Raw genomic sequence first — 57671 nt, 5'->3', positions numbered from 1 at the left:
CCGCCGGCGTCCCGACCTCGCGCGCCATCCCGGAGATGTTCCGCAAGGCGTTCAAGCTCGCCGAGACCGAGCGCCCCGCCGCGGTCTACCTCGCCGTGCCCGAAGACATCGACGCCGACGAGACCGACTATGACCTGAAACCGTTGCCCCGCAACGTGGTCCGCGCCGATGCACCGGCCGCGCGGCAGGTGGAGCGCGCGGTCGAGATCCTGCGCGGCGCGAAACGGCCGGTGGTGCTGGCGGGCCACGGTGCGGCGCGCGCCCACGCGACCGACGCGCTGGTGCGGTTCTCCGACGCGTTCGGGATCCCGGTCGCCAACACCTTTCACGGCAAGGGCGTCATGCCCGACGACCACCCCAACGCCATCGGCACGCTGGGGTTCATGCGGCACGACTACGTCAACTTCGGCTTCGACCACGCCGACGTCGTCATCGCAGTCGGCTACGAGCTCCAGGAGTTCGACCCCGTCCGGATCAACCCGCAGGCCGACAAGAAGATCATCCACATCCATCGCTTCCCCGCCGAGGTCGACGCGCACTACCCGGTCGACGTCGGCATCATCGGGGACATCAGCGCGTCGCTGGACGCGCTGACCGAGGCCCTCGTCGGTCACGCCTTCGCGCCCGAGCCGGAGGTCCCCGGCTCCGGCCTGCTGACCGAGGAATTCGCTCGGGGACAACAGGATTCGCGATACCCGCTGGCGCCCGCGCGGGTGGTCGCCGACACCCGCGAGGCGTTGGGCCGCAGCGACATCGTGCTGGTCGACACCGGGGCCACCAAGATGTGGATGGCGCGGCTCTACCCGACGTACGAGCCGAACACCTGCCTGATTTCGAACGGGTTGTCCACCATGAGTTTTGCGCTGCCCGGGGCGCTCGGGGTCAAGCTGGCCCGCCCCGAGTCTAAGGTGCTGGCGGTGGTCGGGGACGGCGCCTTCCTGATGAACTCGCAGGAGATCGAGACCGCCGTGCGCGAACGCATTCCGCTGGTGGTGCTGATCTGGGAGGACGGCGGGTATGGCCTCATCGAGTGGAAGATGGACCTCGAGCTCGGCCAGAGCTACTACGTGAAGTTCGGCAATCCCGACATCGTGACCTACGCGGAAAGCTTTGGCGCCAAGGGCTATCGGATCTCTCACGCCGACGAGCTGCTGCCGACGTTGCGCACGGCGCTGGCCGACGACGGAGTTTCGCTGATCTGCTGCCCCGTCGACTATTCGGAGAACCTGCGGCTGACCGACCGACTCGGTGAGCTGGATGAAACGCTGTAATTTTTGCCCGCCTTGAGCGACGATCGCCGTGAGTGCACACTCGTTAAATCTCTTGTGCCACTTGTGTTTCTGCGGTCACAACGCAGGGTTTTTTGTCGGTGGGTGCGTTTAGTTTGACGGTATGAGTTCAGCCGACGACGAGGTAGCGGAGGCCGCCTTCGATGCTTTGGACAAGGCGCTCGACACCGTGGCCGCACTGAACTTCGCGGCGTCTAATACCCGGCGACGGTTGGCCTCGCTGCAGCGCTGCGAGCAGGTGCGCCGGCGACTACCGGCTGTGGAACATCCCCTGATCAACCAGTTGGCCCGTGAGGCCACGCCGGCAGAACTCGGCGGCACGCTTCCCCACGCGGTCGCCGAGGCAACGCTGATCAGCCGCGCCGAGGCCGGCAGGCGGGTTCGTGAGGCGGCCGATCTGGGCGCGCGGTGCGGGCTGACTGGCGAACCTTTGGCACCGGTGCTGGCCGCGACCGCCACCGCCCAACGCCAGGGGAAGCTCGGGGCCGGGCAGGTGGCGGTGATCCGCCGCTTCTGCCACGAGCTGCCCGGCTTCATCGACGCCGACACCCGCGAGGCCGCCGAAGCGCAACTGGCCGAGTTGGGCACGCAGTTTCGTCCCGAACCATTGGCCGGGTTGGCTGATCGCCTGATGGATTGGCTGAACCCCGACGGCAGCTTCACCGACGAGGATCGCGCGCGCCGTCGCGGCCTGACGCTGGGCAAGCAGCAGGCCGATGGCATGTCGGCGCTCCGTGGGTGGCTGACGCCCGAGGCGCGGGCGACGTTGGAGGCGGTGTGGGCCAAGCTGGCCGCACCCGGGATGTGCAACCCCAGCGATGAAAACCCCTGCGTGGACGGCGCACCCACCGAGCAGGCCATCGAAGGTGACGGGCGCAGCGCCGCCCAGCGCAACCACGACGGGGTGAACGCCGCGCTGCGCGCGGTGTTGGCGTCCGGGGAATTGGGTCAGCACAATGGCCTGCCGGCCTCGATCATCGTGTCGACCACCCTGGCCGAACTGGGACAAGCCGCGGGTCAGGGCGTCACCGGTGGGGGCACGCGGTTGCCGGTCAGCGACGTGATCCGGCTGGCCCGCCACGCCCACCACTACCTCGCAGTGTTCGATAAAGCCGAACCCGTCGCGCTGTATCACTCCAAACGGCTGGCCTCACCGGGTCAACGAATCGTGTTGTACGCCAAGGAGCGCGGGTGCAGCGCACCTGGCTGCGACGTCGGGGGCTACTACTGCGAGGTTCACCACGTCACCGACTACGCACACTGTCGCACCACCGGCATCGACAACCTCACCCTGGCCTGCGGCCCACACCACCGACTGCTGCAACCCCGCGGCTGGAGCACCCGAAAACGCACCAACGGCGACACCGAATGGATCCCGCCGCCACACCTCGACCGAGGCCAACCCCGCACCAACACCTACCACCACCCCGAGAAACTGCTCCCCCGCGAACATGACGACGGCGGGTAACCCCCGCCGCGCACTACGTGATCGAATGGGTCCATGCTGTTTCGTCAGCTGGAGTACTTCGTCGCACTCGCCCGCGAGCGGCACTTCGCCCGCGCCGCCGAGGCCAGCCACGTGTCCCAGCCGGCGCTGTCCGAGGCCATCCGCAAACTCGAACACGAGCTGAACGTTCCATTGGTGCGGCGCGGGCAGAAGTTCGAAGGCCTGACGCCCGAAGGTGAACGGCTGGTGCACTGGGCGCGCCGGATCCTGGCCGACTGCGACGCCCTCAAGCTCGAGGTCGCGGCGCTGCAGACCGGCCTGGTCGGCGAGCTGCGGCTGGCCGTGGTCCCCAACGCCGCGACTACCGTTGCGCTGCTGACGGATCCGTTCTGCGCCGCACACCCGTTGGTGCGCGTACAGCTGGAGACCAACCTGCGCTCGGCGGAGATCATCGAGCGAATCCGCCGGTTCGAATTGGACGCGGGAATGCTCTATCCGGACCGGCACGACACCCAGGAGCTACTGGTGACCCCGCTGTACCAGGAGCACCAGGTGCTCGTCGTCGGTGGCGACCTGATCGCCGGAAAATCCGATTCCATCAGCTGGTCGGACGCCCTGGCGTTGCCGTTGTGCCTGCTGGCCGAGGGGATGCGGGGGCGCCGGGTGATCGACGACGCGCTGGCCACCCAGGGTCTCTCGCTGAATCCACAGCTCCAAACCGATTCTGTCGCAACGTTATTCGCCCACGTCGCGACCGGTCGCTGGGCGACCATCGTGCCGCACACCTGGATCCGCGCGCTCGGGGTGCCCGCCGGGGCTTCCGTGCTGCGGCTGCACGATCCGTCGGTCACCGCTCCGATGGTGCTCGTCACCAACGCGGCGGAACCCGGCTCGGTCGTCACCCGGGCGCTGCTGCAGACCGCGCAGGACGCGGGCCTCGGCGAGGCGCTCGGCGGCCTCCACTAGGGCTGATCGGCGAAACCTATCGACCGGTCGGAACACGGTCTTGGACAACTCCGATTCGCGGGCGAAGGCTGGGGTAGACAGATCCAGGCAGGGCCGAGCGAGGAGAATTCGATGGCGAAGTGTGTGATGGTGCTCTACCCGGACCCCGTCGACGGATACCCGCCGAAGTACGCCCGCGACAGCATCCCGACGATCAAGAGCTACCCCGACGGCAGCACGGTGCCATCGCCGTCGAGCATCGATTTCACGCCGGGCGAGCTGCTCGGCTGTGTCTCCGGCGCACTGGGGCTGCGCAAGTTCTTCGAGGACGGCGGCCACGAGCTGGTGGTGACCTCGGACAAGGACGGGCCGGACTCCGAGTTCGAGCGCGAACTCGTCGACGCCGACATCGTTATCTCCCAGCCCTTTTGGCCCGCTTACCTGACCAAGGAGCGGATCGACAAGGCGCCCAACCTGAAGTTGGCGCTGACCGCCGGCATCGGCTCCGACCACGTGGACCTCGACGCGGCACAGCAGCGGGGGATCACGGTGGCGGAGGTGACCTACAGCAACAGCATCAGCGTCGCCGAGCACGCCGTGATGCAGATCCTCACGCTGGTGCGCAGTTTCGTGCCGTCGCACCGCTGGGCGGCCGAGGGCGGCTGGAACATCGCGGATTGCGTGGAGCACGCCTATGACCTGGAGGGCATGGACGTGGGGGTGATCGCCGCGGGCCGTATCGGCCGGGCGGTGTTGCGCCGGCTGGCGCCCTTCGACGTCAACCTGCACTACACCGACACCCGCCGGCTGTCGCCGGATGTCGAGAAGCAGCTGAACGTGACGTTCCACCCAGACGTCGAGTCGCTGGTGCGCTCGGTCGACGTGGTCTCGGTCCACTCGCCGCTGTACGACGCGACCCGCCAGATGTTCAACGAGCGGCTGCTGGGCACGATGCGGCGCGGCTCCTACATCGTCAACACCGCGCGTGGCGAGGAAACCGTTCCCGAGGCCATCGCGGCCGCGCTGCGCAGCGGGCAGCTCGCGGGATACGCCGGCGACGTCTGGTACCCGCAGCCGCCGCCCGCCGATCACCCGTGGCGGACCATGCCCAACAACGCGATGACGCCCCATGTTTCGGGCACCACGCTGTCCGCGCAGGCGCGGTATGCGGCCGGCACCCGGGAGATCCTGGAGAGCTTTTTCGCCGGCACAACCATCCGCCCGGAGTACCTGATCGTCGAGGGCGGGAAGCTGGCCGGCACCGGCGCACTGTCCTACCAGAAGTAGTCAATCACGTCGCGGCCCATGGTGTTATTTGCGTAATGCCATGGGCCGGACGTATTCGCCCACCAGCGCCCGATGCCACCACGCCCGGTCGCGCCGCAGCTCGGCCGGCGTGGTGAAGCGGTACTGGTAGAGCTGGGCGCGCACGAACGTGGGCGGGGCGGCCGGGAAGGGGTTGTGCCGCAGCAGCCGCAGCGTCGGTGCGTCGTTTTGCAACAGCCGCTGCAGGAACGGCCTCAACCACGGCTGCGCGTAGTCCGGCGAGATGGCGGCGAACCACATCAGCCAGTCCAGCCGCAGGTGATAGGGGGCCCATTGCCGGGGTAGTCGCCCCGTCGCGCCCGGTTTGCCCTTGAATTCGTATTCCTGCCAGACCGTTTGCGGGCCGATCCTCGCATCATCGGTGCCCTCGATCACCACCTCGCGGCGGATGCGGCCGACGCTGCCGAACGCCCCGTAGGTGTTGACCAGATGAAAGGGGTTGAACGACATGTTCATTCGCTGCCGCGCCGACAGCATGTTGCGCAGCGGCCAGTAGCTGAGGAACAACACCGAGACCGTGAACACGCACACCACCGCGACGAACCATACCGGCGGCGGGGCCAGTGCGGGCGCGGTGGGCATTGGCAGCACGGCCCCCAGCGAGGACTGGTCGATCGCGCTAAACGCCAACACGATCGTCACCCAGTTCAGCCAGGCGAAGTTGCCCGACGCGACCAGCCACAGCTGCGTCACGACGACGATCGCCGCGGCCACGGTCGCTACCGGCTGCGGTGCGAACAACCCGAACGGCACGATCAGCTGGGCAAAGTGGTTGCCCGCCACCTCGATCCGGTGCAGCGGCTTCGGCAGGTGGTGGAAGAACCAGCTGAGCGGTCCGGGCATCGGCTGCGTCTCGTGGTGGTAGTACAGGCAGGTCAGGTCGCGCCAGCACGGATCGCCGCGCATCTTGATCAGCCCGGCGCCGAACTCGACCCGAAACAGCAGCAGGCGCGCCATCCACAGCGTCAGCACCGGCGGTGCGGTCCGGTCGTTGCCCAGGAAGATCATCAGGAAGCCGGTCTCCAGCAGCAGCGACTCCCAGCCGAACGAATACCAGGACTGCCCGACGTTGACAATCGAAAGATAGAGGAACCACAGCGTCAGCCACATCAGCATCGCTGCCCATAGCGGCGCCAGGTCGGCCACGCCGGCGACGACGGCCGCCGACAGCGCGGCGCCGAACCAGGACACACCCGCGAACAGCCGATCGGAATAGCGGAGATGAAAGACGCTCGGCGTCCGCCAGAACGACTGGCCCGCCAAAAACCTTGGCACCGGCAGTATTCCGCGCTCGCCGATCAGCGCCCGGAACTGGACGGCGGCCGTGACGAATGCGATCAGGTAGACGGCCGCGGCGCCACGCTCGAGCAGCAGCCTGCCCAGCCAGTACTCGGGCGCGGAAATCCATCCCATGGCCGTTACTCCTGAAGAGGGCATCAATGCTAGTCGCCGCGCGGGCGCCCCAGCCGGTCCGGCAGCACGACGACCGACGCGGCGAGCATTGCGAGCGAAATCAACGCCAGCAGTTGAACACTCGCGGAATGGCCGGCGTAACCGTCGACCGATCGCCAGGGATACCGGGACAGCGACGCCCCGGCGAGGATCAGGCCGCCCGCGCTGATCGCCACGGTGACCCGGTCGCGCAACCGTTCTCGGTGGCGCAGCGCGTACCGCAGGCCCAGGGCGCCCGCCGCCATCACGGCGCCGACCGCGCCGGCGATCAGCGCGGCGGCGGCGAGCACCGGCACCGCGGCCCAGGGGCCGGGCGTCCAGGGCCGCGCGGGCGGGTCGTCGGGGCCGGCCCGCCGCGTGCGCCACAGCGCGAGCACGGCCAGCAGCGGCAGCAGTGCCAGGCCGACCGCCAGGCCGGCCCGGTAGAGCGAGTTGGAGGTGAAAGTCAGTGTGATGGTGCCGGGGTCCCCCGCGGGCACCACCCAGCCCTGCTGCCAGCCGTTGACGGCGACCGGCGTCAGCCGGGTCCCGTTGCCGGTGCGCGCCACCCAGCCGGGGTTGATGCTCTCCGGGATGGCCAGCACCCGGGAGTTGGGCGACGGCGTCGCCCGCACCTCGCGGCGGTCGGAACCCCAGGCCCCCGTGACGGCGGGCGCGGGTGGGGGGCCGGCGGCCGGGCCGGCCGCATCCGTCGACAACTGCGCCCCGTCCACCACGAACTGGGCGCCGGGGCTGATCAGGAACTCCTGCTGCCCGGCCGGCAGCGCGATCGGCGTGCGGTCGCAGGGGACGGCGGGTATGGGGTCGCCGTCCAGCAGCGCGCCGGCCGTCGTCCGGATCGACGTGTGCACGAACCGGCCCGCGACCGCGATGACCGGCCCGTGGTCGCAGTCGACGACGACCTCGCGCCCGCGGTTGCGTGCGGGATCGGCGGGCGCGATCGGGTTGCCGTCGGCGCCGAGCACCGCGATACCGGCCAGCCCCGGCGGCTTGAGCTGATCGAAGCCCAGCGCGTTGCGGTCGATGATGTCCTGCCAGTCGAGCAGGCTCAGCGTGACGGTGTCGGTGAGCCGCGGCCGCAGCGACAGCACGGTCTCGCTGTCGCGCATCGGCCGCACCTGCGGGCCGTCGCCCAGGTTGACCGCCACCATCGTCGGGTGGGCGGGCAGCGCCGAGCGGCTGGCGGTCAGCCGCAGCCCGGCGACCTCCGTCGGGCGCGGCAGCGTGATGGTCACCGTCGGCGGGGTTTTGAACTGCACCACGCGCTGCGGCGCCGTCCACGCGGTCGCCGGGTCGCCGTCGGTGGCCGCGTATGCCGAGCCGAGGATGTCGAGGGTGTCCGAATCGCCTTGGGCCCGTGTGGTATTCGGCTCGGCGATCAGGTCGGCAAGCTTGGGCCCCTGCCGCGGGCGCACCCACAGCGTCGGGGTCACCGACACCGGGGTCGTGACGGTCAGGGTCCGGCTGAAGTTCACCGGCTCCTCGGGTGTCAGCGCCATCGATGACGCGCAGCGCACGGTGTCGGCCGCGGGGGCGCAGCCGGGCCGGCCGAGCGGTTCGGCGCCCAGGTCCCACGCCGCGACCGGCGCGCCCTGCGGCGGTCCGGGAACCTGCACGGTGTGCCGCAGGTTCACCGGGTGCGCGAACCCGGCCGCGTCGTACTGCGTGATCGACAGGTCGGTGATGCCGAATTGCACGCCGCTGGAACCATTTTCGGTGCCGATGGCGGTGACGCGCACCCAGGGTGTCTCGCCGTAGGGCAGCGCAGCGGTCAGGGGCTTGCCGGCCTCGTCGAACCGCAGCGTGGTGCTGCCGTTGGCGGTCTCGATCAGGATGCGCCGGACCTGGGCGCCGACGGCGGTCGCGCTGGGCGTCAGGGTGATCGCGGCGTTGTTGACCGGGTGGTCGAAATCCACCCGCAGCCATTGCCCGACGGCCGTCTGCAGGGCGCTGGACACCCACGCGGTGGCCGGGTCGCCATCGATCGCGGCGGCGGGGTTGGTGGCCGGCGCGACGTCGGGCATAGCGGTGGAATCCGAGGACGAACTCGACACCGTGATGCGTCCGCCGGTCCAGCCGCCGTAGACCGGGTCGGCGCCCGGCGCCGGGTAATCGGGCACCCGGTTGTAGGTGTGCCGGGCATCGCCGGCGGCGCGGATCGCCGACGAGTGTTCGTCGACCCGGCCGTAGTCGGTCTCGCGGGCCAACGGGGTGTCGGTCACGGTGACCGCGGCGCCCATCGGCAGTCCGGCGCTGCGGGCGTCGGCGGTCATCAGCACCGGCCCCAGCGGCGGCAGGCCCTGCAGGCGGCGCCGCTCGTCGAGGCGCAGCAGCGCCTCGGGGCCGCCGTCGACGCGGGCCAGCCCGTCGGTGTCGACGAAATAGGGTGCGCCGGGATTGCCGGGCGCCTGCCCGACCGGCGAGACGCGGTAGATCTCCACCGCCGGGTAGCTCGGGCGCAGCCCGCTGTCGGCGACGAAGCCGGCCAGGGTGCCGGGCCCCACCGGGTCACCGAATTGCGCCACCTTGGCCAGGCCCGGCGAGCCCTCGACGGCGCGGTGCACCAGGATCGGGCGGGCCGACCGCGACGCCTCGGGATCCAGGTCGTTGCGCAGCACCACGTACGAAATGCCTTGGCGGGCAAGGGTATCGGCCAGGCCCGCCGAGGGTTGCCCGGCGGCGAACAGGCGCTGCACCGAATCCAGCGCCCGGATGGTCTGCGGCGGCGTCAACGGGATGGAGTCGCGTACCCCCCATGGGCTGCTGCCGAGCACCTGCAACGGTTCGTCGTGGCTGGTGCCCCAGACCTGGGTGGCGAACGGCGCTCCGGGCACCACCAGCACGCGGCCCGGGGTGGGCGTCCCGGTGTTGTGTTCGCTCAGCCAGTCGGCGGCGTGGTGCCAGTAGCGCGGTATCGCGCTGAACGTGCCCGGCGGGGTGAGGCGGCCGGTCCAGGCGAGCGAGGTGCCGGCGATCAGCGCGGTCAGCACCACGACTCCCGCCGCCACCCGCTTGTCGCGCTCCAGGTGGGCGAACGCGGGCAGCCACACCGACCGCGGCGCGCTGCCCGGAAGCGGTATCCGGCCCAGCAGCTGCACGACGCCCAGCACCAGCGGGATCCGGATCACCGACTCCAGCTTGTGCACGTTGCGCAGCGGCGCACCGGCGGCGTCCAGGAAGACCTGCACATGGTGAGCCAGCGGAGAGCCCAGGCCGCCGCTGTAGCCGACGGCCATCAGGACCACCCCGACCAGCAGCATCGTCACCAGCCGTCCCCGCGCCGGCATCCCGCGGCCGGCCAGCCCGGCCAGCCCGGCCGCGGCGACCAGGCAGGTGGCCAGGATGGCGGCCGATCCGGTGACCAGCGGGGCGCCCGCGGTGGCGGTCGGCGCCACGAACGGGGTCCAGCTGTCGGTGCCGCGCAGCATCTCGGTCAGCGACGACCACTGCGTCGTCACGCCCGAGGATTCGATGAAGTCGAGGAACGGCGGGCTGACGTTGCGCAGCAGGATCAGCGCGACCACCCACCACAGCGTGGCCATCGCGATGGCCAGCAGCCACCACGCGGTGTAGCGCCGCCACAACCGATTTGGGCGATGACTTGCCCACCAGATCACCGCGGGCAGGCAGCCGGCCAGGGTGGCGATGGCGTTGACGGCGCCCATCAGCGCGATGGCCAGCCCGGCCTGGGCGGCCAGCGCCCGCACCGAGCGGCCAGAGGCGGCGCGCCCCCCTGGTCTCAAAGCCAGGATCGTCGGCAACAGCACCCACGGCGCCAGCATGATCGGCAGGGTCTCCGACGAGATGGAGCCCAACGTCGTCAGCACCCGCGGCGACAGCGCGAACGCCGCCGCGCCGATCAGCCGGGAGGTCGGGCTACCGATGCCCAGCGCCTCGGCGACCCGCAGCAGACCCCAGAAGCCGACCGTCAGCAGCAGCGCCCACCACAGCCGCTGGGTCACCCAGCCGGGCAGCCCGAGAACGTGGCCGAGCAGAAAGAACGCGCCGTGCGGGAACAGGTAGCCGTAGGCCTGGTTCTGGGCCTGACCGAACGGCAGGTCGCTGTTCCACAAGTTGGTGGCGCGCAGCAGAAACCGCAATGGGTTGGCGGTGAGGTCGAGCTTGGTGTCGGGGGAGATCCGGCCCGGCGACTGCAGGAACGTCAACGCCAGCGCGACGGCCCCGACCAGCGCCAGCCAGCGGCGTGACAGCGGGATTGCCGACGGACCCCCGGGCGGTTCCGCGCAAGCGGCCGACGGGGACTTGGCCGTCGGGTTAGCTACGGTTGCCGTACTCGACCCGGTTGAGCACTGACGACTGCGGATCGCCCCCGGGGATTGGCGGCTTCGTGTCCTGTTGCACCATCAGCGTGACCCCGAAGATCGCCGCCGCGCCCAGCAACAAACCAACCACCACGCTCGCGGCGGCGGGCGCAACGATCCGGTTCATCGATGACTCCTTGGGTTTCGCGGTCGTAGCTGGGACAACCTAACGCCAACCTAGCAGAACGGCCGCCGCCATCCAGGACGGCTCAGGAGGGCCAGGGTACGCAATGCCCGCGCCAACACCGATCGCCGTAGTTCACCAGATACGGCCCGGCCGGCAGCTGTGTCGCCGGCGCGGGTGTGGGGACCGCGGCGTGGCCCTCGACCGCGACGGTGACGCCGACGGCCACGGCGGCGCCGATCGTCAGGCCCGCCGCGATGCTGGCCACCGTGGCCAGCGTCAACTCGGGCATCGCCGGCCCCCTTGCGTTGTCCCCTGCTAGCTCTCGCTAGTTCGTGCTAGTCAGAACGTAACAGGGGTCGCCCCCTGGGGCCTGGGCCAAAACACCCGTGACAACATGGCCCGATGGTTTTTTCGCGCACCCTTGCCGTGCTCGTCACCGCATCGGCGCTGGTGGCGGGTTGCGGGCACGACGCAGCACCGCCCCGCCCGTCGACCACCTCCAGCAAGCCGGCGGCCGCGCCCGCGCCGCCGGCATGTGGCGATCCGACGACGTCTTTGTCGACCCGCGACAAGCTGGCCCAGCTGCTGATGGTCGGTATCAAGAACGCCGACGACGCCCGGGCCGTCGTGAACAACTACCACGTCGGCGGGATCTTCATCGGCAGCTGGACCGACCTGACGATCTTCAAGGGGCCGCTGGCCGAGATCGCCGGCAGCGCCGGGCCGTTGCCGCTGGCGGTCAGCGTCGACGAGGAGGGCGGTCGGGTGTCGCGGCTGCGGTCGCTGATCGGCACGGCCCCGTCGGCCCGGACGCTGGCCCAGACCCAGACCCCGGCGCAGGTGCACGACCTGGCGGCCGACCGCGGCAAGAAGATGCACGACCTGGGCATCACGATCGACTTCGCGCCGGTGGTCGACGTGTCCGACGAGCCGGACGACGCCGTGATCGGCAACCGCTCGTTCGGCAACGACCCCAGGACCGTCACCGACTACGCCGGGGCCTACGCGCAGGGGCTGCGCGACGCCGGCGTGCTGCCGGTGCTGAAGCACTTCCCCGGACACGGGCACGGCTCGGGCGACTCGCACAAGGGCGGGGTCGTGACGCCGCCGCTGAGCGATCTGCAGAATTCCGACCTGGTGCCGTACCGGACGCTGGTGACCGCGGTGCCCGTCGCGGTCATGGTCGGCCACCTGCAGGTTCCCGGCCTGACCGGCGACGACCCGGCCAGCCTGAGCCGGCCCGCGGTGCAGCTGCTGCGCGACGGCATCGGCTACGGCGCCGTGCCATTCAACGGCCCGGTGTTCAGCGACGACCTGTCCAGCATGGCCGCGATCTCGGAACGGTTCGGCGTCGCGGAGGCGGTGCTGCGCACCCTGCAGGCCGGCGTCGATGAGGCGCTGTGGGTCACCACCGACGAGGTGCCCGCGGTGCTGGACCGGCTCGAGAAGGCCGTGGCGGCAGGCGAATTGGCGTTGCCCGCCGTCGACCAATCGCTGACGCGGCTGGCCACGATGAAGGGCCGCAATCGGGCGTGTGGGCACTAATTCGTCGCATCATCGTTACTCTTGATTCTCAATAGACGAGGCGCGACGGCCTGAAAGGGCGCAGTGATGGCAGGTGGTACCAAACGGTTGCCCCGCGCTGTCCGGGAGCAGCAGATGCTCGACGCCGCCGTGCAGATGTTCTCGGTCAACGGCTACCACGAGACCTCGATGGACACCATCGCGGCCGCCGCCGAGATCTCCAAGCCGATGCTCTACCTGTATTACGGCTCCAAGGAGGACCTGTTCGGCGCCTGCCTGAACCGCGAACTGAGCCGGTTCATCGATGCGGTGCGCGCCGACATCGACTTCACGCAGAGCCCCCGGGACCTGCTGCGCAACACCATCGTTGCGTTCCTGCGCTACATCGACGCCAATCGGGCGTCCTGGATCGTGATGTACACCCAGGCCATCAGCTCACAGGCGTTCGCGCACACTGTGCGCGAAGGGCGCGAACAGATCATCGAACTGGTCGCGGCGCTGCTGCGCTCCGGCGAGCGCACGCCCCGGTCGGATACCGAGCACCTGATGATGGCGGTGGCGCTGGTGGGGGCCGGTGAGGCGATGGCAACCAGGCTGTCCACCGGCGACATCGACGCCGACGATGCCGCGGAGTTGATGATCAGCCTGTTCTGGCACGGCCTGCGGGGTGCGCCGCAGGATCGCGACGGCGCGGTCCCGGAAGCAGGCGGCGGCCACAACGTCGCTGCCGGTTAGCCGCCGGTGGCATAGATTCGAGCGGTGGCCTTCCGCGGGCGCCCGCCGCAACACCTCGAGTTCTTCTGCGCGGTAGTCATTGTCGGAGTGCTGGCCGGGGTCGCCGGCCTGTCGACGACGTTCGTCTTGCGCTTCGTTCAGCACCTGGCCTATCACTACAGCTTCGGCACCATGCTGTCCGGCGTGACGGGCAGCAGCCCCGTGCGCCGCGTGCTGGGCCCGATGGTCGGCGCCGCGCTGGCCGGGGTCGGCTGGTGGATCCTGCGGCGCCGGTCCGAGGTGCCGCCGCTGGCCGGGACAATCGCCCGGCACGAGCGCATACCGCGGTGGTCCTGGAGCATCGACGCCATGCTGCAGGTGCTGCTGGTCGGCTCCGGAGCCTCCCTGGGCCGGGAGGGCGCCCCACGCCAATTCGCCGCTGCGCTAGGCGATTTGGCGACGGGCTGGCTGCGGCGGCTGTCCGCGCGTGACCGCGAGATCCTGCTGGCGTGCGCGGCGGGCGCCGGGCTGGGCGCGGTGTACGCCGTGCCGCTGGCCGGTGCGCTGTTCTCGGCCCGCATCATGCTGAACACCTGGCATCCGCGCGCCGTGGGCGCGGCGCTGCTCACCTCCAGCCTGGCCGTCGCGGTCGGCTCGGCCGTCACTCGCGATCAGCCCAACCTGGCCTGGCCGATCGGTGAGTCGACCTATCTGGTGACCGCGCACGGGCTCTTGATGGCGCCGCTGGCGCTCGGCGTCGGCCTGGCGTTCAACTGGGTCATGGCCGCGGCCCGGCCGGCCCGCCAGATCCGCGGCTGGGTGCTGGTCCCGGCGCTGGCCGGCGCCGGGCTGGTGATGGGCGTCTGCGCGCGCTGGTGGCCCGAATTGCCCGGCAACGGCCGCAGCATCCTGACCGTCAGCCTGGCCAGCGGCCTGACCCTGTCGGCCGCGGCCGCGATCCTGCTGCTCAAGCCGCTGTTGACCGCGCTGTTCCTGCGTGCCGGCGGGGCCGGCGGCATGCTCACGCCGTCGCTGGCCACCGGCGCCGCGGCGGGGGCGGTGGTGGTGCTGGCGATCAACTGGGCGACCGGGGCGCAGCTGCACGTGCCGACGGTGTCGCTGTCGGGTGCTGCCGGCGTCCTCGCGATCACGCAGGGGTCGCCGATCTGGGCGGCGATCTTTGTCTGGGAGCTCGCCCGGCCGCCGCTGTGGCTGTTTCTGGTGTTCCTGTTGACCGCCACCGGCGCGCACGGGCTCAAGCAGCTACTGGGCCGGCGGCTGCGGCCGCAGCGGCACGACGAACGCGCTGGCTGAGCGCTAGAGCGGTTGCACGCGGCCGGTCAGGTGCGGGTATCCCTTGGAGACATTGCGCAGCGACAATTCCCAGCCGTCGGCGGCGGTGTCGCCCTGGTCGATGTAGAGGCCGACGGTGGCGGGCAGAATCACCGGCTTGCCGAACCGCACCGAATACTTCACGGCGTCGGGCAGCTGGGCCTCGATGTTGGCCAAAACCGCCGCGGCGCTGAACATTCCGTGCGCGATGACCGTCGGGAAGCCGAACAGCTTGGCGGCGATAGGCGTGGTGTGGATCGGGTTGTGGTCGCCGCCGACGTTCGCGTAGCGCCGGATCTGGCCGGGCGTGATGCGCAGCACGGTGCTCGGCGGCGGTAGCTTCGGCTGCTTCTGCGGCGGCGGCTTGGGCTCGCCGGACAGGCTGGTGCGCTGCTGGTGCAGAAACGTCGTAACCTGATGCCACGCAACGTCATTGCCCACGCTGACATCGGTCACCAGGTCGACCAGCAGGCCCTTGCGGTGCTCGCGCAGGTTCTCCGCGTGCACGTGCACCCCGACGGTGTCGGTGACCGCGATGGACCGGTATTGGGTGATGTGGTTTTCGGTGTGCACCGAACCCATTGCTGCGAAAGGGAAGTCGAGCCCGGTCACCAGCGACATCAGCGCGGGAAACGTCAGCGCGAACGGGTAGGTGAGCGGTACGTTGTTGCCGAACCGCAGGCCGGTGACGGCCGCGTACTCGGCGACGTTTGTCCGGTCGATGGGTATCTCGTCGACGGTCACGGTGCGGCTGGGCAGCTTGTCGCTGCGCGGCACCAGGGGCAGGGCGCCGGCCACCGCCCGCAACATGTTTCGCAGGCCGCTGGGCTGATCCATCATGCGCCTAACATGGCCTGGCCGCAGACGCGAATGACGTTGCCGGTCACCGCGTTTGAGGCCGGACTCGCGAAGTAGGCGATGGTCTCGGCGACGTCGACGGGCTGGCCGCCCTGCAGTAGCGAGTTCAGCCGGCGGCCGACCTCGCGGGTGGCCAGCGGAATGGCCGCCGTCATCTTGGTCTCGATGAACCCGGGGGCCACGGCGTTGATCGTGATGCCCTTTTCGCCGAGCTCGGGAGCCAGCGCCTGGGTGAGCCCGATCATGCCCGCCTTGGTGGTGGCGTAGTTCGTCTGGCCGCGGTTGCCCGCGATGCCGGCCATCGACGACAGGCCGATCACCCGGCCGCCGGCGCCGATGCTGCCGTTGGCGATCAGCTCTTGGGTAAGCCGTTGCGGGGCAAGCAGATTGACCGCCAAGACGGAGTCCCAGCGGGCGTCGTCCATGTTGGCCAGCAGCTTGTCGCGGGTGATGCCGGCGTTGTTGACCAGGATGTCGGCATGCCCGGCGTAGTGGTCGCGCAGGTGCTCGGTGATCTTCTCGACGGCGTCGTCGGCGGTGACGTCGAGCCACAGCGCGGTGCCGCCCACGCGGCTGGCGGTTTCGGCCAGCGCCTCGGCGGCCGATTCCACGTCGATCGCGACCACCCGGGCGCCGTCGCGGGCGAACACCTCGGCGATCGTCGCCCCGATGCCGCGGGCCGCGCCGGTCACGATGGCGACCTTGCCGTCCAGCGGGCGGTCCCAGTCGGCCGGCGGCGTGGAGTCGGCGTCCCCGACGTAGAAGACCTGCCCGTCGACGTAGGCGGACTTGGCGGACAGGATGAACCGCAGGGTGGACTCCAGGCCGGTGGCCGCGGGCTTGGCCTCCGGCGACATGTACACCAGCGCCACCGTCGAGCCGCCGCGCAGCTCCTTGCCCAGCGAGCGGGTGAAGCCCTCCAGCGCGCGCTGCGCGATCCGTTCGTCGCTGCTGGCCGCCAGGTCGGGCGTGGTGCCGACGACGACGACGCGGCCGTTGTGGCCCAGGTTGCGCAGCACCGGGGTGAAGAACTCGTGCAGATCCTTGAGCCCGGCCGGCGTCGTGATGCCGGTGGCGTCGAAGACCAGGCCGGCGAACTGGTCGGCCCAGCGGCCGCCGAGGTTGTTGCCCACCAGGTCGTAGTCCGTTTCCAGCGCCGCGCGCAGCGGCTCGACCACCCGGCCGTCGCCGCCGATCAACAGGGAGCCGGCCAGGGGCGGGTCGCCGGGCGAGTAACGGCGCAGGCTCTCGGGGCGCGGGACGCCAAGCTGCTTTGCCACGAAGGACCCGGGGGCGGAGTTGACGACCTGCGAGAGCAGATCGGACGAGCGATTGGGAGCCACTGAGCCGCCTTCCGTATTTTCGCGATCGAACGTGCCGGGTATATCCCAACCGTATCGAAGGACGAACTTACTGCAGAGTAAGAACGGTGAGTAGTATGGCCTCGTCGGGCGATCCTCAAACTGCCAAAGCGGAGATGCACGGAGAAAACATGGCTTCTGCGAGTTCCGAAGCGACTGACAAGTCGGCTCAGACGACCTTTGCGTCCCGGCGGCGGGTCGCCGTGCTGGGCGGCAATCGCATCCCGTTCGCGCGCTCTGACGGCGCTTACGCGGAGGCGTCCAACCAGGACATGTTCACCGCCGCGCTGGGCGGCCTGGTGGACCGGTTCGGGCTGGCCGGGCAGCGCCTGGGCATCGTGGTCGCCGGCGCCGTGATCAAGCACAGCCGGGACTTCAACCTGACCCGCGAGTGCGTGCTGGGTTCGGAGCTGAACTCCCACACGCCCGCGTACGACATCCAGCAAGCGTGTGGCACCGGCCTGCAGGCCGCCATCGCCGCCGCGGACGGGATCGCCGCCGGCCGCTACGACGTGGCCGCCGCCGGCGGGGTCGACACCACCTCCGACCCGCCCATCGGCCTGGGCGACAACCTGCGCCGCCAGCTGCTGAAGTTGCGCCGGTCCAAGTCCAACGTGCAGCGGCTGCGGCTGGTCGGCACCCTGCCCGCCGCCGTGGGCATCGAGATCCCGGTCAACAGCGAGCCCCGCACCGGGCTGTCGATGGGGGAGCACCAGGCGATCACCGCCAAAGAGCTGGGGATCAAACGCGTCGACCAGGACGAGCTGGCCGCCGCCAGCCACCGCAACATGGCGGCCGCCTACGACCGCGGCTTCTTCGACGACCTGGTCACACCGTTCCTGGGCCTGTACCGCGACGACAACCTGCGCCCGGACTCGTCGGCCGAGAAGCTGGCCAAGCTCAAGCCGGTGTTCGGTGTGAAGGCCGGCGACGCGACGATGACGGCCGGCAACTCGACCCCGCTGACCGACGGCGCCTCGGTCGCGCTGCTGGCCTCCGAGGAGTGGGCGGCCGAGCATTCGTTGACGCCGCTGGCCTACTTGGTGGACGCCGAGACTGCCGCGGTCGACTACGTCAACGGCCGTGACGGCCTGCTGATGGCGCCGACCTACGCGGTGCCGCGGCTGCTGGCCCGCAACGGGCTGAGCCTGCAGGACTTCGACTACTACGAGATCCACGAGGCGTTCGCCTCGGTGGTGCTGTCCCACCTGCAGGCCTGGGAGTCCGAGGAGTACTGCAAGGGACGGCTGGGCCTGGACGCCGCCCTGGGGGCGATCGACCGGTCCAAGCTCAACGTCAATGGTTCGTCGCTGGCGGCGGGCCACCCGTTCGCGGCCACCGGCGGGCGGATTCTCGCCCAGGCCGCCAAGCAGCTGGCCGAGAAGAAGGCCGAAGGCCAGGTCAAGGGGCCTGTCCGGGCGCTGATTTCGATCTGCGCCGCCGGGGGCCAGGGGGTGGCCGCGATCCTCGAGGCCTAACACCCGCCGGACCGAACACCGCCATGAAATTTGTCACAGTGGCTTAGGAGTCGGAAGAGATGGGTAATCCAGAGCTCGGATAGCTCCGTGTTGTGGTCAGACCCCCCGACCCCGACGGCAACACGGGGCATCCCCTAAACGACCGCCGGTTCTGAGGGGACGGCGTGCGAAAAGGGCCGCCGCTGGAGTGAGGGGATCCAGCGGCGGTCTTTTTGGCACACAGCCCACGAACACAAGATCCCCCGCTTCAATGGCGAGGCGGGGGATTCTTGCGTTTGGGGGATCTAGAAGGCGGCTTCGTCGAGCTCCATGATGTCGTTGTCCAGCGTCTCGATGATTTCGCGAGTGCTGGTCAGCATCGGCAGGAAGTTCTTGGCGAAGAACGAGGCCACCGCGATCTTGCCCTCGTAGAAGGACCGCTCGGCACCGTCGGCGCCCGCGTCGAGCGCCGCCACGGCCACCGCCGCCTGACGCTGCAGCAACCAGCCGATGAGCAGGTCGCCGACGCTCAGCAGGAAGCGCACCGAACCCAGGCCCACCTTGTACAGGCTGGAGACATCCTCCTGGGCCGACATCAGGTAGCCGGTCAGCGTCGCCGCCATCGCCTGCACGTCGCCCAGCGCCTTGGCCAGGTACTCACGCTCGTTCTTGAGCCGACCGTTCCCGGCCTCGCTGTCCACGAACTTCTGGATCTCGCCGGACACGAACGCCAGCGCGGCACCCTTGTCGCGGACGATCTTGCGGAAGAAGAAGTCCTGCGCCTGGATGGCGGTGGTGCCTTCGTACAGGGAGTCGATCTTCGCGTCCCGGATGTACTGCTCGATCGGGTAGTCCTGCAGGAAGCCGGACCCACCGAACGTCTGCAGGCTCTCGGTGAGCTTGGCGTAGGCCTGCTCGGAGCCGGCGCCCTTGACGACGGGCAGCATCAGGTCGTTGATCCGGACGGCCAGATCGGCGTCCACGCCGTGGATCGCCTCGGCGACCGCCGCGTCCTGGAACGTCGCGGTGTAGAGGTACAGCGCGCGCAGGCCCTCGGCGTACGCCTTCTGGGTCATCAGCGACCGGCGAACGTCGGGGTGGTGCGTGATGCTTACCCGCGGCGCGGTCTTGTCGGTCATCTGCGTCAGGTCGGCGCCCTGCACCCGCGACTTGGCGTACTCCAGCGCGTTCAGGTAGCCGGTCGACAGCGTGGCAATCGCCTTGGTGCCCACCATCATTCGGGCCATCTCGATGACGTCGAACATCTGCGCGATGCCGTTGTGCACCTCGCCGACGAGCCAGCCCTTGGCGGGAACGTCGTGCTGACCGAAGGACAGCTCGCAGGTCGTCGAGACCTTCAGGCCCATCTTGTGCTCGACGTTGGTCACGAACACGCCGTTACGCTCGCCCGGGTCGCCCGTCTCGGGGTCGAACAGGAACTTGGGCACGATGAACAGCGACAGGCCCTTGGTGCCGGGGCCGGCGCCCTCGGGGCGGGCCAGCACCAGGTGGACGATGTTCTCGAACATGTCGTCGGAATCGGCGGAGGTGATGAACCGCTTGACGCCGTCGATGTGCCAGGAGCCGTCCTCCTGCTGGACCGCCTTGGTGCGACCGGCACCGACGTCCGAGCCGGCGTCCGGCTCGGTCAGCACCATGGTCGCGCCCCACTCGCGCTCAGCGCAGAGCACGGCCCACTTCTTCTGCTCCTCGGTACCGAGGTGGTAGATGATGTTCGCGAAACCCGCGCCGCCGGAGTACATCCACACGGCCGGGTTGGCGCCGAGCAGGTGCTCGTGCAGCGCCCACACCAGTGCCTTGGGCATCGGCATGCCGCCGAGTACCTCGTCGATGCCTGCCTTGTCCCAGCCGGCGTCGATCACGGCGCGGACGGACTTCTTGAAGGATTCCGGCAGCGTCACCGAGTGTGTCTTGGGGTCGAAGACCGGCGGGTTGCGGTCACCCTCGACGAACGACTCCGCGACGGGCCCCTCGGCCAGCCGGCTCATCTCGGTGAGCATCTCTTTGACGGTGTCGACGTCGAGGTCGCTGAACGCGCCTTGGCCTAATGCTTTTTCAACGCCCAGCACCTCAAACAGGTTGAATACCTGGTCGCGGACGTTGCTCTTATAGTGGCTCACTCTGGTATTCCTCCTCGTTGAGAATGCCACGTGTGGTTGGGTACTCGGACTGTAAGTTACCCACCAGTAACACCGCTAAAAGTAATCCGCTCGTGACGCGGATGCAAGTTAATGTGAGCTACATTGCACCGTCTAACTAACCAACCGGTTGGCTTGGCTCTTGTAACCGCGTTTGCAGCCCATCTACCTGCGGCGATAATGGAGAGATGACGACTGTGGCGAGCGACACGGCGCTGCCCGTGGTCGACCTGCGTGTCGCGTCGGGCCAACTCCGCGAGACCCTGCGCGAGGCCGCGCACGAGGTCGGTTTCTTCTACCTGACCGGCCATGACGTGCCCGCGACGCTGGCGAAAAGGGTGCTCGCGGTGGCGCGGAAACTTTTCGTGCTGCCCCAGGCCGACAAGGACGCCGTGGCGATGGTGCGCAGCCCGCACTTCCGCGGTTACACGCGGCTCGGCGGCGAGTTGACCCGCGGGCAGGTGGATTGGCGCGAGCAGATTGATATCGGACCCGAGCGAGCGCCGGCCGGTGGTCCGGGCGAACCGGACTACCTGTGGTTGCAGGGCCCGAATCAGTGGCCGGCCGGGCTGCCTGAACTGCCCGCGATCGTCGCCGAATGGGATGCCGCGCTGTCCGCGGTGGCCCGGACGCTGCTGTCGCATTGGGCGGCCTCGCTCGGCGCAGCGCCGGACGTGTTCGACGCGGCGTTCGCCGAAGCGCCGGCCACCCTGATCAAGATCATTAGGTATCCCGCCCGGGCCGAGACGCCGCAGGGCGTGGGTGCGCATCGAGACTCCGGGGTGCTGACGCTGCTGCTGGCCGAGCCGGGCAGCCGAGGCCTACAGGTCCGGCGTCCGGGGCACGGCTGGGTCGACGTGGCGCCCCTGCCCGGGGCGTTCATCGTCAACATCGGCGAGCTGCTCGAGGTCGCGACGCGCGGCTACCTGCGGGCGACCGAACATCGGGTGAACCTGGACGGGCCCGCGACCGAACGGATATCGGTGCCCTTCTTCTTCAACCCGCGACTCGACGCGCAGATACCGGTGCTGTCGCTGCCTGACGAGCTGGTGGCGCGCGCGGCGCCCACCGACGACCCGGCCGACCCGATCTTCGCCGTTTACGGCCGTAATGCCTGGAAGAGCAGGCTGCGGGCGCACCCGGATGTGGCTGACGCACACGGATACTCGGCAGGTAGGGTCAGTCAGCAGTAATACGTCTTCTGCTCGAGGGGCGATTGAACTGGTGAACGCGACCAACAAGCTGACACCGTCCTCACTGCGCGATGCCTTCGGCCACTTCCCGACCGGCGTCGTCGCCATCGCCGCCGAGGTTTCCGGGGTGCGGGTCGGCCTGGCCGCCAGCACCTTCGTCCCCGTCTCGCTCGACCCGCCGCTGGTGTCGTTCTGCGTGCAGAACACCTCGGAGACGTGGCCCAAGCTCAAGGACCTGCCGATGCTCGGCATCAGCGTCCTGGGCGAGGCGCACGACGAGGCCGCCCGCACACTGGCCGCCAAGACCGGTGACCGGTTTGCCGGTTTGGAGACGGTGTCCAACGATTCCGGCGCGGTGTTCATCAAGGGCACCGGCCTGTGGCTGGAAAGCGCGATCGAGCAGCTGGTGGTGGCCGGCGATCACACCATCGTGGTGCTGCGGGTCACCGAGCTGACGGTGGACGCCGAGATCGCGCCGATTGTATTCCACCGCAGCGCTTTTCGGCGACTGACGCCGCACTGACCGGAGTCGAGCCAGTCGGCCCGCGTGGCGGGCCTAGCGCCGCCTAGCGGCGAAACAGCTTGTTGCCCAACCACACCACGGGGTCGTACTTGCGGCCGGCGACGCGTTCCTTCATCGGGATCAGCGCGTTGTCGGTGATCTTGATGTGCTCGGGGCACACCTCGGTGCAGCACTTGGTGATGTTGCAGTAACCCAGGCCATGCTCTTCCTGCGCCATGTCGCGCCGGTCGAGGGTGTCCAGGGGATGCATCTCCAGCTCGGCGATGCGCATCAGGAACCGCGGTCCGGCGAACGCTTCCTTGTTCTCCTCGTGGTCGCGGACCACGTGGCAGACGTTCTGACACAGGAAGCACTCGATGCACTTGCGGAATTCCTGCGAGCGCTGCACGTCGACCTGCGCCATCCGGTACTCCCCGGGCTGCAGGTCCTTGGGCGGCGCGAAAGACGGTATCTCACGGGCCTTTTCGTAGTTGAACGAGACGTCGGTGACCAGGTCCCGGATCACCGGGAAGGTCCGCAGCGGCGTGACCGTCACGACCTCGTCCTCGGCGAACGAGGACATCCGGGTCATGCACATCAGGCGGGGCTTGCCGTTGATCTCGGCCGAGCACGATCCGCACTTGCCGGCCTTGCAGTTCCACCGCACCGCGAGGTCCGGCGTCTGGGTCGCCTGCAGGCGGTGGATGATGTCGAGGACCACCTCGCCCTCGTTGACCTCGACGGTGAAGTCCTGCAGCTCGCCGCTGTCGTCGTCGCCGCGCCAGACCTGCATGGTCGCGTTGTAGCCCATTAGCCTCTCCGTCCTGGGTGGTCGGCCAGCTCTTCTTCGGTGAAGTACTTCTCCAGCTCGGAGATCTCGAAGAGCTCCATCAGATCGGCCCGCATCGGCACCTGGTCTTCGCGGGTGACGGAGACGTCGGGAATGACGTCATCGCCGCCGCCCGCACGGCAGACCAGCAGCACCTTGCGCCACGACGAGTCCATGCCCGGGTGGTCGTCGCGGGTGTGCCCGCCGCGGCTCTCGGTGCGCAGCAGCGCGGCGTTGGCCACGCATTCGCACACCAGCAGCATGTTGCGCAGGTCGATCGCCAGGTTCCAGCCGGGGTTGTACTCGCGGCCGCCCTCGACCTTGATGTTCTTGAACCGCTCGCGGAGTTTGACGAGCCGCTCGATGGCCTCGGCGACTTCCTCCGACTTGCGGATGATGCCGACCAGGTCGTTCATCGACTGCTGCAGTTCCTGCTGCAGCGTGTACGGGTTCTCCGGGGTGGCGCCGTTGGCCGGTCCGTCGAAGGGGTCCAGCGCCCGCTTCGCCGCCGCCTCGACGGCGTCGTCGCTCACGGTCGGCCGGCTGGACAGGGCGCGGGCGTAGTCCGCGGCGCCCAGTCCGGCCCGGCGGCCGAAGACCAGCAGGTCGGACAGCGAGTTACCGCCGAGCCGGTTGGAGCCGTGCATGCCGCCGGAGCACTCGCCCGCGGCGAACAGGCCGGCCACGGTCGCCGCGCCGGTGTCGGGTTCGACCTCGACACCGCCCATCACGTAGTGACAGGTGGGCCCGACTTCCATTGGCTCCTTGGTGATGTCGACGCCGGCCAGCTCCATGAACTGGTGGTACATCGACGGCAGCCGCCGCTTGACCTCGTCCGGCGTCAGGCGGGAGGCGATGTCCAGGTACACGCCGCCGTGCGGGGTTCCGCGGCCGGCCTTGACCTCGGAGTTGATCGCGCGGGCGACCTCATCGCGGGGCAGCAGGTCCGGGGTACGGCGGGCGGAGTCGTTGTCCTTGAGCCACTGGTCGGCTTCCTGCTCGGACTCGGCGTACTGGCCCTTGAACACCGGGGGGATGTAGTCGAACATGAAGCGCTTGTTGTCGGAGTTCTTCAACACTCCGCCGTCGCCGCGCACACCCTCGGTGACCAGAATCCCCTTCACACTCGGCGGCCACACCATGCCCGTCGGGTGGAACTGGATGAACTCCATGTTGATCAGCGTCGCGCCGGCGCGCAGCGCCAGGGCGTGGCCGTCGCCGGTGTACTCCCAGGAGTTCGACGTGACCTTGAACGACTTTCCGATGCCGCCGGTGGCCAGCACCACCGCGGGGGTCTCGAACAGAACGAACTTGCCGCTCTGGCGCCAGTAGCCGAAGGCCCCGGCGATCCGGTCCCCGTCCTTGATCAGCTCGGTGATCGCGCACTCGGCGTACACCTTGATGCGCGCCTCGTAGTCGCCGAGTTCGGCGAAGTCCTCCTGCTGCAGCGAGACGATCTTCTGCTGCATGGTGCGGATCAGCTCCAGGCCGGTGCGGTCACCGACGTGCGCGAGCCGCGGGTAGGTGTGCCCACCGAAGTTGCGCTGGCTGATCTTTCCGTCCTTGAGGCGATCGAACAGCGCGCCGTAGGTCTCCAGCTCCCAGACCCGCTCCGGGGCCTCCTTGGCGTGCAGTTCGGCCATCCGCCAGTTGTTCAGGAACTTGCCACCGCGCATCGTGTCGCCGAAGTGGGTCTCCCAGTTGTCCTTCGGGTTGGTGTTGCCCATCGAGGCGGCGCAGCCGCCCTCGGCCATCACCGTGTGCGCCTTGCCGAACAGCGACTTGGACACGACAGCGACCTTCAGGCCCCGCTCACGCGCTTCGATGACCGCACGCAGTCCCGCGCCGCCGGCGCCGATGACGACTACGTCGTAGGCATGCCGCTCGACCTCAACCATGAAACCCTCGCTCGCTAAATTCTGGATTTTTCTTCAAACGGCTTGTCAGCCAACAAATCTCAGGTCGACAAGGTGGCCGCTGGCCATCATCGCAACGTAGAAATCGGTGAACATCAGCGTGCCGAGTGTGATCCAGGCGAACAGCTTGTGCCGGGTGTTGATGACGCTGACCTTCGTCCAGATCCAGTACCGCACAGGGTGCTTGGAGAAGTGCTTGAGCCGCCCGCCGGTCACGTGCCGGCACGAGTGGCAGGACAGCGTGTAGATCCACAGCATGATGACGTTGCCGAGCAGGACCAGGTTGCCCAGGCCGAAGCCGAACCCGCCGGGCCCGCTGTCGGAGTGGAACGCGACGATCGCGTCGTAGGTGTTGATGATCGAGATGATGCCGGCGATGTAGAAGAAGTACCGGTGGGTGTTCTGCACGATCAGCGGGAACTTGGTCTCGCCGGTGTAGTGGACACGGGGCTCGGCCACCCCGCAGGCGCTGGGCGACTGCCACACCGTGCGGTAGTAGGCGCCGCGGTAGTAGTAGCAGGTGAGCCGGAACAGCAGCAGGAATGGCAGCGACAGCGCCGCGTAAGGGATCAGCGCGCTCCACCAGTAGCCGGTGGGGATGATCTGCGGCCAGAAATCGCTGGCCTCACCGCAAGCCTTGCTGACGCACGGCGAATAGAACGGCGTCAGGTAGTGGTACTTGGGGACGAAGAAGTAATTCTGCTGGAACGCGCGCGCCGTCGCATAAATGATGAATGCGGCGAAGCCCAGGTCGATCCGCAAGGGCGACATCCACCACCGGTCGGTGCGCAGTGTGCGTTGCGGAATTTTGGCCCGCGTCGGTGAAAAGACGCCGGACGCAGGACGGTTCGCCGTAGGTGCGCTCATCTACTGTGTTCCTCTTCGAACGGGCTGTTGGATCGAAGGGTACACAGAGCGGGCCCCCCATTTCGCGGGGGGCTTGATTATCAGGACCGGTTGTGACCGCCGACACCCTCGTCGTCGACATCGCGCCAGAAATCGCTGTCGTATTGGGTGTCGGGAATGGCGATCTTCTCGCCGGATTGCTGCACCGTGGCGCGCGCCAAGTCTAATTCCGAAACATCGGTGTCGAGTAATTCGACATCGCTCAGGATCCGGTCGGCATCAATAACAATGCGGCGCATCGCCGGGCTGTCACCGTAGCGGGCCTTCAAGGAGCCGACGCACCGCCGTAGACCGCCGATGAGGGTGTGCAGTTCGGCGAGTTCGGTGGTCGTGGTCAACGCAGATCTCCTCGGGCTGATGGTGTTACGGATCACAGTACGCCCTCGATAGTATCCACAGCACCGGCTCGGGTGCCGGACCCGAAACGTCAGGGAACCCAGGGAGCAGACACCTATGACCGACCAATCCGCGCTGGCGCAGCGCGCCGAAGCGCTGCTCGCACTGCATCAGCCGGGCAATCCGGTGGTCCTGCCGACGGTCTGGGATGCCTGGTCGGCGCGCCTTGCCACCGACGCCGGATTCGTCGCGCTGACCGTGGGCAGCCATCCGATGGCCGACTCGATCGGCAAACCAGACGGCGAGGGCATGTCGTTCGAGGACGCGATGACCCGCGTCGCCCAGATCACCGCCGCCGTCGACGTGCCCGTGTCGGTCGACCTCGAATCCGGGTACGGCCAGCCGGCGCAGCGCCTCATCGAGGGCCTGTTGAGCGCGGGCGCCGTCGGCCTGAACATCGAAGACACCGTGCACTCGGAGGGAAAGCGGCTGCGGTCCGCCGAGGAACACGCCGAGTTGGTCGGCGCGCTGCGCTCGGCCGCCGACGCGGCCGGGGTGCACGTCGTGGTCAACGCCCGCACCGATCTGTTCCTGCGCAGCGACGGTGACGATTCCGATCGGGTGGAGCGGGCCGTGCAGCGGCTGACCCAGGCCGCGGCAGCCGGAGCCGATGTGCTCTACCCCGTGGGCCGCCACGACCCGGAAACGTTGCGGCGCTTGGCCACTGAGCTACCGGTGCCGATCAACGCGATCGCGCTGCCCGACCAGGACGACCCGGCGTCGTTCGGACCGCTGGGTGTGGGACGCATCAGCTTCGGTCCCTTCCTGCAGGCCGCGCTGGGCGGCCGGGCCAAAGAGCTGCTGGCCCGCTGGGGCTGAAACCTGTTGTGCGCCAACGACGAGTTGTTGGGCGATTCCTTCGAATGCGGACCCAACAACCCGACGTTCGGCTGTGTTACTTGGTGATCTCGATGCGCTGCGCCTGGCTTCCGGCCGGCTTCTTCAACGCGCCGGTGACCCGCACCGTCAACACGCCGGCGTCGTACGACGCCGCCACGGCCTCGCCGGTGACGTGCTCCGGCAGCCGGAACGACCGGCGGAAGGAGCCGTACCGGATCTCGCCTAACGTGCGGCCACGCTCCTCAGTGTGGTGCTCGTCACGGTGTTCGCCGTGGATCACCAGGCGGCCCTTGTCCACCTCGACGTTGACGTCCTTGGCTACGTCCACCCCGGGCAGTTCCAGGCGTACCACCGCGTCATCGCCGTCCTTGACGATCTCGGCGGCCGGGGTGAAACCAGTGGTCACCGGCTTGGCCCAGTCGGCAGCGGCCGCCGGTCCGAAGAAGTCGCGCAGCCACCGGTCGGTGTCCCAGGCCGGTCGCGACCACAGTGCGAGGTTGCTCATGTCGTCTCCTCTTTGCTTCCTTGAGTTTCATTGTGAGTTTGCTGTGACCGGCACCTTGCCGGCCTGCTGCAACTAACAACTTGAGCGCCCCACGCTTAAGTTCCACTAGGCCGTTCACCCGGAGAGAAAACACATCACACAGGAAACTGTGAGGTGTGAGACCCACGTCATACGAGCGATACATGGCGCGATTTTTCCTTAATTTCTGGCCCATATTCTCGTCGCATGGCTCCCACCCCAGATACGCGCGCACACTGTGCCGGCGGTCACATGGTGGTGATCGGACACGGCATGGTGGGGCACCGTTTGGTCGAGGCGCTGCGGGCCCGCGATGCCGACGGGACTTGGCAGATCACGGTTTTGGCCGAGGAGACGGATGCGGCGTACGACCGCGTCGGGCTGACCTCGTACACCGAAAGCTGGGACCGCGCGCTGCTGGCGCTGCCCGGGAATGACTACGCCGGCGACGACCGGGTTCGGCTGCTGCTGGACGCCAAGGTCACCGAAATCGACCGTGCGACAAAGTCAGTGCTCACCGCGGATGGCGAGCGGCACAGCTACGACACCCTGGTGCTGGCCACCGGCTCCTACGCCTTTGTCCCGCCGGTGCCCGGGCACGACCTGCCCGGCTGCCACGTGTACCGCACGCTCGACGACCTCGACGCGATCCGCGCCGGCGCCGAGCGCGCCCGTGACGCCGGTCACAATGAGGCCGGCGTTGTGATCGGCGGCGGCCTGCTCGGGCTGGAAGCCGCCAATGCGTTGCGCCAGTTCGGATTGCAGACACACGTCGTCGAGATGATGCCGCGGCTGATGGCCCAGCAGATCGACGAGGGCGGCGGCGCGCTACTGGCCCGGATGATCACCGAGCTCGGGATCTCCGTGCACGTCGGCACCGGCACCGAATCGATCGAAGCCGTGGAGTTGCCCGACGGTTCGGCGTCGGCGCGGGTGCGCCTGAGCGACGGCCAGGTCATCGACGCCGGCGTGGTGATATTCGCCGCCGGCGTCCGGCCGCGCGACGAGCTGGCCGCCGCGGCGGGCCTGAAGCTGGCCGAGCGCGGTGGCGTGTTCACCGACCTGTCTTGCCAGACAAGCGATCCTGACATCTACGCCGTCGGCGAGGTGGCGGCGATCGAGGGCCGGTGCTACGGCCTGGTCGCGCCGGGCTACACCTCCGCCGAGGTCGTGGTGGATCGGCTGCTGGGCGGAAGCGCGGAGTTCCCCGAGGCCGACCTGTCCACCAAGCTCAAGCTGCTGGGCGTCGACGTCGCCAGCTTCGGCGACGCGATGGGGGCGACCGACGACTGCCTCGAGGTCGCCGTCAACGACGCGGTGAATCGGACCTACGCCAAGCTCGTCCTCTCCGACGACGCCAAGACCCTGCTCGGTGGCGTGCTGGTGGGCGACGCTTCGTCCTACGGGGTGCTGCGGCCGATGGTCGGCAGCGAGCTGCCCGGGGACCCGCTCGCGCTGATCGCGCCGGCCGGATCCGGTGGCGGCGCTTCGGCATTGGGCGTCGGTGCGCTGCCGGACTCGGCACAGATCTGCTCCTGCAACAACGTCACCAAGGGCGATCTGAAGTGTGCGATCGCCGACGGCTGCGCGGACGTTCCCTCGCTCAAGTCGTGCACGCTGGCCGGTACCTCGTGCGGATCGTGCGTGCCGCTGCTCAAGCAGCTGCTGGAAGCCGAGGGCGTGGAGCAGTCCAAGGCGCTGTGCGAGCACTTCAGCCAGTCACGGGCCGATCTCTTCGAGATCATCTCCGCGACCGAGATCCGGACCTTCTCCGGTCTGCTGGAGCGCTACGGCCGCGGAAGGGGTTGCGACATCTGCAAACCCGTGGTCGCCTCCATCCTGGCCTCCACCGGATCCGAGCACATCCTGGAGGGCGAGCAGGCCGCGCTGCAGGATTCCAACGACCACTTCCTGGCCAACATCCAGAAGAACGGCAGCTACTCGATCGTGCCGCGGGTGCCCGGCGGCGACATCAAGCCCGAGCACCTGATCCTGATCGGGCAGATCGCGCAGGACTTCGGGCTGTACACGAAGATCACCGGCGGCCAGCGGATCGACATGTTCGGGGCCCGGGTCGACCAGCTGCCGGAAATCTGGAAGCGGTTGGTGGACGGCGGAATGGAATCCGGCCACGCCTACGGCAAGTCATTGCGCACGGTGAAGAGCTGCGTCGGCACCGACTGGTGCCGCTACGGCCAGCAGGATTCGGTGCAGCTCGCCATCGACCTGGAGCTGCGCTACCGCGGCCTGCGGGCACCGCACAAGATCAAGATGGGCGTCTCGGGCTGCGCGCGTGAGTGTGCCGAGGCGCGGGGCAAGGACGTGGGCGTCATCGCCACCGAAAAGGGCTGGAACCTCTACGTTGCGGGCAACGGCGGCATGACCCCGCGGCACGCCGAGCTGCTGGCCAGCGACCTGGACACCGAGACCCTGGTCCGCTACGTCGACCGCTTCCTCATGTACTACATCCGCACGGCCGACCGGCTGCAGCGCACGGCGCCGTGGGTCGAATCGCTCGAGGGCGGACTCGATCACGTGCGCGAGGTCGTGTGCGACGACTCGTTGGGTCTGGCCGCGGAATTCGAGGCCGCAATGGAGCGGCATGTGGAGAACTACAAGTGCGAGTGGAAGGGCGTGCTGGAGGATCCGAACAAGCTGTCGCGGTTCGTCTCCTTCGTCAATGCCCCGGACGCCGTCGACTCGACGGTGACCTTCACCGAGCATGCCGGTCGCAAGATCCCTGTGTCCATTGGTATGCCGAAAATCCGAGTGGGAGCTGAGGACGAATCATGACACTTCTCAACGACATTGACGTGTGGACGAGCGCCTGCGCCTACGACCACCTCATTCCCGGTCGCGGCGTCGGCGTGCTGCTCGACGACGGCAGCCAGGCGGCGCTGTTCCGCCTGGACGACGGCTCGGTGTTCGCGGTGGGCAACGTCGACCCGTTCTCGGGCGCGGCGGTCATGTCTCGCGGGATCGTGGGCGACCGCGGCGGCTGCGTCACCGTCCAGTCGCCGATTCTGAAGCAGGCGTTCTCGCTGGAAGACGGTTCCTGCCTGGACGATCCGGCCAAGTCGCTGCCGGTGTACCCGGTGCGGGTGTCGGTCGACGGCGTCGTCCAGATCGGTGTGGACTACCAGCAGCGGGCCGCCTGAGCCGCAGCACGCCGTCGGGGTCACCCGCCGATGTCCCCGACCAGGTAGCGCTGCATGGTCGGGCCGATGGCATCGACGAGGGCTTCCACCGACATGGAATGCAGGGGTTCGGAGCGCACGCCGTAGCGCATGATGCCCAGCCCGACCAGTTGCGAGGCGCATAGCGACGCCCGCACCGCGGCCTTGTCGGCGCCCAGGATCTTCAGCAGCGGGCCGAAAACCGGGCCGACGAACATGTTCTGCACTATCTCGGCGGTTTTCGCCATGCCGGTGGAGGCGATCGCGCTGGCCGCAAATGGCCCGCCGCCGGCGGCGTCCCACGTGGTGATCAGCAGATACAACGTCTGGCGGCCCGCCTGATTGACCCCGCCGGTGACGATGCGGTCGATGAATTCCGGTGTGCCGAATGGCAACCGCAGCATCTTGGCGACGGGGTCGAGGAGCCCACGCGACGGCTCTTCGCGACGGGGCATGGTGCCAGGATCACCCGTGGGCGATCAAAGATCAAGCATCGCCAGGCTTGTCGGCGCGCCCGGCCGGTGATGACGAACCGGCCGGCCGCGCCCGGTGTTCACCGACGGCGGCACCGCGCGACGGAACCGGTCGGCGATCAACCGTGCCATTCCCGGATGAGTGCCCAGCGGCCGGCTGACCAGATCGGCGCCGGCGTCCCGCAGCTTGTCTTGGAACAACCCGTCGGACAGGAGGTAGGACGCCACCACAACGCGTCGCGCACCGCCGGCCCGGGCCTTCTCCACCGCCTCGTTGATATCCGGGCCCCCGGTGGCGGCGAACCCGAGGCTCACCCGCGAGCCGGTCATCGCCGACAGCAGCGTGGCGGTGGTGTGCAGGTCCGCGCGTGCGTGGGGGTCGGATGTCCCCGCCGCGCCGAGGACCACGGAATCGCCCGGGCGCCAACCGGTTTGGATCAGCTGATCGGAGACGATCCGCGCGACGCGACCGCCCGGTCCCAACGCCGGCGTGACGACGACGTTGTGGTGCCCGCTGGCCGCGACGTGGGCGGGCAGATCGGTGCGGACGTGGTATCCGCGGGACAGGAACGCCGGAACGACGATGGCCCGCGGGCCGGTGGCCGCGGCGAGCACCTCGCTGGGGGTGGGTCCCAGGACGTCGACGAAGGCGACCTGCACGGGCCGGCCGAGCAGGTCGCTCACCTGCGCGGCGAGGTCTCCGACCATCGCGACGCCGCCCGGTCGGCGGGTGCCGTGCGCGGCCAGGATCAAACTCACGGCGTCACCCCGCGCTCCTCGATCGCCAGCCGGTAACCCCGCTTGACGACGGTCGCGACAATGTTCTTGTCGCCCAACGCCGTTCGCAGCCGCAGCACGGCGGTGTCGACGGCGTGGGTGTCGTTGCTATTGCCGGGCAGCACCTGCAGCAGGTCGTTGCGTGAGACGACGTCGCCCGGGCGGTGGGCCAGCGCACGCAGTATCGCCATCCCCGAACCGGACAGCGTCTTGACCGAATCGTCGACCAGCACGCAGGTACCCCGGATCTCGACCGCGTGGCCGGCGGCCTGGACGGTGCGGGACACCAGCGGTGGCAGCTCGACCGCGATGTGCCGGGCCAAGGCGCCCAGGCGCATTCGTTCGGGCGACGACGTCGGTACGCCCTTGCGGATCAGCGGCTGGGAGGTCACCGGCCCGACGCACATCGCGTGCACGTCGGTGCGCAGCGCCTCGAGCACCTGATCCTCGATCTGCAAATCACGGCTGCGCTCCAGCACCGCGGCGGCCGCGGGCGCGGAGGTGAAGCTGACGGCATCGAACTGCCGCTTCGCGATTCCGGTGACGAGCTGGTCGAAGTTGCCGCCCAACGGCGTTGACTTCCACCGGTAGACGCGGATGGCGACGACGTGGGCGCCGGCCGCGCTGAGGCCCCCGATGAACTCCGGGAACGGATCCCAGGCATCCGCGGCGCCGTGCAGCTGGACGGCGATGCGCGCGCCGGAAACGCCGCCATCGAGCAGGTATTCCAGTAGCTCCTGGGAGGATTCGGACTTCGGCGACCATTCCTCGTGCAGGCCGGCCGCGCGCAGCGCGCCCGTCGCCTTCGGCCCGCGGGCCACCACGCGCGCGTTGGACAGCGCCGCGACCAGCTGGGTGGACAGGCCCCAGCCCTCGGCCGCCGCCAGCCAGCCGCGAAAGCCGATGCCGGTGTGCGCGACCAGAATGTCCGGCGGTTCGGCGATCAAAGCCTCGGTGCTGGCGTGCAGCTCGTCGTCGTCCGGCAGCGCGATCATGTTGATCGCCGCGGCGCTACAGACCTCGGCACCATTGCGGCTCAGCAGCGCGCACAGCTCCTCGGAGCGGCGCGCCGACGTCACCGCGATGCGGTAGCCGGTCAACGGTGTGGAGGCGGGCTGGGCCATATGCATTGTGTATGCCTGTGACATTTCCGTCGCATTACCAAGTGATTGCTGACGCATCACCCCTAGTGCGCTGTCGCTCACACCCGGGCCGACCTGGGTTGAAGCGCCGACTTCGACACGCCCGGGGCGGCGGCGGGCGGGCGGACGTACATGACCCAGGTCAGGATTGCCGCGATGACGTATGAGGCCAGGAACAGCCAGTAAGCCGACGTCTCGGTGCCGCTGCGGAGGTAGGACTCGCGCAACGCCAGGCTGATTCCGACGCCGCCGAGCGCGCCGACCGCCGAGCAGATACCGATCAACGATCCGGACTTCGCGCGCGCCCATTGGCGGCGCTGCGCCTCGCCGGCGTCCAGCGAGCGACTGCGCGCGTCGTAGACCGACGGAATGAGTTTGAACACCGAGCCATTGCCCATGCCGGACAACACGAACAGGATCATGAACCCGATCACGTAGCCGACCATCACGGCCGATGTGCCGCCGGCGTCGCGACCGTCCACCGTGCTGATCGCGACCAGCATCCCGGCGGCCAGGGTCATGCCGCCCAGCACGCCGAGCGTCACCCGGCTGCCGCCCCTACGATCGGCCAGCCTGCCGCCGTAGATCCGCGCCAGCGAGCCCAATAGTGGCCCGACGAAGGCGATTTGGGCGGCGTGCAGCGACGCGTGCTTGGCCGTCTCGCCGTTGGCCAGGAAGTTGACCTCGAGCACCTGTCCGAAGGCGAACGAAAATCCGATCCAGCTGCCGAAGGTGCAGATGTAGAGCAGCGATATCACCCAGGTGTCGCGTTCGAACAGGATCGACCGCATGTGGTTCGGCTCGCCGCCGTGATCGAGGTTGTCCATGAACCGCGCCGCCGCAATCCCGATGGCCGTGAGCAACACCAGGTAGACCGCGCAGACCCAGTACGGCGCTTCGTGTCCCGCGGTGGCCAGCACCAGCAGACCGACCAACTGGATCACCGCGACGCCGAGGTTTCCAACCCCCGCGTTGACGGCCAGCGCCGTGCCCTTGAGCCGTTGGGGGTAGAACGCGTTGACGTTGGTCAGCGATGCCGCGTAGTTGCCACCGCCCAGGCCGGTCAGCGCCGCGCACACCACATAGGGCCACAATGGCAGCCCGGGGTTGGCCAGCAGCACGATGGTGCCCGCGGTCGGGATCACCAGCACGAAGGCGGAGAACGTCGTCCAGTTGCGGCCGCCGAACGCGATGATGCCCATGGTGTACGGAATGCGGGCGCACCCACCGCCCAGCGTGGCCACCGCACCGAGCAGCAACTTGTCGCTGGCGGAGAAGCCGTAGACCGAGGCCGGCATGAAGAGCACCATCACCGACCAGAGGGTCCAGATGGAAAACGCCACATGGTCGCCGGCCATCGTGCAGAGCAGATTGCGGCGGGCGATCTTGTTGTTGCCGCCCTCCCAGGCGGCGGTGTCCTCTGGGTTCCAGTCCGTGAGGCGATGGCCACGACCTAGGCGCACTTCGTGTTTGGTCGCCCCGGCGGACGAAAGATGCTGGGGCAGTGACGAAGAGGGCCTGGCGCGCATGAGATTCCCTCTCGTCGGGCCAGGTGGCAACGAGCCCGACTCCCAAGGTGGAGACGAGCTTGCTGGATCTGGACGTCGAAGCCCTTGTGGGCGCCCCGAATTGAGAGGCATGCCGTGGGCGTGACTTTGATGCTCACATTTCGGGACGAAACCCGTCAACTCGAATTGGCCTATTTCGCCTGTAGGTTGAATCCCAGTTATCTGGTAAATGCCTGGACGGCAACGTCACTGGCAAAAGAACACGTCAGAAGCGTATCCGTGATCAATGATGGCGCATGGCAATAATGATGGTTAATGCTATGCGGGCGCGCTGTGGAATTCGGTGTGAGGTGGAATACATTTCGTGCTAATCCGTTGCGCTCTCGATACCGGCGCTACGCCCGGGCCAGCGCCACCCCCGCCGCGGCGGGGGTGGCGACCTCCAGCGGGCGGCGCACGTATATCGCCCACGTCAGGGCCGAGGCGGCCACGTAGACCACCGCGAACGCCCAGAACGCCGCCGTCGCCGAGCCGTTGTGCAGATAGGACTGCCGCAGAGCCAGATTCACGCCGACGCCGCCGAGCGCGCCGACCGCGCCGGCGAAGCCGATCAGTGCTCCGGACATGGACCGGGACCACTGCCTGCGCTCGGTCTCGCCGACCTGTAGCCGGTGGCTGCGGGCCTCGAAGATCGTCGGAATCATCTTGTACACCGAGCCGTTCCCCACGCCGGACAACACGAACAGTGCGACGAAGCCGATCACATAACCGGCCATCGACGCGGCCGGGGTGTGGCCGCCGTGGCCGCCCAAAGTGCTTGCGCTGATGAGTATCCCGGCAGCCAGGATCATCGAGCAGAACACGGTCAGGGTGACGCGGCCGCCGCCGATGCGGTCGGCGAGCCTGCCGCCGTAGACGCGGGAGATGGATCCCAATAGTGGCCCCAGGAAGGCGATTTGGGCGGCGTGCAGCGAGGCCTGCGCCGCATCCTGGCCGCCCGCCACGAAGTTCATCTGCAGCACCTGGCCGAACGCGAACGAGAAGCCGATGAACGAGCCGAAGGTGCCGATGTAGAGCAGCGAGATCACCCAGGTGTGCGGCTCGGCCAGCACCGCGCGCATGGTGTTCATCTCGATGCGGTAGTGCTGCAGGTTGTCCATGTGCAGGGCCGCGCCGATACCCGCAAAGGCAAGCAGGACAAGGTAAATCGCGCACACCCAGTATGGCTGGCGGTTGCCGGCGGTCGCGATGACGAGCAGGCCGACCAGCTGCACCACCGGAACTCCGAGGTTGCCGCCGCCCGCGTTGACCGCCAGCGCCCAGCCCTTCAGCCGTTGCGGATAGAACGCGTTGATGTTCGTCATCGAGGACGCGAAGTTGCCGCCGCCCAGGCCGGACAGCGCCGCGCAGATCAGATACGGCCACAGCGGCAGGCCGGGGTGGGCCAGCAGCACCATGGTGCCGACCGTCGGGATGAGTAGGACGAAGGCGGAGAACACCGTCCAGTTGCGGCCGCCGAACTTCGCTGTGGCGAACGGGTAGGGGAACCGCAGGCAGGCGCCGACCAGCGTCGCGGTGGCTCCGAGCAGGAATTTGTCGCCCGCGGAGAAGTGGTACACGGATGCGGGCATGAACAGCACCATCACCGACCAGATCGACCACACGGAGAAGCCGATGTGCTCGGCGGCCACCGACCAGATCAGGTTGCGGCGGGCGATCTTGTTGTTGCCGTTTTCCCATGCCACGGTGTCTTCGGGGTCCCAGTCCGAAAGGACGTGCGAACGGCCCAGCGAGATTCCCATGGCGATCACGTTAGAAATTGTTTGTTGCCCGGGCGCTGCGGGCAGTGACCCGGGCGTGAATTTCAGCTCACCACATCACGACTGATGCTGTGAGGGTGGGTATTTCGAGTGACGCGCGCCACACTTGGTCGCCGACGTAGCGGGTCAGCGCGCGGCGGGGATGCCCCACAGGCAGTGAAAGATGTTGGAAAACAGCATCTTTCGGATTACCACACGTCGCCCGCTCGCCAATCGCACGTCAGTGCCGCGGAGGTGTCCACGTCGACCAGGACCGGCAGCACGAAAATCGTTCCGTCGTCGTCCGGTGTGCGCGTCGGGCCGTGCGGCGCCAGCACCCACGTCGGGCCGATCCAGGGCAGCCAGCCGCGCCGGGCGTACAGCCCGCGGGCGCGGGCGGACGAGCTGAGCGCCCCGATCTGGTAGGCGCCCCGCATCACCTGCTCGACACCGTCGAGCAGGGCGTGCACCAGCCCCTGACCCCGGCAATCCTCCCGGACCGCGACACCCTCGACGTAACCGCAACGCAGGGCCGTGTCCCCGTAGAGCAGCCGCCGTTGAACCACGGCGGCATGGGCGATGATCGCGCCGTGCCGCCAGACCAGGGCGTGCATGCCGCCCAGCGCGTGGTCCCAGTCGTGGTCGCTGAAGCCGCCGGCGAACGCGTCGCTGACCATCTCGTGAACGTGCCGCAGAGTGGTGCTGTCGAGATCGGCGGTGTGGACCAGGCGGGCGGTGTGTACCTGGGTGGTCACTATCCCTGTCTACCAGCCTGGGCCGGCGCGGCACTAGGAGAACGGCCCGCCCGCAGGGCTGGAGGCCGTCGCTGCTCCCACGGCCGCCCGGGGCCGCGCCCAGTGCAGCCGCACCCGCTGGCCGGCCCGCACCTGGGCGACCTTGTCCATGTCCTCGTCGATCACCACGCCGACCACCGGGTACCCGCCCGTGACGGGGTGGTCGGGCCCAAGGATGACGGGTAACCCGTTGGGCGGCACCTGAATTGCGCCGCGGGTGGCACCCTCGCTGGGCAGCTGCCGGTCCGGGAAGCAGTACTGCAGCGGGCGGCCCGTCAGCCGCATCCCGACCCGGTCGCTGCGATCCGATGCCACCCAGTCGGTGTGCACCAGAAGGTCGGGATCGACGAACCAGTCGTCGCGCGGCCCCGGCACCACCGACAGCTCGACCACGTCGCTCGTGATCGAGGCCACCGGCGCTTGGTCGATCTCGGGGTAGTCGGTGGTGTGCTCGCCGATGGGCAGTTGGTCGCCGGCGTGCAGCGGCGACGGGCCGATCGCGGACATCACGTCGTAGCTGCGCGAGCCCAGCACCGGTTCCACGCAGATGCCGCCGCGCACCGCCAGGTAGGTCCGCAGCCCGGCCCGGGGAGTGCCGAGCGAGATCACCTCGCCGTCGTGGACGTGATGAATGCTGTTGGTGCCGAACTTGATTCCGTTGACCGTCGGGTCGGTGTCGGCCCCGGTCACCGCGATGTCGACGTCGCCGCCGCGCACGCGCGCGCAGAACCCGCCGAACGTCACCTCAACGGTGGCGCGGTCGTCGGGATTGGCGACCAGCCGGTTGGCCAGCTTGTGCGAACCCCGGTCGGCGGCGCCGGACCGCCCGACGCCGAGGTCGGACTGTCCGATCCGGCCGAGGTCCTGGATGACGGCGAGCGGTCCGGTGCGCAGGATTTCCAGGGTGATCATGGCGTCCTCCTTGCGTTACGCGGCGCGGAACTGGACCCACGTGCCCCGCGTCAGTAGCGCGGGGTTGGGTCGGTCGAGGTCCCATAGCGCCGCATCGGTGTGGCCGATGAGCTGCCAGCCGCCGGGGGATTGGCGCGGGTACACGGCGCTGAATTCGCCCGCCAGCGCGACCGACCCGGCCGGCACCGAGGTCCGCGGCTCGGCGCGGCGCGGCACCCGCAGCCGGGGATCGCCGTCGACGAGGTACGCGAAACCCGGTGCGAATCCACTGAATCCGACGCGCCACAGGGTGGAGGTGTGGGCGTGCACGACTTGCGCAGTGGTCAGTCCGGTGTGGTTGGCGACCTCGGCGAGGTCGGGGCCGTCGTAGACGACGTCGATCACCACGTCGGCGCGGCGCTCCGCGGAGACCCGCCCTATGAAGGGATCGGGATTGACGCGCATCTTGCGCAGCCGCTGCCGGACGACTCCCTGGTATCGCGGGCCGGCGAGCTTCACCAGCACCGTGCGGGCGGCCGGAACGACGTCGAGTACGCCGGGCAACCCCGCGGCGCGCAGCTCGGTCGCCCACCCCAGTACCTCGGCGGTACTGCCACATTGCACCAACAGGGCCTGATCGCCGTAGTCCAGAACGACGTTGCCGACCAGCTCCGGGGCTAGGGCCTCAGGCACATCCGTCACGCTCATTACTCGACAGTAACTTGGGATCGGCGCAGGCGGGAGGGGCTGGCGCCGGAATTTCGAACACTGCCAGAGCTGCCTTAGCAAACGCTCAAACACGCAGGGTCGCAGCGGGTTCTAGCCCAGGACTTTGCCGATTAGCGGCGGCAGTTGGTCGGCGACGAACGGGTAGCTGAGCGCCGACGAGAAGGCGATCGCCCCGGCCTGGTCCTTGGTGGTGAAGACGTGATGGTTCTGTGCGGTCGCCCCGGACGCGGCGATCTCGGGATCGGCCAGCAGGGCCTTCTGGTCGTCCGGACTCTCGGTCGTCCAGATCACCACGTCGGCGGAGTCGAGCACCGTCTTGATCTGATCGCGCGGGATGACGGCGCGGTGATCGTCGCTGCCGAATCCCTTGATGCTGTCGGCGATGACCAGACCCATCTGATTGAGGAAGTCGGTTCGCCACCCCGCGAGGGTGGCCACCACCGTGCCGTGCCAGAGCTTGCCCTGCATCAGCAGTGCCTTCTTGCCCCGCCACTGCGGATTCTTCTGGGCGACGTCGGCGAACTGCTTGCCGACGGCGTCGATCAACGACTTCATCTGGTCGGCCTGGAACACCGCCTGGCCGATCGTGGTGGCCTGCACCTTCCACGGCTCGAAGAACGCGTCGCCGTCGGCCTGGGCGATCGTCGGGGCGATCGTGGACAGCTTCTGATAGGTGTCGGAGTCGAGGCCCGCATTGACGGCCACGATCAGATCCGGTTTCAGGCCGGCGATCTGGTCGACGGGGATCCCGTTGTCCAGGTTCAGCACCGTCGGTTTCGCGCCGCCGAGCTTGGGCTGGGCCCACGGCCACACCGCGGACGGTTGGTCACCGAACCAATTTGTCACCGCGATCGGCACCACGCCGACCGCAAGCAGATCGTCTTGCTCGGTGAACCCGGCGCTGACCACCCGCTTGGGTGGATCCTTGACGACGGTCTGCCCGAACAGGTGGTTGACGGTCACGCCGCCGCCGCCCGCGGTGTTCTGCGCCGGCTTCGGCGACGAGCATGCCGATACGAGTCCCGTCGCTCCGGCGCCCGCGGCGGCCGCCGCAGCCCCGGCGAGCTGTAGGAAGCCCCGCCGATTCCATGCCTGTCGCATCGCGTGAGAGTATCGCGTCCGGACGCCCCACCTGCATCGCCGCGCGGTTTGTCCGCCCGGCCAGACCCGGCGTCCGGCTCAATGACCTTGCCACGGGCTGTAATCGGCGATCAGGTCGTCCTGCGGCGGCCGCTCGGCGGCCGGAACGTGCTGCAGGTTGATCCGGATCCGGTACCAGATCGAGCTCGGCCCGCGCATGCCGTCGACCAGTATGTCGGCCGGCTGCAGCTTGTCGGCCACCGCGGGGTAGCGGGCCCGCCAGGTGTCCAGCGCGGCCATCGCCTCGTCCTTGGTCTTGGTGCGGGCGATCTCGATCAACGGCTTCGACGACTGGCGCCTGCCGTCGGATTGTTTCCCGGAGCCTTTCGGCGCGCGCTCCGGCGGGCCGAGTTCTTCGGCGAGCGCGAGCAGCCGGTCGAGCTCGCCGGGCGCGTCGTCCATGCCGGCCCACGGGTCGCCGACTTCGGCGAACCGGCCGGGCACGGTCGCGATCGTGAATGCCTCCGGCCGGCAGCCGGCGACCTCGTCCCAGTGCAGCGGCGTCGACACCCGGGCGTCCGGAGTGGCCCGCACCGAGTAGGCCGACGCGACCGTGCGGTCCTTGGCGTTCTGGTTGAAGTCCACGAACACGCCCTCGCGCTCTTCCTTCCACCAGCGGCTGGTCGCCGCCTCGGGAGCCCGGCGCTCGATCTCGCGGGCAACGGTCTGCGCGGCGAGCCGCACCTGGCGGAACTCCCAGCGCGGGGTGATCCGCGCGTAGACGTGAAAGCCGCGCGAGCCCGACGTCTTCGGCCACGCGACCAGGCCGTAGTCCTCCAGCACCTCGCGGGCCACCAGCGCGACGTCGACGATCCGCTGCCAACTGACCCCGGGCATCGGGTCCAGGTCGACGCGCAGTTCGTCGGGGTGATCGAGGTCGCCGGCCAGCACCGGATGCGGGTTGAGGTCCACGCAACCGAGGTTGATGACCCAGGCCAGCCCCGCGGCGTCGTGGATGACGGCTTCGGCGGCGGAAGTGCCACGCGCGTAATGCAATTCAGCGACGTCCACGTAGTCCGGCCGGTTGGCGGGCGCCCGCTTCTGGAACACCGCCTCCTGAGCGATGCCCTTGACGAAGCGTTTGAGAATCATCGGCCGGCCGGCCACCCCGCGCAGCGCCCCGTCGGCGACGGACAGGTAGTAGCGAACGAGGTCGAGCTTGGTGTGCGGACCCGAGCCGCCGTGGGGCTCGAACACGACCTTGTCGGGATGGGTGACGGTGACCTCGTGCCCGGATACGTCGATTGACACCGGTCCCGCCATGGGTATGCATGGTAATTCGGGAAAACTTTCAGCAACGACTGCGACCTACGTCACATAGGGTGAATCCATGCCTAACTTCATTGACCTGCCCGGTGAGGCAGTGAGCAAAGTGCAGCAGTACCTCGAGCGCGGCTCGGCCGAACTGCACTACGTTCGCAAGATCTTCGAGGCGGGTGCATTCCGGATCGAGCCGCCGCAGAACGTCGCCGGGATGGCCGCCGACATCTACAAGTGGGGCGAGTTCGGCATGCTGCCGTCGCTCAATGCCAGACGCCATCCCGACCGGGCTGCCTGCATCGATGAGGACGGCGAATTCAGTTATCGGGAGCTCGACGAGGCCTCCCACGCGGTCGCCAACGGCCTGATCGACCTGGGGGTGCACGCGGGCGACGGGGTCGCCATCCTGGCGCGCAACCACCGCTGGTTCCTGATCGCCAACTACGGCGCCGCCCGGGTCGGGGCCCGCATCATCCTGCTCAACAGCGAGTTCTCCGGCCCGCAGATCAAGGAGGTGTCGGAGCGCGAGGGCGCCAAGGTCATCATCTACGACGACGAGTACACCGAGGCCGTCGGCAAGGCTGAGCCTGAGCTAGGCAAGCTGCGCGCGCTGGGAACCAACCCGGACAGCGACAAGCCGTCGGGCAGCAAGGACGACACGCTGGCCGACCTGATCGAGCGCAGCAGCTCCGAACCCGCGCCCAAGGCCGCCAAGCATGCGTCGATCATCATCCTGACCAGCGGGACCACCGGCACGCCGAAGGGGGCCAACCGCAGCACCCCGCCGACGCTGGCGCCGGTCGGCGGCATCCTGTCGCACGTCCCATTCAAGGCCAACGAGATCACCTCGCTGCCCGCACCGATGTTCCACGCGCTGGGCTACTTGCATGGCACCATCGCGATGTTCCTCGGGTCGACGCTGGTGCTGCGGCGCAAGTTCAAGCCGCCGCTGGTGCTCGAAGACATCGCCAAGCACAAGGTGACGGCGATGGTGGTGGTGCCGGTGATGCTGTCGCGCATCCTCGACGCGATCGAGAAGATGGACGAAAAGCCCGACCTCTCCAGCCTGAAGATCGTGTTCGTCTCCGGGTCGCAGCTGGGCGCCGAGCTGGCCACCCGTGCGCTCAAGGACATGGGTCCGGTGATCTACAACATGTACGGGTCTACCGAGATCGCGTTCGCCACCATCGCCGGGCCGAAGGATCTGGAGAAGAACGCGTCGACGGTCGGGCCGGTCGTCAAGGGCGTCAAGGTCAAGATCCTCGACGACAACGGCAACGAGCTGCCGCAGGGCGACGTCGGGCGGATCTTCGTCGGCAACGCCTTCCCGTTCGAGGGCTACACCGGCGGCGGCCACAAGCAGATCATCGACGGCCTGATGTCGTCCGGGGACGTCGGCTACTTCGACGAGGACGGCCTGCTCTACGTCAGCGGCCGCGACGACGAGATGATCGTCTCGGGCGGCGAGAACGTGTTCCCGGCCGAGGTCGAGGACCTGATCAGCGGGCACGAAGCCGTGGTGGAGGCCACCGCGATCGGCGTCGAGGACAAGGAGTACGGCCATCGGCTGCGCGCCTTCGTCGTCAAGAAGGAGGGCGCCGACGTCGACGAGGACACCATCAAGGGATACGTGCGCGACCACCTGGCCCGCTACAAGGTGCCCCGCGAGGTGATCTTCCTCGACGAACTGCCGCGCAACCCCACCGGCAAGATCCTCAAGCGCGAGCTGCGCGAGATGGAGGTCGACTGACTCCGCTGGTCTAGCGCCGGTCCTGAATGGCCCGGATGATCTGGTCGGCGAGCTTGGGATCGGCGAGCACCTGGTCGATCAGCGCGGTGAGTACCTCTTGGCCCGTCACTCGCGCCACCCCGAGGCGATCGGCCGCTTCCCGCTGCCAGATGTCGAGGGCGCGGTGCGTGGCAGCGGGCAGGTCGACGGTGCGCCGCGTCCGTTGAATGCGGGCCGGCTGGTCGCCGGCGGACCGGTCGCTCGAGCGGGATTCTTCGGATCGTCGTGACGAGCGCTGGGCGCTGGGCTGCCGAAAACCGGAGAGGCGCTCCGTCGGGGCGGCGTCTCCCGGCGGCGTCGCGCCGGACATGTTGGCGCGGAAGGATCCGCCGCCGGATCCGCCCTGGCCTGGGTTGAAGCTCACTGCGGCGACCTTCCCTCCGTGGGGTGCCAATCAGTAGATCAGTACTTACGCGTGCCGTGCTTCCGATTGTCTCACCGACGCCAGCGTAAGTCGTGCCGCCGAGCCGCGGGTGTTCCCGGGCGGGCGCGTTTGCGTCCGTCGGCTTCGGGAACCCCGCGGGCCGCCGCACCAGGTAATTTGTGCGGAAATGCTAGAACTTTGCTATGTCCATTTTCGATGATGCGGTTGGATCCGCCATGATGATTTAAAAAGCCACTTGATAATCCGCCGCAGAACGGCTCGTGGTTGTCATTATATGCATTTCAATAAATCCGCAAAACAGTATCTACTGATCTCCGCTTCATCGCATCTCAGTACGTCAGTAAATGGCGGTTGAACTGGTATTATGTCGATCTGCGGAAGTACTGAACTCAGTATTGGCCAATTATAGGAATGGTGTACATTATCGGCCGATCCGCCATTCTTAATTACTGAATCAGATCGGCTCCTTAAGCGCCAGCTGTGAATATCAATTCGTAGCCGTAAATTGCGCAATTGCTATTGTTTGCCTAGAAATTTATGCGTAGCGTTCGGAGGTGTCGTAACAAGCTCTCGGAAGGAGCCCCCTCATGATGCTGTCACTGCGAACGATCCGCGGCGCGGCTGTTGGCACCGTAGGTGCCGCGGCGGTCGCCGGAGCCATGCTGTTCGGCGGTACGCCCGCCGCTAACGCCGCCCCCGCGCCTGCGCCCTCAACAAGCTTCGCAACATTCGGTCCGCAGGGACCCGCCGATATCCCGGCCTGGGGGGCACGGCGGCTTCGGCCGCGGTGGCGGCGGTTGGGGCCACGGGGGCTGGGGTCACGGCGGTTGGGGCCACGGCGGTTGGGGCCACGGCTTCGGCTGGGGCCACCGCGGCTGGAACCCCTGGTGGTGACCCGATAGATAGCCTGCGTGGGTCCACCTTCGCTCCTGCCTGAGTCACCGGTCGGCGGGCCCACGTTGTCGGGGGATTCGTGCCGGCCTGGCAATAGCCAGGTCGGCATGGATCGTTTAGGGGCGCTTTAGGGGTCGCGAGGCAGGCCGAGCAGTCGCTCGGCGATGATGTTGAGCTGCACCTCCGACGTGCCGCCGTAGATCGTGGTGGCGCGGCTGGCCAGCAGGTACTCACCCCACATGCCCGGCGGCTGATCGCCGTCGCCGATCGCCGCGTCGGTGCCGAACGACGACACCGCGAACTCGGCGTAGCCCTGCCCGGTCCGCATCGACAGCAGCTTGGAGATCGCCGCCGACGGCATGGCGTCGCCGCCGGCCAGCGTCAGCAGCGTCGAGCGCAGGTTCAGCACCTTGGCCGCGTGGCCCTCGGCGATGAGTTGCCCGGCCCGCTGCTGGGCGACCTGGTCGAATTGTCCGTCGCGGACGAACTCGACAAACTGCGGCAGCGTCGCCAGGAAGTTCGCGTCGCTGCTGCCGATCGAGACCCGCTCGGCCGTCAGCGTGTTGCGGCTGACCTCCCAGCCGCGGTTCACCTCGCCCAGCACGCACTCGTCGGGCACGAACACGTCGTCGATGTAGACGGTGTTGAACATCGCGTTGCCGGTGAGCTCGCGCAGCGGCTTGACGTCCACGCCCTCGCTCTTCATGTCCAGCAGGAAGTACGTGATGCCGTTGTGCTTCGGCGCCGACGGATCCGTCCGGGCCAGCAGCGCGCCGTATTGCGAGTACTGCGCGGCGGTGGTCCAGATCTTCTGGCCGGTGACGCGCCAGCCGCCGTCGGCCCGGGTTGCCTTCGTAGTCAGTCCCGCCAGGTCCGATCCGGCGCCCGGCTCGGAGAACAACTGGCACCAGACCATCTCGCCGCGGAACGTGGGCGGCAGGAACCGTTGCTTCTGCTCCTCGGTTCCGAACGCGACGATCGACGGGATGATCCACGCCGCGATGCCCACCTGCGGTCGCTTGACCCGGCCGGTGGTGAACTCCTGGGCGATGAGCACCTGCTCGATCGGGCTGGACGCCCGGCCCCACGGCGCGGGCAGGTAGGGCAGCACCCAGCCGCCCTCGGCGAGGGCGACGGTGCGTTCCCCGCGTTCCATCGCCTTGAACGCGGCCACCTCGTCGCGGATCTCGGTGCGCAGCTTCTCCGTCTCGGGATCCAGGTCGATGTCGACCGGACGCATCCCGGTGGTGGTCGCGGTGTCGACGACCTTCTGCGGGTACTCCGTGCGGCGACCGAAGCAGGCGGCCACCATCAGCGCGCGGCGGTAGTAGACGCCTGCGTCGTGCTCCCAGGTGAAGCCGATACCGCCGTGCACCTGGATGCAGTCCTGCGTGCACCGCTGGGCGGCCGCCGGCGCCAGCGTCGCCGCCACGGCGGCCGCGAATTCGACCGCCGAAGCCTCGATGTCCCAATCGTTTTGGCTCGCTTCGTCGATCGCGCGGGCGGCATCCCACACCGCGGCGGTGGCCCGTTCGGTGTCGGCCATCATCTCCGCGCACTTGTGCTTGATGGCCTGGAACTGGCCGATCGGCCTGCCGAACTGTTCGCGGATCTTGGCGTATTGCGACGCCGTGTCGGTTGCCCAGCGCGCCACCCCGACCGCCTCGGCGGACAGCAGTGTCGACATCAGCGCGTACGCGGTGGCCATGGTCAGGTTGCTCAGCGCGTCGTCGTCGCCGACCTCGACGGCGTCGGCCCGCACGTGCGCGATCGGGCGCAACGGGTCCAGGCTCTTCACCGGCTCGATCTCGAGCTGGTCGGCGCGCAGCACCACCCACTCGTCGCGGCTCTCGATCGCCACCGGGAGCACCAAGATCGAGGCCTGTGCGGCCGCGGGCACCGCGCGGACCTCGCCGCGGATCACCAGCGCGTCGCCCTGCCTGGTGGCGGTCAGCCCGGAATCCAGTGCGTAGGTGGCGATGGCCGCGCCCGATGCCAGCTCGGCCAGCACCTTGGCCTGCGGGTCGTGCGCGGCGATCAGCGCACTGGCGATCGCCGACGGCACGAACGGCCCGGGCACCGCGCCGTAGCCGAACTCGGCCAGCACGATGGCGAGCTCGAGGATGCCGAAGCCCTGTCCGCCGACGGACTCCGCCAGGTGCACGCCCGGCAGGCCCTGCTCGGCGGCCGCCTGCCAGTACGGCGGCGGGTTCTCGAGCGGCGTCTCCATGGCCGCGTGCAGTACCTCCGACGGCGCAACTCGCGCCACCAGGGACCGCACCGATTCGGCCAGGTCTCGATGCTCAGGATTTATCGCGATCGGCACTGGTCGCCTTCCCATTCTTTCGGGGTTCGTTTCGGCCAAGCACCCCTCAATCTAATAACCGGTCGGTTGGTTGACCACATTGGCCAGGGGCTCCCCGTCGTGTAGTCGGCGGCAGTTGGCGACGGCCTCGGTCAGATACCGCCGCATCGTGTCGGCGGTGTACCAGGTGACGTGCGGTGTCAGCACGACGTTGTCCAGCGAAAGCAGCGCATTGTCCGGCGCGACCGGCTCGGCCTCGAAGACGTCGAGCCCCGCGGCGGCCAGTCGCCCGTCGCGCAGCGCTTCGACGAGCGCCGCCTCGTCGACGACCGCACCGCGCGAGGTGTTGACGAGTACCGCGCTGGGCTTCATCCGCGCGATCGCGTCCCGGTTGAGCAGATGATGGGTCCGGTCCGTCAGCGGCAGGTGCAGCGAAACGATGTCGCTCGCGGACAGCAGGTCGGGCAGCGGCCGCCAGCCCGGCCGCCCGTCATCGCGCGTGCTGGTGTGCACGACGTCGGCACCCATTGCGCCGACGATGGCGGCGACACGTTTGGCGATGTTGCCGTAGCCGACCAGGCCGACGGTGCAACTGCCGAGATCGCGGACCGTTTCACCCAGCGCAGGATCCGTTGGCCAGCCGCGGCCCTGGCGGGTGGCGCGGTCGAGGGCCGGCAGCGTGCGCAGGGCGGCCAGCATCAACAGCACGGTGCCTTCGGCCACCGACGGCGCGTTGGCGCCCGGCATGTTGGCGACCGCGATGCCGCGCTGTGTCGCGGTTGCCACGTCGATGGTGTTCACCCCGGCGCCCAGTTTTTGGACCAGCCGCAGCCGCGTCCCGCGATCCAGGTCGTCGGCCGACAGCGGCCGCAGCACGTGCCAGAGCACCTCGGCCTCGGGTAACTCGCGGTAGAACGCCGTGTCGTCGTCCTCGGCGCACCAGCGGATGTCAAGCCAATCCGCTTCGGCGGCAAGAAAATCCGTAACTTTCTGGCCGGGAACGAAGTGGGCGAGAACTCTCAGCGCCACCGCTTGGTGATCCACCTCGCGATGGTATCGGCCTGCTCGGTGCGCGCGCCCGGGGTGGTGAAGTAGTGGTCGGTGTCGATCGAGGTCTGCGATTTGTCGGTGCTGGCGAGGACGTCATAGATGCGTTCGGCGTCCGACGGAAAGACTCCGGTGTCGGCCTCGGCGTTGATCACCAGGGCGGGTGAGGTGATGCGGCCCAGGTGCGGCTCGGCCCGGGTCTGCGCGACGCGCAGGCTCCACATGTTCAGCCAGCTGCGCAGCGTGCATGCCGCGGCGATGCCATGCGCCGAGCGATTCGCCTGCAGCGGCACGCCCGCGTAGCACTGGTTGGGCGGTCGCTTGCTCGGCTCGATGTTCGGATCCACCATGCGGGGGTCCGCCCAGGTGCGCATCACGGTGAACGGGCGATCCGAAAAGCCGTGAGCACGAACGCGTTTGAGTTCCTTCTCGACCCAGTCGGTGATGGCGTGGTTGCGCGCGACCTGCGCCTCGCGGTAGCGGGCGAGGAACTCCGGCGAGTACGGCGGCCCGTTGTCGTCTGTGAACAGATCGAGCTCGGGATCGGTGGCGACCGGATCGTTTTCGTCGACGACTGCGGCGTCCATCCACGCCGTGAGTACCTCTGGGCGCCCCGGGTGGGCCGCGGTCGCGACGTAGCCGTCGGCGGGCGGCAACTCGGTCAGGCCGGCGGCCGGGCGCATCCCGTCAATCGGGGCCACGTTTGGATCCACCGCCTGCGACTGGTAGGCGGCCATCAACGAGCCCCCACCGGAATTACCCAGCAGCACAACGGCTTCAATCCCCTGAACCTCCCGCAGCCAGCGCACTCCGACGCCGATGTCGACCAGTGCGTGGTCGAGCAGGAAGTTCGTCTCGAAGCCGCGGAACCTGGTGTTCCAGCCCAGAAAACCGATGCCGCGGATGGCCATGTAGTCGGCGAGATAGTGCTCGGAGAAGTCGATCTGATAGTGCGTGGCGATCATCGCGACCTTCGGCTTGCGCCCCACCCCGCGGTGATAGAGACCTTGGCATGGATGCCCGCCCGCACCGGCGCGTCCCGCCGTTCGGGACGGCAGCCCGACGAACTCACGGATGACTCCTGCGGTACCCCCACGACCGGGCAAATCAACAACCCCCCTGCGAATAGATGGCGCGGTAATAGATGTTGGCGAGGGTCTGGATGCACGCGTCGTCGTCCGGTTCGCCCGAACGCGCGCCGCTGAGCTGGGTGTAGCAGAAGTGATTGAGCATCGCCACGATGGCCTCGGCGATCAGCCGGGGGTCGTCGCCGGCGCAGTGGCCCTGCGCCTGCGCGCGTCGGACCGACTCCGCGATGAAAGAGATTGCCATCTCGCAAGTCTCGGCCCAGAACTGCGCGAAGTCGTCGTTGATCATCGCCAGCTGAGACACACTGATCGCCTCGGCGAGCCGGTTGCGATACGTGTGCCAGTGCGCGGCGGCAAATCGGTGTGCGCGCTCCCTATTGGACAGGCCGTGCTGGGTCACGGCGAGCGCGCGCTGGTTCGCCTCGTCGCGGAAGCGCAGTGCCCACTCGCGGACCATCGCTTCCTTGGAGTCGTAGTAGTTGTAGAACGACGCCGCCGAGCGCCCGGCTTCCACGGCGATGTCGGCGATCGTGGTGGCCAGGATCCCCTTGCGCGCGACGACCGTTCGAGCTGCGGCGTCGATGGTGGCCTGCGTCTGCCTGCCGCGGTGCGTCGGAAATTCGGCCGGGCGGCCGGGGCGACCACCGGACTGCGCCGCGATCGACACGTGCCACACCTCCCCTGGAGCCAAACTGAACCTGATGTTAGATTCAGATTTTGATCTTGGCCAGGGCGTCGTTCCGGTATCGAGGGGAGCCGCAACATGATCAGGCCGCAGAACACCAACACCGAATTCGAACTCGGCGGGATCAACCACGTCGCGCTGGTGTGCTCCGACATGGAGCGCACCGTGCACTTTTACCGCGACATCCTCGGCATGCCGTTGATCAAATCGCTCGATCTGCCCGGCGGGGCGGGGCAGCACTTCTTCTTCGACGCCGGCAACGGCGACTGCGTCGCGTTTTTCTGGTTCGCCGATGCGCCCGACCGGGTGCCGGGCATCTCATCGCCGGGGGCCATCCCGGGCATCGGCGACATCACCAGCGCCGTCAGCACGATGAACCACCTGGCCTTCCATGTCCCCCCCGAGAAGTTCGACGCGTACCGCCAGCGGCTCAAGGACAAGGGCGTGCGGGTGGGCCCGGTGCTCAATCACGACGAGAGCGAGTTCCAGGTCTCGGCGACGGTGCATCCCGGGGTGTACGTGCGTTCGTTCTATTTTCAGGATCCCGACGGCGTCACCCTGGAATTCGCTTGCTGGGTCAAGGAATTCGCCGAGGGTGACGCCCAGGCCGTCCCGAAGACCGCATCGGACCGGAGGCCCCGCGCCCAGGTCGTAGGCTAAACGGAAAAACCATGCCTACCCGGGGGTGCGCGACGATGACCGACGGGCTGTTGACCGACGAGCAGATCGCGGCGTTGACGCCAGAGCAGCGACGGGAATTGATCACCCGGCTCGAGCAACCGCTGAGTGACGTCGTCGACCTGGCATTCCTGGCCCGCGTGCGTCGCATCCGAGTGAGCCTGACGGCCGGCGGCTCACTGGTGATGTTGCCCTGGGTGGGGTATCTCTCGACGACGCTGCCGCAGAACTACGTCGTGCACAACTGGCCCCTCACCTGGGTGGGCTTCGACGTGCTGTTGATGGCGTTCATGGTGGCGACGGCGGTGCTCGGCTACCTGCGTCGTCAACTGTTGATTCCGGCGGCGTTCACCACCGGGGTGCTGGTGATCTGCGACGCGTGGTTCGACATCATGACCGCCGGCCCCAGGGATTTCTGGCTGTCGGTCCTCACCGCTCTGCTGATCGAGGTGCCCCTGGGGGCCTTCATGATCATCAGCGGGCTGCGACTCATCCGCCTGACGATGGAGCGTTTCTGGCTGCTGGATCGCGGGATGCGGCTGTGGGATCTGCCGCTGTTGCCTTGAGGCCGTACAGGTTTGGATGGCCAACCTGATCCAGCAGGGTCGCCAATTGATCGATCAACTGATCGGGCTCGAGGCGGATGTCGCCGGCCAGCCAGGCGCTGATCATCTGCCCGACGCCGCCGACGGCGAAGTGCGCGCCTGCTTTCATGCGGTCGTTTGCCTGCATCCGCAGCGCCTCGCCGGCGTGCTGGCCCAGCAGCATGGCGAACAATGCGCCGGATTCGGCGCGCTTGCGCACGATCACGGCATCGGCCAGTTGGGTGCTGAACAACAGGCGCCCGACGCGGGCATCGTCGGCGATGGTCCGCACTATGTTGGCCATGCCGGCGCGGGCCTGCTCGTGCGGCGGAGCCGCCGCCACCGCGGCCTGGGTGGTGATCGCCAGGGCCGCCACCACCCAGTCGAAGACGGCCCCGACGAATTCGTCCTTGTCGCTGAAGCCCTCGTAGAAGTAGCGCGGGGTCAGCCCGGCACGGCTACAGACGGCGCGAACCGTCAACGCGGAGGCGTCGTGCTGGTCGGTTCCCAATAGGTCCAGGCCGGCGTCCAGCAGGCGGCCGCGGCGCTCGGCCACCCGCTTGGCCGCGTCGACGCCACGGTACGGGCGCTCGCTCGGATTCTCGGCCATGGCCACCATCTTGACACCAGAGCAACGCCCCGGCAATATCAGGAAACAATCGTTATCACATTTAGGATCGAGTGCCCGGGAGGCCGTTGGATGGCAATTCGAGAAACGATCCGTACGCCCATCCCGCACGTCGAACGCCCGATCCTCGACCCAGCCCGCCCGACCTCGGGCAGGCGGCGACGGTCGCTGGGCATCGACGAGGGGATGATGGGTATCGCGCTGTTGGCCGGCCCGGCCAACGTGATCATGCAGTTGGCGCGCCCCGGGGTCGGTTATGGCGTGATGGAGAGTCGCGTCGACAGCGGCCGGGTGGACCTGCACCCGATCAAACGGGCCCGCACCACGTTCACCTACCTGGCGGTGGCTAGCGCCGGCAGCGACGCGCAAAAGGACGCTTTCCGCCGCGCGGTGAACCGCGCGCACGCGCAGGTCTACTCCACCCCGGAAAGTCCGGTGCAGTACAACGCATTTGATGTCGACCTGCAATTGTGGGTCGGGGCGTGCCTGTACAAGGGCGGGGTCGACATCTATCGCATGTTCGTCGGCGAGCTGAATGGCGAGGACGCCGAACGGCACTACCGCGAGGGCGTGGCGCTGGGCACGACGTTGCAGGTGCCGCCGGAAATGTGGCCGGCCGATCGCGCGGCCTTCGACAGGTATTGGCAGGAGTCGCTGGCCAAGGTGCACATCGACGATACGGTCCGCGACTACCTGTTTCCGATCGCCGCCGGACGCGTGCGTGGGGTGAAGCTGCCGCGCCGGGTGCAGGATCGGCTGGACAGTTTCAACCTGCTGATCACCACCGGCTTTCTGCCGCAGCAGTTCCGCAATGCGATGCGGTTGCCGTGGGATGCGGCCAGCCAACGGCGGTTCGATCGGCTGATCGCGGTCCTGCGCACGGTCAACCGGCTGCTGCCGCGATTCGTCCGGCGGTTCCCCTTCAACGTGCTGCTCTGGGACGTCGATCGCCGAATCAGGACGGGACGGCCGCTGGTCTAACTGTACTGACCTGAGAGGTTAGGTACGCGGCTAGCGGGTGGTTGACCTTTGAGTGCCGTGTGGCCGCGGTGATGATTGTAGATGTGTAGCCAGGTGGTGAATTGCTCACAGCGTTCGGCATCGGTGCGGTAGAGCCGGGCGTAGGCCCACTCGTCGGCCAGTGTGCGGTGAAATCTCTCCACTTTGCCGTTCGTCTGGGGTCGATACGGGCGGGTCCGGCGATGTTCAACGGTGCCCAGCGCATCGCTGAATGCGTGTGATCGATAGCAGGAGCCGTTGTCGGTCAATACTTTTCGTACTGTTATGCCGCGTTCGCTGAACCACGATTGCGCGCGGATCCAAAACGCGGCAGCTGTTTCTTTGCGCTCGTCGGTCAGCAGTTCGCTGTAGACCAGCCGGGAGTACCCGTCGATGGCGGTGTGCAGAAAGTGATAGCCGCGCCGCGGATTGCGGTATTGGGTTGTGATGCCGCCGCTTTTGTCGGCCTGTTTGTTGCGCTTGCCGACGGCTTTGCCCAGCATCCGCCACCCGCCGCCAGCGGGGATCTTGCCGAGCTTTTTGACATCGACATGGACCATTTCGCCGCATTGGGTTGCCTCGATGCGGCGAACGACACGGCCGGTGGGGCGATCTAGCCAACGCAGTTTGGCCAACCCGTAGCGGGCCAGCACGCGGTGCACGGTCGAGGGATGAAGGCCAAGCAAGTAGCCGATTCGCGCAGGCCCCCATCGCCGCGTAACGCGGACCTTGATAATGCGCCGCTCCCTACGAGTGGGTGTGCGATTCGGGCTGCGATGGGGCCGAGAGCTGCGGTCGGCCATGCCGGCCTCCCCAAGTGCGCGATAACGGCCTGCCCAGCGCGCCGCGGTGGTTACCGCGACCTGGAAACGTTCGGCGGCCCGGCGCAGCGGCCAACCGTCCTCGACAACACAACGAGCAAGCCGCAGCCGACCCGTTTCTGACAATGGGGCATTACGGTGGGACACGAAGACCTCCGGTAGTGAGTGCTTTCCTAGACAGCTCGCACTTCACTCGGAGGTCTTCGTCATGTCACCACGCCACGCCGTCACCAACGTCCGTGGTCAGTACATCTAACCCGCACCCGGCGGCGTCCGGGTTGATAATGAAAATCATATTCATTAAGCTGTCTTCGGTCTGGTCCGCCTCCAGCCCGAGGAGTTCTGCGTATGACTGCGCCGATTTGGATGGCCGCACCGCCGGAGGTTCATTCGGCGCTACTGAGCAGCGGCCCCGGGCCGGCCTCGTTGCTGGCCTCGGCGGGGGAGTGGAACACGCTGAGTGCCGAATATGCCTCGGTCGCTGAGGAACTCAGCGCGTTACTGGCCGAGGTGCAGGCCGGGGCGTGGGAGGGCCCGAGTGCGGAGTCGTACGTGGCCGCCCATGTGCCGTACCTGGCGTGGTTGACGAAGGCGAGCGCGGACAGCGCCGCAATGGCCGCCGAGCAAGAGACGGCGGCCGCGGCCTACACCGCCGCGCTGGCCGCCATGCCGACGCTGCCCGAGCTGGCCGCCAACCACGTGGTGCACGGCACCCTGCTGGCCACCAATTTCTTTGGCATCAACACCATTCCGATTGCGGTGAACGAAGCCGACTACGCGCGGATGTGGGTCCAGGCCGCGACCACCATGAGCACCTATCAGGCGGTGTCCAGCGCGGCGGTGGCGTCAACGCCGCAGGCCGATGCGGCGCCGATGATCGTGAAAGCCGACGATGAGGCCACCCCTCCCAACCAGCCCCCCACCGACATCTCCGGCGACAATCCGCTGGGGCTCCCGCAGTGGCTCCGCGACATCTTGAACCAGCTGGGTATCGGAAATAATCTGCTGGCCCATGACCCGACGGTCAACAACATCTTCGACCAGCTCCTCGCGAACTTCCTGCATAACTTCGGGATCAATTGGAATCCCGCTGCGGGGACCGTCAATGGATTCACCTACGACCAGTACACGAACCCAGCCACCCTGATATTTTGGGTTGTCCGCGGCCTCGAAAAGTTCGAGGATTTCCAGCAGTTCTTTGTGTACCTGGGGCAAAATCCGCTCGTCGCGTTCCAGTACCTGGGCAGCCTCATCTTGTTCGACTGGCCGCTTCACATCATCGAAGAGCTTCCCTATCTGCCGGCATTGCTGTCGCCCGAGATCGCCGCGGTGGCTGCGCCCGCGGGGGCGGTGGGCGGCCTTGCGGGTTTGGCCGGGCTGGCCGCAGCCCCTCCGTCGCCGATGGTCGCACCGGTCGCGCCGCCCGCTGCTTTGCCGGGATTGCTGCCGGCGCTCGGATCGACCCCAATCGCTGCGCCGGCCGCGGCCCCGACCTCTGCGCCGGCACCCTCGCCCGCTCCCACGACGAGCACGGTGGCCGGCCCGCCTCCGCCGTCAGGGGCACCGCCGCCTGCGGCCGGTCCCGGTTTCGCGCCTCCGTACCTCGTTGGTCCGGGCCTAGGTCTCGGCTCGGGCATGGGCAGCAGCGCCAGCTCAAGCGCGAAAAGGAAAGCGCCGGAACCGGATAGCGCCGCCGCGGCCGCGGTGACAGCGGCGGGTGAGGCGGCGCGCATGCGGCGACGCCAGCGCGCGCGGCAGCGCGGCCATGGCGACGAATACATGGATATGAACGTTGACGTCGCCCCGGACTGGGGTGGCGGGCCTTCCGACCGGGGCGCCGGGACACTCGGGTTCGCGGGCGCGGTCCGTGGGGAGACGGCCGCCCGGGCCGCCGGCTTGACCACACTGGAATCCGACGAATTCGGCGGCGGCCCGCGGATGCCGATGTTGCCGGGCAGCTGGAAACCCGACGGTGACTCCGAAGACGTTGCCTCCCAACATCTTCAGGACGGGGGCTAAGGATGAAGCCCGCCATTCACCCCGACTACCATCCGGTCGTGTTCCAGGACGCCACCACCGGCGCGGCGTTTCTGACCCGGTCGACCATCACCAGTTCGCGCTCCATCGAGTGGTGGACGCCCGAAGGTGTGCGGACCTATCCGCTCGTCGTCGTCGAGGTCACCTCGGATTCGCACCCGTTCTGGACCGGGGGACGCCGGATCGTCGACACCGCGGGGCAAGTGGAGAAGTTCCATCGCCGCTACGGGAGTCGGCCCGCGAACGATTAGACCCTGAACGGGAGTGAGAGCGGTCGCCGCACATGGCTGCTGTCGGCCCAGACGATCCCGGCTTCGTCGACCTCGAAATCTGGGCAGTGGGCAAGCAATTCCGACAGCGCGACGCGGGATTGCATCCGGGCGGCGACCGCGCCCAAGCAACGGTTGGCACCATGGCTGAACGTCAGGATGTTGGCCGGCTGCCGCTCCACGTCCAACTCGCCGGCGGTGGGGCCATATTGGCGTTCGTCGCGATTGGCCGAGCCGTAGAGCAGCAGGACCTGACTGCCTTCGGGAATCGTGGTGTCTCGGATCGTGACGTCGCGCGTCGCGATGCGGCCCTTGAGTTGCACCGGGGACGTCAGTCGGAGGAACTCGTCGATGGAAGCCGGTATCAGCTGCGGATTTTCGGCCAACAGATGGCGTTGGTCGGGACGCTGGTGTAACAGCTGGACCGTGCCGCCCAGCATGCCCGTCGTCGTGTCGATGCCGCTCGCCACCATCGCGAACACGAACGCGAGTACCGACAGCATGCCGGCGATATCGTGCTCGCCGGTCATCCCCACCGCGACCAGGTGCGAGACGACGTCGTCTCCAGGCACGCGGCGGCGCAGCCTGATCAGCTCCGTGAAGTACGCCATCATCCACGCGAATGCGTGACCGACGGTGTCTGATAGGCCGGCCAGGCCGCCCTCGGCGAGGTTGGCGGCGATGATTTCCCGCGTCCACCCGTCGAAGTGAACCCGGTCGTCCTCCGGCACACCCAGATAGTGCGCGACGACCATGGTGGGCAACGGTGTGAAGAGTTCCGCGACGATATCCCCGCCGCCCTCGGCGAGCAGGCCCTCGATGCGTTGCACCACAAACTCGCGGACTACGGGTTCCAGGGTCTCGACCTGCCGGGGCGTGAAGCCGCGAGCGATGAGCTTACGAAACTCGTTCCCCGCCGCGGAATCTCGCATCGCCCGCGACGAATCCTCCGGCAGCCCGAGAAGTTCCAGCTCGCCATAAGTCGCCGCGGCGTCCACTCCCGCCGAAAACCTCTCGTGGTCCGCCGCGGCGGACCAGATGTCGGCATGCCGGGACAGCACGAACCGGCGAGCGGAGTTCCCTTCGCGTGTGTCCTCGGACGCCAGCTCCTGATGGACCGGGTCGTGGTCGCGCAGCGCGCGGTACATCGGCCACGGGTCCCGCCATGTCTCCGCCGTTGCGTGACGAAACGTCGCGGTCACGTGTCACACCTCCAAGCCCTGCCGGGCGAATCGCGGCATGACTTCCCCGGCGAACAATTCGAGTGAGCTGTCGAGTAACTGCGCGGGCAGATAGCCGAAGAACGAGGAAAGCAGGTTGATGCGGCCGAGCCCGTAGCGATCCCGAAGCTCGGCGATCCGCGAGGCTACCGTGTCCGGCCCGCCGACGATCGCAGTCTCGCGGTAGAACCGCTCGGGCTCGAGGTCTTCCTCCGTAGTGATCAGGTCGCCTTTGCGGGTCAGGCCGATCCTGCGCAGACGGTCTGCCAGCTGGCACACGACAGACCAAACATCCTCTCGCGCTTGGCGATCGGATTCAGCGACGTAGCAGAATCGCCCGACCGGTACCGCGCCAACGTCGCCGCCCCGCTCGGCGAAGGTGGCCAGGCTCCGGTGCAACGACGCTGGCGCCTGAATGCCGTGCGCGATGATCGGGTAGCCGCGCTCGGCGGCCCACGTCAGGGTCTGCCGGCTATATGCGCCAACGTAGATGGGCGGGTGCGGTTGTTGCACCGTGATCGGCGACATCGTGTACGAGACACCCCCCACCTCGATCGCTGACCCCGACCAATACGCGAGGATCTGGTCAAGGCATTGCCGCAGCCCGGGGTCGCGTTCTTCGTCGTAACCGAACGGAATGCGGTAGCGCTCGCCGTTCGCCCTGGACACACCGAAATTCACCCGCCCCGCCGACAGCACGTCAAGTGTGGCGATCTCCTCGGCAAGCCGCAGCGGGTGATGCAACGGAACCAGCAGTACCGAAAACCCCAGGCGCAGTGTGGTTGTCGCGGCGGCCACCGCGGCGGCAAGCACGATGGGTGACAGCACGGGTCGCACGCGCGAACCGTTCGGCTGGTTGAAGTGTTCTTCGTTGAACCACACGGACTCGAAACCGAGCCGTTCGACACGACGCGCGTGTCCGACGATTGCGTCCGCGCCATGGGCCTCCAGCCCGCCGAGGGTGCCCGAAAGCCCGAATCGCATTGCGGGCGAATCGCGATCGCTAGGCGTCTTCTCGCCCTTCCCAGGTGTGGGGCATCATCGGGAGGGTCGGGCCGCCGCCGTACGCGTCACCGTTGATCGTGGTGAGCCCCGCCGCCGTGGCGGCGGGTTCGAGGTGCGCGGTCCCCGGGAA

Annotated in this window: 51 protein-coding genes (2 of these 51 cut by a window edge); 19 read left to right on the top strand and 32 right to left on the bottom strand. The window is 68.1% G+C overall.

Annotated features, from left to right (window positions below; genetic code table 11):
- From MRAB57_RS05775 to MRAB57_RS05760, 4 genes are all read left to right on the top strand, one after another.
- Nucleotides 1–1271, top strand: partial view of an acetolactate synthase large subunit gene (locus MRAB57_RS05775; RefSeq protein WP_077086718.1) — the 3' portion only. Its footprint begins 376 nt before the window's first position; 1271 of the gene's 1647 nt are visible here — the last part of the coding sequence; the start codon falls outside the window, past its left edge; it ends in the stop codon at nucleotides 1269–1271.
- Nucleotides 1272–1392: 121 nt separating this feature from the next.
- A complete protein-coding gene (locus MRAB57_RS05770; RefSeq protein ID WP_077086717.1) occupies nucleotides 1393–2757 on the top strand; it encodes an HNH endonuclease signature motif containing protein in 1365 nt (454 codons plus the stop codon).
- A gap of 33 nt (nucleotides 2758–2790) precedes the next feature.
- Nucleotides 2791–3702, top strand: a complete 912-nt coding sequence (locus MRAB57_RS05765; protein WP_077086716.1) for a LysR family transcriptional regulator — start codon at nucleotides 2791–2793, stop codon at nucleotides 3700–3702.
- Between the two features lie 111 nt (nucleotides 3703–3813).
- Nucleotides 3814–4968: an NAD-dependent formate dehydrogenase gene (locus tag MRAB57_RS05760; protein ID WP_077086715.1), complete on the top strand. Its 1155-nt coding sequence runs from the start codon at nucleotides 3814–3816 to the stop codon at nucleotides 4966–4968.
- Nucleotides 4969–4992: 24 nt separating this feature from the next.
- Here the strand turns inward: MRAB57_RS05760 and MRAB57_RS05755 are convergent, their stop codons facing one another.
- The 4 genes from MRAB57_RS05755 to MRAB57_RS05740 all read right to left on the bottom strand — a co-directional run bounded on the left by MRAB57_RS05755 (nucleotide 4993) and on the right by MRAB57_RS05740 (nucleotide 11197).
- Nucleotides 4993–6420 carry a lipase maturation factor family protein gene (locus MRAB57_RS05755; protein ID WP_077086714.1) on the bottom strand — a complete coding sequence of 476 codons (1428 nt, stop codon included), beginning with the start codon at nucleotides 6418–6420 and terminating at the stop codon, nucleotides 4993–4995.
- Between the two features lie 29 nt (nucleotides 6421–6449).
- On the bottom strand, nucleotides 6450–10676 hold the full coding sequence (locus MRAB57_RS05750) for an alpha-(1->3)-arabinofuranosyltransferase (RefSeq protein ID WP_173814004.1): 4227 nt from the start codon (nucleotides 10674–10676) through the stop codon (nucleotides 6450–6452).
- Nucleotides 10677–10734: 58 nt separating this feature from the next.
- Nucleotides 10735–10908: a DUF2613 domain-containing protein gene (locus MRAB57_RS05745; protein WP_077086712.1), complete on the bottom strand. Its 174-nt coding sequence runs from the start codon at nucleotides 10906–10908 to the stop codon at nucleotides 10735–10737.
- Nucleotides 10909–10990: 82 nt separating this feature from the next.
- Nucleotides 10991–11197: a DUF2613 family protein gene (locus tag MRAB57_RS05740; protein WP_077086711.1), complete on the bottom strand. Its 207-nt coding sequence runs from the start codon at nucleotides 11195–11197 to the stop codon at nucleotides 10991–10993.
- A 113-nt stretch (nucleotides 11198–11310) separates the two neighbouring features.
- Between MRAB57_RS05740 and MRAB57_RS05735 the strand changes: the two genes are divergently transcribed.
- The 3 genes from MRAB57_RS05735 (at nucleotide 11311) to MRAB57_RS05725 (ending at nucleotide 14460) form a co-directional block, all read left to right on the top strand.
- Entirely contained in the window at nucleotides 11311–12453 is a 1143-nt protein-coding gene (locus tag MRAB57_RS05735) for a glycoside hydrolase family 3 N-terminal domain-containing protein (protein ID WP_077086710.1), read from the top strand.
- Between the two features lie 66 nt (nucleotides 12454–12519).
- On the top strand, nucleotides 12520–13167 hold the full coding sequence (locus tag MRAB57_RS05730) for a TetR/AcrR family transcriptional regulator (RefSeq protein WP_077086709.1): 648 nt from the start codon (nucleotides 12520–12522) through the stop codon (nucleotides 13165–13167).
- A 24-nt stretch (nucleotides 13168–13191) separates the two neighbouring features.
- Complete coding sequence (locus tag MRAB57_RS05725) at nucleotides 13192–14460, top strand: chloride channel protein (protein ID WP_077086708.1); 1269 nt, start codon at nucleotides 13192–13194, stop codon at nucleotides 14458–14460.
- A gap of 3 nt (nucleotides 14461–14463) precedes the next feature.
- Here MRAB57_RS05725 and MRAB57_RS05720 read toward each other — a convergent pair whose 3' ends face one another.
- Nucleotides 14464–15315, bottom strand: coding sequence for a MaoC/PaaZ C-terminal domain-containing protein (locus tag MRAB57_RS05720; protein WP_077086707.1), 852 nt, complete (start codon nucleotides 15313–15315; stop codon nucleotides 14464–14466).
- A complete protein-coding gene (locus tag MRAB57_RS05715) occupies nucleotides 15315–16679 on the bottom strand; it encodes a 3-oxoacyl-ACP reductase (RefSeq protein WP_077086706.1) in 1365 nt (454 codons plus the stop codon). The genes MRAB57_RS05720 and MRAB57_RS05715 overlap by 1 nt, the downstream gene beginning before the upstream one ends.
- Before the next feature lie 149 nt (nucleotides 16680–16828).
- On the opposite strand from MRAB57_RS05715, the gene MRAB57_RS05710 reads away from it, so the two are divergent.
- Complete coding sequence (locus MRAB57_RS05710; protein ID WP_083743585.1) at nucleotides 16829–18175, top strand: acetyl-CoA C-acetyltransferase; 1347 nt, start codon at nucleotides 16829–16831, stop codon at nucleotides 18173–18175.
- Between the two features lie 284 nt (nucleotides 18176–18459).
- Here MRAB57_RS05710 and MRAB57_RS05705 read toward each other — a convergent pair whose 3' ends face one another.
- Nucleotides 18460–20295: an acyl-CoA dehydrogenase gene (locus MRAB57_RS05705; protein ID WP_077086704.1), complete on the bottom strand. Its 1836-nt coding sequence runs from the start codon at nucleotides 20293–20295 to the stop codon at nucleotides 18460–18462.
- A 206-nt stretch (nucleotides 20296–20501) separates the two neighbouring features.
- Between MRAB57_RS05705 and MRAB57_RS05700 the strand changes: the two genes are divergently transcribed.
- Nucleotides 20502–21506: an isopenicillin N synthase family dioxygenase gene (locus MRAB57_RS05700; RefSeq protein WP_077086703.1), complete on the top strand. Its 1005-nt coding sequence runs from the start codon at nucleotides 20502–20504 to the stop codon at nucleotides 21504–21506.
- A 31-nt stretch (nucleotides 21507–21537) separates the two neighbouring features.
- Nucleotides 21538–22029: a flavin reductase family protein gene (locus tag MRAB57_RS05695; RefSeq protein ID WP_077086702.1), complete on the top strand. Its 492-nt coding sequence runs from the start codon at nucleotides 21538–21540 to the stop codon at nucleotides 22027–22029.
- Between the two features lie 43 nt (nucleotides 22030–22072).
- On the opposite strand, the gene MRAB57_RS05690 is transcribed toward MRAB57_RS05695, so the two are convergent.
- The 4 genes from MRAB57_RS05690 to MRAB57_RS05675 all read right to left on the bottom strand — a co-directional run bounded on the left by MRAB57_RS05690 (nucleotide 22073) and on the right by MRAB57_RS05675 (nucleotide 25997).
- Entirely contained in the window at nucleotides 22073–22819 is a 747-nt protein-coding gene (locus tag MRAB57_RS05690) for a succinate dehydrogenase/fumarate reductase iron-sulfur subunit (protein ID WP_077086701.1), read from the bottom strand.
- Nucleotides 22819–24735, bottom strand: a complete 1917-nt coding sequence (locus MRAB57_RS05685; protein ID WP_077086700.1) for a fumarate reductase/succinate dehydrogenase flavoprotein subunit — start codon at nucleotides 24733–24735, stop codon at nucleotides 22819–22821. The genes MRAB57_RS05690 and MRAB57_RS05685 overlap by 1 nt, the downstream gene beginning before the upstream one ends.
- Before the next feature lie 45 nt (nucleotides 24736–24780).
- Complete coding sequence (locus MRAB57_RS05680) at nucleotides 24781–25620, bottom strand: hypothetical protein (protein ID WP_077086699.1); 840 nt, start codon at nucleotides 25618–25620, stop codon at nucleotides 24781–24783.
- Nucleotides 25621–25700: 80 nt separating this feature from the next.
- Nucleotides 25701–25997: a hypothetical protein gene (locus MRAB57_RS05675; protein ID WP_077086698.1), complete on the bottom strand. Its 297-nt coding sequence runs from the start codon at nucleotides 25995–25997 to the stop codon at nucleotides 25701–25703.
- Nucleotides 25998–26112: 115 nt separating this feature from the next.
- Here MRAB57_RS05675 and MRAB57_RS05670 point away from each other — a divergent pair, with 115 nt between their 5' ends.
- Nucleotides 26113–26874, top strand: a complete 762-nt coding sequence (locus MRAB57_RS05670; protein WP_077086697.1) for an isocitrate lyase/PEP mutase family protein — start codon at nucleotides 26113–26115, stop codon at nucleotides 26872–26874.
- A gap of 76 nt (nucleotides 26875–26950) precedes the next feature.
- On the opposite strand, the gene MRAB57_RS05665 is transcribed toward MRAB57_RS05670, so the two are convergent.
- The gene (locus MRAB57_RS05665) at nucleotides 26951–27400 is read right to left on the bottom strand and encodes an Hsp20/alpha crystallin family protein (protein WP_077086696.1); all 450 of its coding nucleotides are present in this window, start codon (nucleotides 27398–27400) and stop codon (nucleotides 26951–26953) included.
- Nucleotides 27401–27625: 225 nt separating this feature from the next.
- On the opposite strand from MRAB57_RS05665, the gene nirB reads away from it, so the two are divergent.
- Together nirB and nirD are read left to right on the top strand one after the other, a co-directional pair.
- Nucleotides 27626–30211, top strand: a complete 2586-nt coding sequence (nirB, locus tag MRAB57_RS05660; RefSeq protein ID WP_173813902.1) for a nitrite reductase large subunit NirB — start codon at nucleotides 27626–27628, stop codon at nucleotides 30209–30211.
- Nucleotides 30208–30576, top strand: coding sequence for a nitrite reductase small subunit NirD (gene nirD, locus MRAB57_RS05655; protein WP_077086694.1), 369 nt, complete (start codon nucleotides 30208–30210; stop codon nucleotides 30574–30576). The genes nirB and nirD overlap by 4 nt, the downstream gene beginning before the upstream one ends.
- A gap of 20 nt (nucleotides 30577–30596) precedes the next feature.
- Here nirD and MRAB57_RS05650 read toward each other — a convergent pair whose 3' ends face one another.
- The 10 genes from MRAB57_RS05650 to MRAB57_RS05605 form a co-directional block, all read right to left on the bottom strand.
- Nucleotides 30597–31049, bottom strand: coding sequence for a TetR/AcrR family transcriptional regulator (locus MRAB57_RS05650; protein WP_077086693.1), 453 nt, complete (start codon nucleotides 31047–31049; stop codon nucleotides 30597–30599).
- A 24-nt stretch (nucleotides 31050–31073) separates the two neighbouring features.
- A complete protein-coding gene (locus tag MRAB57_RS05645; protein WP_077086692.1) occupies nucleotides 31074–31826 on the bottom strand; it encodes a sirohydrochlorin chelatase in 753 nt (250 codons plus the stop codon).
- Complete coding sequence (locus MRAB57_RS05640) at nucleotides 31823–32968, bottom strand: uroporphyrinogen-III synthase (protein ID WP_077086691.1); 1146 nt, start codon at nucleotides 32966–32968, stop codon at nucleotides 31823–31825. Before MRAB57_RS05640 ends, MRAB57_RS05645 begins: the two co-directional genes overlap by 4 nt.
- 77 nt (nucleotides 32969–33045) lie before the next feature.
- Nucleotides 33046–34449, bottom strand: coding sequence for a nitrate/nitrite transporter (locus tag MRAB57_RS05635; RefSeq protein WP_077086690.1), 1404 nt, complete (start codon nucleotides 34447–34449; stop codon nucleotides 33046–33048).
- A 440-nt stretch (nucleotides 34450–34889) separates the two neighbouring features.
- A complete protein-coding gene (locus MRAB57_RS05630) occupies nucleotides 34890–36284 on the bottom strand; it encodes a nitrate/nitrite transporter (RefSeq protein ID WP_108638058.1) in 1395 nt (464 codons plus the stop codon).
- A gap of 218 nt (nucleotides 36285–36502) precedes the next feature.
- The gene (locus MRAB57_RS05625; protein WP_077086688.1) at nucleotides 36503–37048 is read right to left on the bottom strand and encodes a GNAT family N-acetyltransferase; all 546 of its coding nucleotides are present in this window, start codon (nucleotides 37046–37048) and stop codon (nucleotides 36503–36505) included.
- 33 nt (nucleotides 37049–37081) lie between these two features.
- Nucleotides 37082–37999, bottom strand: coding sequence for a 5-oxoprolinase/urea amidolyase family protein (locus MRAB57_RS05620; RefSeq protein ID WP_077086687.1), 918 nt, complete (start codon nucleotides 37997–37999; stop codon nucleotides 37082–37084).
- Between the two features lie 15 nt (nucleotides 38000–38014).
- Nucleotides 38015–38686 (bottom strand): 5-oxoprolinase subunit B family protein, encoded by a 672-nt coding sequence (locus MRAB57_RS05615; protein WP_077086686.1) that lies wholly within the window; start codon nucleotides 38684–38686, stop codon nucleotides 38015–38017.
- A 111-nt stretch (nucleotides 38687–38797) separates the two neighbouring features.
- Nucleotides 38798–39808: an ABC transporter substrate-binding protein gene (locus MRAB57_RS05610; protein WP_077086685.1), complete on the bottom strand. Its 1011-nt coding sequence runs from the start codon at nucleotides 39806–39808 to the stop codon at nucleotides 38798–38800.
- A gap of 78 nt (nucleotides 39809–39886) precedes the next feature.
- Nucleotides 39887–41110, bottom strand: coding sequence for a DNA polymerase domain-containing protein (locus MRAB57_RS05605; protein WP_077086684.1), 1224 nt, complete (start codon nucleotides 41108–41110; stop codon nucleotides 39887–39889).
- 67 nt (nucleotides 41111–41177) lie between these two features.
- On the opposite strand from MRAB57_RS05605, the gene fadD2 reads away from it, so the two are divergent.
- The gene (gene fadD2, locus MRAB57_RS05600) at nucleotides 41178–42857 is read left to right on the top strand and encodes a long-chain-fatty-acid--CoA ligase FadD2 (protein ID WP_077086683.1); all 1680 of its coding nucleotides are present in this window, start codon (nucleotides 41178–41180) and stop codon (nucleotides 42855–42857) included.
- 10 nt (nucleotides 42858–42867) lie between these two features.
- Here the strand turns inward: fadD2 and MRAB57_RS05595 are convergent, their stop codons facing one another.
- The 5 genes from MRAB57_RS05595 to MRAB57_RS05570 all read right to left on the bottom strand — a co-directional run bounded on the left by MRAB57_RS05595 (nucleotide 42868) and on the right by MRAB57_RS05570 (nucleotide 49276).
- On the bottom strand, nucleotides 42868–43260 hold the full coding sequence (locus tag MRAB57_RS05595) for an ATPase (RefSeq protein WP_077086682.1): 393 nt from the start codon (nucleotides 43258–43260) through the stop codon (nucleotides 42868–42870).
- A gap of 1042 nt (nucleotides 43261–44302) precedes the next feature.
- Nucleotides 44303–46501 (bottom strand): acyl-CoA dehydrogenase family protein, encoded by a 2199-nt coding sequence (locus MRAB57_RS05585; protein WP_077086680.1) that lies wholly within the window; start codon nucleotides 46499–46501, stop codon nucleotides 44303–44305.
- A 51-nt stretch (nucleotides 46502–46552) separates the two neighbouring features.
- Nucleotides 46553–47524: a 2-hydroxyacid dehydrogenase gene (locus tag MRAB57_RS05580; protein WP_245835846.1), complete on the bottom strand. Its 972-nt coding sequence runs from the start codon at nucleotides 47522–47524 to the stop codon at nucleotides 46553–46555.
- Nucleotides 47500–48633, bottom strand: coding sequence for an alpha/beta hydrolase (locus MRAB57_RS05575; RefSeq protein WP_077086679.1), 1134 nt, complete (start codon nucleotides 48631–48633; stop codon nucleotides 47500–47502). Before MRAB57_RS05575 ends, MRAB57_RS05580 begins: the two co-directional genes overlap by 25 nt.
- A gap of 1 nt (nucleotide 48634) precedes the next feature.
- Nucleotides 48635–49276, bottom strand: a complete 642-nt coding sequence (locus MRAB57_RS05570) for a TetR/AcrR family transcriptional regulator (RefSeq protein ID WP_108638055.1) — start codon at nucleotides 49274–49276, stop codon at nucleotides 48635–48637.
- 102 nt (nucleotides 49277–49378) lie between these two features.
- Here MRAB57_RS05570 and MRAB57_RS05565 point away from each other — a divergent pair, with 102 nt between their 5' ends.
- Nucleotides 49379–49960 (top strand): VOC family protein, encoded by a 582-nt coding sequence (locus tag MRAB57_RS05565; RefSeq protein WP_077086678.1) that lies wholly within the window; start codon nucleotides 49379–49381, stop codon nucleotides 49958–49960.
- Between the two features lie 35 nt (nucleotides 49961–49995).
- Complete coding sequence (locus MRAB57_RS05560) at nucleotides 49996–50544, top strand: hypothetical protein (RefSeq protein ID WP_077086677.1); 549 nt, start codon at nucleotides 49996–49998, stop codon at nucleotides 50542–50544.
- Here the strand turns inward: MRAB57_RS05560 and MRAB57_RS05555 are convergent.
- A complete protein-coding gene (locus MRAB57_RS05555; RefSeq protein ID WP_077086676.1) occupies nucleotides 50468–51181 on the bottom strand; it encodes a TetR/AcrR family transcriptional regulator in 714 nt (237 codons plus the stop codon). The genes MRAB57_RS05560 and MRAB57_RS05555 overlap by 77 nt on opposite strands.
- A gap of 81 nt (nucleotides 51182–51262) precedes the next feature.
- Here MRAB57_RS05555 and MRAB57_RS05550 point away from each other — a divergent pair, with 81 nt between their 5' ends.
- Complete coding sequence (locus tag MRAB57_RS05550) at nucleotides 51263–52171, top strand: oxygenase MpaB family protein (RefSeq protein ID WP_077086675.1); 909 nt, start codon at nucleotides 51263–51265, stop codon at nucleotides 52169–52171.
- Here the strand turns inward: MRAB57_RS05550 and MRAB57_RS05545 are convergent.
- Nucleotides 52168–53157 carry an IS481 family transposase gene (locus MRAB57_RS05545; RefSeq protein ID WP_077086674.1) on the bottom strand — a complete coding sequence of 330 codons (990 nt, stop codon included), beginning with the start codon at nucleotides 53155–53157 and terminating at the stop codon, nucleotides 52168–52170. The two genes, MRAB57_RS05550 and MRAB57_RS05545, sit on opposite strands and share 4 nt — an antisense overlap.
- 201 nt (nucleotides 53158–53358) lie before the next feature.
- Between MRAB57_RS05545 and MRAB57_RS05540 the strand changes: the two genes are divergently transcribed.
- Together MRAB57_RS05540 and MRAB57_RS05535 are read left to right on the top strand one after the other, a co-directional pair.
- Nucleotides 53359–55029, top strand: coding sequence for a PPE family protein (locus MRAB57_RS05540; RefSeq protein ID WP_077086673.1), 1671 nt, complete (start codon nucleotides 53359–53361; stop codon nucleotides 55027–55029).
- Nucleotides 55030–55031: 2 nt separating this feature from the next.
- Entirely contained in the window at nucleotides 55032–55298 is a 267-nt protein-coding gene (locus tag MRAB57_RS05535; RefSeq protein ID WP_077086672.1) for a type B 50S ribosomal protein L31, read from the top strand.
- Here the strand turns inward: MRAB57_RS05535 and MRAB57_RS05530 are convergent.
- The 3 genes in view from MRAB57_RS05530 to MRAB57_RS05520 are tightly spaced (at most 57 nt apart) and all read right to left on the bottom strand, a layout consistent with a single transcriptional unit that may run on beyond the window.
- Nucleotides 55295–56464, bottom strand: coding sequence for a cytochrome P450 (locus MRAB57_RS05530; protein WP_083743308.1), 1170 nt, complete (start codon nucleotides 56462–56464; stop codon nucleotides 55295–55297). The two genes, MRAB57_RS05535 and MRAB57_RS05530, sit on opposite strands and share 4 nt — an antisense overlap.
- Nucleotides 56465–56521: 57 nt before the next feature.
- Entirely contained in the window at nucleotides 56522–57520 is a 999-nt protein-coding gene (locus MRAB57_RS05525) for an LLM class flavin-dependent oxidoreductase (RefSeq protein WP_077086670.1), read from the bottom strand.
- Between the two features lie 19 nt (nucleotides 57521–57539).
- On the bottom strand, nucleotides 57540–57671 hold the end of the coding sequence (locus tag MRAB57_RS05520) for a PPE family protein (RefSeq protein WP_077086669.1). Its footprint extends 1500 nt past the window's final position; 132 of the gene's 1632 nt are visible here — the last part of the coding sequence; its start codon lies off the right edge, out of view; it ends in the stop codon at nucleotides 57540–57542.

It is taken from the genome of Mycobacterium rhizamassiliense (assembly GCF_900157375.1).
GTDB classification, from domain to species: Bacteria; Actinomycetota; Actinomycetes; order Mycobacteriales; family Mycobacteriaceae; genus Mycobacterium; species Mycobacterium rhizamassiliense.
This window is presented reverse-complemented; position numbering and strand designations above follow the sequence as displayed.

Coding starts and splice junctions, on each gene's coding strand:
- MRAB57_RS05770 (WP_077086717.1), top strand. CDS start 1,393: ATGAGTTCAGCCGACGACGAGGTAGCGGAGGCCGCCTTCGATGCTTTG.
- MRAB57_RS05765 (WP_077086716.1), top strand. CDS start 2,791: ATGCTGTTTCGTCAGCTGGAGTACTTCGTCGCACTCGCCCGCGAGCGG.
- MRAB57_RS05760 (WP_077086715.1), top strand. CDS start 3,814: ATGGCGAAGTGTGTGATGGTGCTCTACCCGGACCCCGTCGACGGATAC.
- MRAB57_RS05755 (WP_077086714.1), bottom strand. CDS start 6,420: ATGGGATGGATTTCCGCGCCCGAGTACTGGCTGGGCAGGCTGCTGCTC.
- MRAB57_RS05745 (WP_077086712.1), bottom strand. CDS start 10,908: ATGAACCGGATCGTTGCGCCCGCCGCCGCGAGCGTGGTGGTTGGTTTG.
- MRAB57_RS05740 (WP_077086711.1), bottom strand. CDS start 11,197: ATGCCCGAGTTGACGCTGGCCACGGTGGCCAGCATCGCGGCGGGCCTG.
- MRAB57_RS05735 (WP_077086710.1), top strand. CDS start 11,311: ATGGTTTTTTCGCGCACCCTTGCCGTGCTCGTCACCGCATCGGCGCTG.
- MRAB57_RS05730 (WP_077086709.1), top strand. CDS start 12,520: ATGGCAGGTGGTACCAAACGGTTGCCCCGCGCTGTCCGGGAGCAGCAG.
- MRAB57_RS05720 (WP_077086707.1), bottom strand. CDS start 15,315: ATGGATCAGCCCAGCGGCCTGCGAAACATGTTGCGGGCGGTGGCCGGC.
- MRAB57_RS05710 (WP_083743585.1), top strand. CDS start 16,829: ATGGCTTCTGCGAGTTCCGAAGCGACTGACAAGTCGGCTCAGACGACC.
- MRAB57_RS05700 (WP_077086703.1), top strand. CDS start 20,502: ATGACGACTGTGGCGAGCGACACGGCGCTGCCCGTGGTCGACCTGCGT.
- MRAB57_RS05690 (WP_077086701.1), bottom strand. CDS start 22,819: ATGGGCTACAACGCGACCATGCAGGTCTGGCGCGGCGACGACGACAGC.
- MRAB57_RS05685 (WP_077086700.1), bottom strand. CDS start 24,735: ATGGTTGAGGTCGAGCGGCATGCCTACGACGTAGTCGTCATCGGCGCC.
- MRAB57_RS05680 (WP_077086699.1), bottom strand. CDS start 25,620: ATGAGCGCACCTACGGCGAACCGTCCTGCGTCCGGCGTCTTTTCACCG.
- MRAB57_RS05670 (WP_077086697.1), top strand. CDS start 26,113: ATGACCGACCAATCCGCGCTGGCGCAGCGCGCCGAAGCGCTGCTCGCA.
- MRAB57_RS05665 (WP_077086696.1), bottom strand. CDS start 27,400: ATGAGCAACCTCGCACTGTGGTCGCGACCGGCCTGGGACACCGACCGG.
- nirB (WP_173813902.1), top strand. CDS start 27,626: ATGGCTCCCACCCCAGATACGCGCGCACACTGTGCCGGCGGTCACATG.
- nirD (WP_077086694.1), top strand. CDS start 30,208: ATGACACTTCTCAACGACATTGACGTGTGGACGAGCGCCTGCGCCTAC.
- MRAB57_RS05650 (WP_077086693.1), bottom strand. CDS start 31,049: ATGCCCCGTCGCGAAGAGCCGTCGCGTGGGCTCCTCGACCCCGTCGCC.
- MRAB57_RS05640 (WP_077086691.1), bottom strand. CDS start 32,968: ATGGCCCAGCCCGCCTCCACACCGTTGACCGGCTACCGCATCGCGGTG.
- MRAB57_RS05620 (WP_077086687.1), bottom strand. CDS start 37,999: ATGATCACCCTGGAAATCCTGCGCACCGGACCGCTCGCCGTCATCCAG.
- MRAB57_RS05615 (WP_077086686.1), bottom strand. CDS start 38,686: ATGAGCGTGACGGATGTGCCTGAGGCCCTAGCCCCGGAGCTGGTCGGC.
- MRAB57_RS05610 (WP_077086685.1), bottom strand. CDS start 39,808: ATGCGACAGGCATGGAATCGGCGGGGCTTCCTACAGCTCGCCGGGGCT.
- MRAB57_RS05605 (WP_077086684.1), bottom strand. CDS start 41,110: ATGGCGGGACCGGTGTCAATCGACGTATCCGGGCACGAGGTCACCGTC.
- fadD2 (WP_077086683.1), top strand. CDS start 41,178: ATGCCTAACTTCATTGACCTGCCCGGTGAGGCAGTGAGCAAAGTGCAG.
- MRAB57_RS05565 (WP_077086678.1), top strand. CDS start 49,379: ATGATCAGGCCGCAGAACACCAACACCGAATTCGAACTCGGCGGGATC.
- MRAB57_RS05560 (WP_077086677.1), top strand. CDS start 49,996: ATGACCGACGGGCTGTTGACCGACGAGCAGATCGCGGCGTTGACGCCA.
- MRAB57_RS05555 (WP_077086676.1), bottom strand. CDS start 51,181: ATGGTGGCCATGGCCGAGAATCCGAGCGAGCGCCCGTACCGTGGCGTC.
- MRAB57_RS05550 (WP_077086675.1), top strand. CDS start 51,263: ATGGCAATTCGAGAAACGATCCGTACGCCCATCCCGCACGTCGAACGC.
- MRAB57_RS05540 (WP_077086673.1), top strand. CDS start 53,359: ATGACTGCGCCGATTTGGATGGCCGCACCGCCGGAGGTTCATTCGGCG.
- MRAB57_RS05535 (WP_077086672.1), top strand. CDS start 55,032: ATGAAGCCCGCCATTCACCCCGACTACCATCCGGTCGTGTTCCAGGAC.
- MRAB57_RS05530 (WP_083743308.1), bottom strand. CDS start 56,464: ATGTACCGCGCGCTGCGCGACCACGACCCGGTCCATCAGGAGCTGGCG.
- MRAB57_RS05525 (WP_077086670.1), bottom strand. CDS start 57,520: ATGCGATTCGGGCTTTCGGGCACCCTCGGCGGGCTGGAGGCCCATGGC.